Below are 57,671 nucleotides of genomic sequence, written 5' to 3'. Positions count from 1 at the left end.
AAAAGGTCCAAAAAAGGTATCATTGGCTTTTAAAATTCCCCCTGATAGAATCAGACGATCTGGATTAAGGATATTAACCATACTTGACGTAGCTTTTCCCGCTAACATTCCTGCTTGAGCAAATTGTGCGATCGCTAATTCATCATTTAATAATGCCGCTTCGTAAACATGCTGGATGTGAATGGACCTGACATCCCCTGCTAAATCAGTTGCAATGGAAGCTGAGCTTAATTCAATCTTATTCTTAACTTCTCGAACAATAGATGGTTCGCTCGCATGCATTTCTAAACATCCTCTATTCCCGCATGGGCATTCCAAACCATCTTCATCTACAATTGTATGACCGATTTGACCAGCGGCATAATGAGATCCTCTAAACAAACTGTTATTCATGTAAACCCCTGCACCAATCCCGTAATCTACATTTAATGTAACCGTTGTTTCTCCTTCCTTCGCTTGACCAAACCATCTTTCAGCTAAAACTAATGTATTACAATCATTGTCAATTAAAATTGGATAAGAAAATCGTTTTTCAAGCTCTTCAAGTATCGGGAAAGATCTCCAAGAAAGCTGCGGAGGAAATACAAGAATTCCCTTTTCAGTGTCGACAATTCCGTGAAGTCCTGCACCCATTCCAATAATTTGATACTGATCAGGCTGGCACTGTTGGACAAGCTTTTCAACATAACTAAGGGCTTGTTCAGATGTGACATGTTTCGGTAATGTGGTTTGGCACATTTCTTTGATTTCGCCTTCTAAATTGATGACGGCTGCTTTAGCGAAGGTAGTAGCGATAGTAACAGCAAGTATATGAATGCCATTTGAACGAATTTTATAGGTTGAAGGAAATCTTCCTCTGCTTGTTTTGGTGGGACCGATCTCTTCTATTAATTGGCTTTGGATTAAGGTTTGGATGATTCCGGTGACAGCTGGTACGGTTAGTTGACTGAATTTTGAAAGCTGAGCTTTTGAGAGAACACCATGTTCCTTTAACAGCTTTAGGATTACCTTTTGATTAAAGGTTTTCATCTGTTCCCTGCTTAGCTTTGAGAAGAATTGCGACATGAGCTCACCTGTATTCTTTGTTTTTACCGTATCATACCACAATCACATTTATTAAAATAACTTAAATATATACTTGACTTAATAAAGTTATTTAAACTAATATAAAAATATGAAAGCGTTATCAAATAATTCCGAGTATAGGTGACTCTGAAGCTTGGAGGTGGACAGACGATGATTAGGAAAATAGAAACAATCACAATTAACACGGAAAAAAATAGATTTAAGCCAGCTTTAACAAACCTACAAGGTAGAAACTCAAAGAATGAGCTTCTTCATTTCTCAGATCATTTTATGATGATCGATGATAAACCATTGTTTGGAATCTGCGGTGAGTTTCACTTTAGTCGTTATGATTGTTCTAAATGGAAAGATGAACTTCTTAAGATGAAGATGGGTGGGATTACCATTGTCCCAACCTATGTAATTTGGAATCACCATGAGGAAGTAAAAGGGGAGTTTGACTGGGATGGTTCTAAGAATCTGAACCGATTTGTACGTCTTTGTCAGGAGTTAAAGCTTCAGTGTATTTTACGTATCGGACCGTTCGCTCACGGCGAGGTGAGAAATGGTGGATTCCCGGATTGGTTATACGGGGAACCCTGCCGTTTGAGAAGCAATGATCCGAACTATCTTCACCATGTTAAGCGGTTATATGGTGAGATCGGTCAACAAGTAAAAGGACTGATGTACCAAGATGATGGCCCGGTTATTGGCATTCAATTAGAAAATGAATTCTATCATGCGGGTGCCCCTTGGGAACATACGACGGGTACGAGTAATGAGTGGGTTTCGGGAGGAGAAGACGGAGAAGCGCATATTGTTCGCTTAAAAGAGATAGCGAACGATGCAGGCTTAGTCACACCTTTTTATACAGCAACAGGCTGGGGTGGAGCCGTCGCACCAACGTCCGAAGTGCTGCCGCTTTGGGGAGGATATGCTTTTTGGCCGTGGGTTTTCTATGATCCGAAAGTAACGGAGCACCCTGTCACGCCGGAATACATTTATCGAAACTACAACCACCCAACCTATAACTTCGAGCCACATTACAATCCGGAGGAGATTCCATTTGCCTGCTGTGAAATGGGTGGAGGAATGACGGTTTTTTATAAGTATCGTTTTAAGCTTCCTTACCAAAGTGTAGAGGCGATGGCGAATATTAAGGTTGCGGGCGGATGTAACTTTGTCGGGTATTATGTGTTTCATGGAAGCTCCAATCCAAAAGGCAAGCTCACTCCTTACTTAAACGAACATGCTACCCCTAAGATCTCTTATGATTACCAAGCACCAATTGGAGAGTTTGGTCAGGTAAGGGAATCGTATAAACGCTTGAAACGTCAGCACTACTTTTATAAAGACTTTGAAGATCTTTTTTGTGAAACAACCACCTACCTTCCTACAAACACAGACGACATGCGACCAGAAGATGTAGAAACCTTACGATACGCTCTACGAGTGAATGAGGGCAGAGGGTTTATTTTTATGAATAACTATCAAGATCATCTTCAAGCTCCTGCCAAGCACAATCTTCAATTTACATTACAAATGGATGAACAGTCTATTTCTATTCCATATGATGGTGGGTTTTCACTTGAGGAGGATATCAGTTGTATCTTGCCATTTAACCAACATTTATCAGGTGTAGAGCTACTCTATGCTACAGCACAGCTGTTAAAGAAACACGAATTGAGTGAAACACACCATCAGTACTTTTTCTTTTATCCTTTTGGTATGAAACCGAGCTTTCAATTAAGTAAGAAGCAGATTAAGGATATCTCGTGTTCTGAAGGAGATATCCAAGAGGATGAGAGTAGTTGGATCATTTACCCGAGTGAGTTGAGTTTGAGTAAAATCTCTATCCAAACAAACGATGGAATGCTCATTGATCTATTTACCATGTCAGATGAGCAAAGTTTAGATTTTTGGTCGTTTGAATGGAAAGGCACGCAGCATGCCCTTTTGACTGAGGCAACGGTATTAGTAGAAACAGATCGTATTCGCTTTGAGTCAGAGTCTGAAACACTGAAGGTCTCAGTTATTGATGGTATGTCTACACCAGATCTCACAGTACATTTAACTGAATGTTCAGAAGTAGAATTGCTTACTGAATACAAATGGAGTAAAGAAAAGGTGCACATTAAACCGATCATAGAGCAGTTGGACGAGCGAAGAATGACGATCTCCCTTCCACAGATGGATTATTCCCACGTGAAAGAATGGCTGCTCCGTACTTCCTATGAAGGTGATATTGGGTATGCCTTTCTCTCAAATGAGCTGGTGCATGATCACTTTCATAATGGTGATGTGTGGGAAATTGGGCTGAGCCATCTCTTAGAAAAATTAGTGGATGATTCTCTTTATCTTGTGATTTCTCCTGTGAAAGAAGGACGAGAGGTGAAAAGTGATTCACCGATGGCAGCAAGAAGTGAAATCGCATTAAAGGAAATTGCAACGATTCATTCTGTTGATGTAGTGCCAATCTATGAGTTTGACATAAATGATAAAAAGGGGCGTGCTAATACATGAAAAACCAAGCTAAATGGAGTCTCTCTATACTCGGAATCGGTCTATTTGCATTATCAGCTTGTAGTGGAGAAGATGCGGGAACGTCTGAAGATGGGGAGGTAACACTCACACTATGGAATAGATACCCTGAGCTACGAGTTCCTTTTGATGAATTGATCGCAAATTTTGAAGAAGAACATCCTGGTATCAAAATTGATAAACAGGATCTTCCGTTGGGAAGTCACGAAGCCCAATTCCAAACAGCACTTTCTGAGAATCAGTTACCAGACCTTTTTACGACGGCTGCTGATCTGCAAGAGCTTGTGGACGTTGGTGCCGTCCATTCGTTAAATGAAGTATTCACGGATGATGTAAAAGACCAGTTCTACGAAGGGACTTGGGGTGAGAATTTCACAGAACTCGATGGGGATGTCTACGTGTTTCCATGTGTTTCTCCACAAAGTGGTGCGTTTATCCTTTATTACAATGAGGATGTGTTTGATCAATTAGGTCTAACCGAAGAAGATGTTCCAGAAACATGGGAAGAGTTCCAGGAGCTTGGGGCATATATTTACGAGGAATCAGATGGAGCGATCCACGCTTTATCATGGAACAATGAAGCATGGTCAAATGAAGGCGTCATGAATCAGATGGCCACGGCGATCTCGCCTGATACCGCTTGGCGTCATGACTTTAAAACAGGGCTTCCAAGCTATGCGACACCAGGACTAATCGAAACAGCTGAATATTTAAAAACACTTTTTGATGAAGGTGTGATGACCCCGAATAGCATGGAGGTTGATACAGCGGCTGCTGAGGCAAGCTTTATTGCAGGTCAATCTGCATTCTGGATCAGTGGAAACTGGACGGGGACGCAGTTAGTACAATCGAATGGTTTTGAAAACTGGGGAGTTGCCCCTATGCCAACCAAAGATGGAAATCCTTATTACTATCCAGCGGGACGACAAGTGGATGGCATGCACGTGAATGCGAACACAGAGCATTGGGAAGAAACGAAGACGTTTTTAGAGTATTCGTTGGATCACTTACATGAAGAACTTTACGTGAAAACTGGAACGGCCATCCCGGCGAAGATGGATGTAGGAGGAGAAGCACCTTATCCTCAATATGATGATATCAAACTATTGCAGGAGGAATTAGCCATCACGATTCCAAAACCTGTGCAGCGTAATTTAGCGACCATTGAATTTCAAAGAGATGTTGCTGCTCGCCGAGAGTTTACAGGGGTTGGAGAGCCGGTTGTAGGGTATCTATCAGGTGCCATCCCGGATATTGAAGCTCAATTAAAAGAGATGGATTCAACTGCAGTTGAGATCTTTGAAGCAACACTTGAGGATCATCCTGATGTATCAATTGATGACTTCATCTTTCCGAATTGGGAGCCATTCACTCCATACACGTTGGACGATTATGAAGAACTAGAGTAGATCAAATAATTGATGTGCCGCCGTTAATGAATGGCGGTGCATCTTTTAAAAAGGAGTGAATGCCATGAAAGTCCCAGCAGAGATTCGGCAACAGACAGCACCTAGAGGGAAACTAAGTGCACGTAATAGAAAAAAAGCAATATGGGCATATGTTTTCTTAATGCCACAGATTATTGTTTTTTTTGGTTTATCGGCTTATCCCATTATCATGAGCTATGTCTATTCTTTTTATGATTGGTCAGGAATAGGACCTCTAAACCGGTTCATTGGATTAGATAACTATAGGCAGCTGTTAACATCTGATCGATTCTGGCAGTCTTTTATCAATTCAATCTATTATGTAGCAGGAACGACCGTCATTAGCGTAGGATTCGCATTAATTCTCGCTATCATCTTAAACGATCAGAAATTAAGAGGGAAAACGCTATATCGGACAATTTACTTTCTTCCAGTTGTTACGACAACCGCAGTTATCGGTATTGTCATGAATAATATCTTTGGACTAAACGGATTGTTTAATGATTTGATGACTACGTTTGGCATCTTAAGTCAGCCTGTGTCCTGGTTAACAGACGGAGTTTTGGCGATGATTTTACTCATAGTGATAGGGTCGTGGAAGGGCCTTGGTATTAACATGGTTTATTGGTTAGCGGGCTTACAATCCATTCCTAATGATTTGTATGAATCAGCTCAATTGGATGGAGCGGGTTTTTGGAGGACTTTGTTCCATATTACGCTTCCACTTCTCAAGCCCATTTTGTCAGTGATCCTCCTTCTTTCCATCGTTGGTGGGATCAACGCGTTTGATTTAGTCAAAACGTTGACGAATGGGGGTCCTTACTATCAGACTGAAACACTTGATTTGTTTATTTATAACTATGCGTTCTCCTCGGAGTTCTCAGGTGGACAAACAAGGATGGGATATGCGTCTGCTGCAGGGGTCTTGCTAGGGTTATTTACATTTGTCATCAGCATTTTGTTTAGTATCGGCGCATTCTCTAAAGAAATTAGACAGTTTCGTTTAAATCGAAAGAAAGCGAGGATTGGAAAATGATACGAAGTAAATTTGCTCGAATAAGCATCCATACTTGTCTTCTTATCTTCGGCTTCATATGGATATATCCATTTATATGGATGATCCTCTCTTCGTTCAAAACGAATACTGAATTTCTAACAGGAGGACCAAACCCAATTCCTGCAGAGTTTCAATGGGATAATTATATTCGAGCCTGGACGAGCGCAAACTTCTCAAGTTATTTTGTGAACACGGTTATATTCACGCTGGCGACAGTGTTCATCGTTCTAGTTTTAAGTGCGTTAACAGGATATGTGCTTGGTCGAATTCAATTTCCTGGCCGAAAAGTCATTTTGTTAATGGTTGTGGCCATCATGTTTATTCCAAAAGGCTACACCATTATTCCGTTATTTAAGATTGTGAGTGCATTAGGGTTGTCTGATTCAATACTCGGTGTGATTGTCGCAGAGTCGTCTGGTGCCCATGTTTTGTTTATCCTCCTCTTTGCCTCCTTCTTTGCGAAAATCCCTAAGGAGCTTGAGGAAGCTGCCGAGATTGATGGAGCAGGATTTTTACGGACCTTTACCCAAATTATGTTGCCTTTAAGTGCTCCTATTGTGGCAACGGCTGGGATCATGCAGTTTATCTGGACATGGAGCTCCTTCCTGATCCCGCTTATCTTCACTGCGAATCGACCTGAGCTACGGACATTAGCCGTGGGGATGGAAAACTTCGTTGGAACATATACGTCAGATTACGTAGGGATGACAGCTGCTGCTACAATCTCTTTAGTGCCTGTTATGGTGATGTTCCTACTGATGCAACGATTCTTTATAGAAGGAGTAGCTGGAGCGGTTAAGTCATAGGCCTCGATAAAGATTTTGGACCACAACATAAAACCGTTTAGACATTGGCGAATGATTCGATTGTTGAATCATTCGCTATTCGTGTTTCCATAAGCGATTTAATGTTTCGTCTCTGCTTCTATTTTTATTACTAACATGAGGACATTGTTTCCAATTGTCATGTTATCTTCCTTTTTTCATTCTTTTGTATTATGATAATAGAATTACATTTACTATTAGAAAGTATGATCCATTAAAAATAACTAGATCAAGAGAGAAGGGTTATGGTTGGAACGAAAGACTCGCACGAAGAGAAAGAAGAAAAAATGGCTGAAAGTCACGGCTCTGCTTACGACGTTAGTTGTATTGCTTGTTTGTTCGGGAGCAGGTTATCTATATGTAAAAGCAAATCAAGCAGCATCAAAATCCTATTCTGAACTAGAACGTGGAGATAAGTCTGAGCTCCGTACACAACCCGTAGACATTGGAAAGGATAACTTTTCTGTGTTACTGATGGGTGACGATGCAAGACCAGGTGAAGAGCATGCACGCTCTGACGCTATGCTTGTCGCTACATTTAACAAAGAGAAAAAGACAATTATTCTTACTAGTATTCCACGAGATTCCTATGTAGACATTGTAGGAAAAGGAAAAATGGATAAGATTACTCATGCCAATGCATTTGGTGGAGTAGATATGGCTGTTGATACAGTGGAGCAGCTCCTTCAAATTCCAATTGATCATTATGCCGTCGCTAAGTTTGATGGATTAAAAGATATTGTTGATGCATTAGGTGGAATTGATGTGGATGTGGCATTTACTTTTGATTTTACTGAAAAAGGAAAAACCCTTCATTTTACGGAAGGTCCATCTCATCTTAATGGGGAAGAGGCGCTTGCGTATTCAAGAGAACGAAAAAATCCAAAAGCGGGCGGAGATTTTGGTAGAGGACAGCGACAGCAGCAGGTTCTAGAAGGTATGATTAATGAGGCGGCATCGCTTAGTAGTATACAAAACTATGATAAACTATTTGATAGTCTGGGTGGTAATCTACGAACAGATTTGACGTTTGCGAATCTACTATCTTTACACGGCTATGCAACCTCACTAGTTGATATGGAAACTGTCCAATTAGAGGGTACGCCTTTCCGCGGAAACGACGGAATTAGTTATGTACGAGTTAATGAAGATTCCTTACAAACCATCCGAGCGAAGTTAAAAGAGCACTTAGATCTTCAATAAGGATGTGGGGGATTATTGTCATGAGTGATTTATATCAAATGCCTAGCTCTGCTTCACTTGATGATATAGATAAGTTAATTATCTCAATGCTGCATGAGAACTCCAGAGTTTCGTATACAGATATTGGTAAAAGAGTAGGCTTATCACGAGTTGCTGTGCAAATGCGCATTCAAAACCTGGTCGAACAAGAAGTCATTGAACAGTTTACCGTTGTTGTGAACCCAGCAAAAATGGGGATTCACGTTTCAGCATTTTTTAACGTAGAGGTTGAACCGCAGTTTTTAGATGAAGTGGCCCAAAAGCTAGAAAATGAAAATGCTGTATCCAGCTTATACTTGATGTCCGGACCTAGTAAGCTGCATATGCATGGAATTTTCTCTACTCAACAGGAGATGGAGCAATTTTTGATTCATACCATCTACCCATTAAAGGGTGTTGTCAGTGTTGATTGTCAAATGCTCTTAAAGCGTTACAAGAGTCGGATGGGGATGAAACTGTGAGCTTTGTGGATAAATGATGAGGGAAGAACAAAAAAAGAGTTGTCCACATGTGGGCAACTCTTTTCGTCCGTCAAATAATGAACAAGGAAAAGATAAGGCCAAATGATTCTGCAATCAAATCATTTGGCCTCAGTGTATTTATCTAACTAACGAAGGGTCTCTTACGTCGCAAAGCTTGCGTTTCCGCCGTAATCATCATGCATTTCCCCAACAATTTCAGTTAGGATGTCCTCCATGGTAACAAGTCCAATGATTGAACCGTGTTTGTCTTTGACAGCTGCCATGTGAGTCCGGGTTTGCTTCATTTTTAAAAAGACGTCTTGAATGAACATGGACTCTCGCACTTGTGGGATATGGTGCAAAAATTGCTCAATCCCACCATTTCGTCCTGCGGCTATACTTGTTAGCATTTCCTTTGTATTCAAAAATCCAATCAGCTTTTGATTTTTAATTACAGGATATCGAGTGTACTCATACTGATTTAATACCTCTAAAATTTCATCAAGGTTCATTTCAGCTTTAAGCATGATTACTTGATCTTTTGTAACCATGATTTCATGTAATGTTCGTCCTTCAAATGAAAAGAAATTCTCAAGATAGGCAAGCTCTGTTTTGTTAATTTCTCCACCCTTATAGCTTTCCGACACGATGAGCTTTAATTCTTCCTCTGAATACACCGTTTCATGACCAGCGGGTTTAACCCCAAACCAACCAAGAATTGTTTGAGCTGAACCGTTTAAGATTCGGATGAATGGGCCCATAATGACGCCAAACCAATAAAGGGGAGGCGCCAGAAGCAACGTCATTTTCTCGGGAAATTGAATAGCTAACGTCTTTGGAGCGAGTTCTCCAATAACAACATGAAGAAAGGTTACAATCGCTAGGGCAATTGCATAAGAGAGTGCTGTTGCCAGAGCAGCGGGAACGCTGTACGCTTCAAAAAGCGGTTGTAACATTCGTTGTACAGTCGGTTCACCTAAGGCTCCAAGAATTAACGCTGTAATCGTAATACCCAACTGACAAGCTGATAAATAGTAATCAAGCTCGTGTGCAACTTTTTTCGCTAAAACAGCCTTCTTGTTTCCTTCAGAAATCAGCTGATCAATTCGAGACATACGTACTTTAAGGATTGCAAATTCTCCACCTACAAAGACAGCAGTCAATAATATGAATACAGCTACAAGAAATAAATTTACGTAAATGAGTGAGTCCAATTATTCCCTCTAATAAAAGAGGGATTCACCTCCATGGTTGTTGTGTGCTTTTAGACTTGTTCTAATTGAGTGTTGTCCATGCGTTGCTTAAACTTCACTTTTTTAATTTGATGATTATCCACTTCAAAAATGGACCAAAGATGTTCTTGAAGCTTAACCTGAGTTTCTTGATGAGAATTAACAATTGCTTGAGTTTTATATTGAATCCATCCGCCGATTGTGTCGATATTGTCGCGTTCGTCAAATTGTAAACCGAACTGTTCTTCCAAATCATCAAGCAACACACGACCATTAATCACGTATTCGTCCGAACTGACTTTTTCAATATCTGCTTCTTCGTATTCATCAAACTCATCACGAATCTCACCGACTAATTCTTCAATCACTTCTTCCATCGTGACAATTCCTGAGGTTCCACCGTATTCATCCATGATGACAGCCATATGAACCTTCTCCTGCTGCATCTTTAACATAACATCCTGAATGCTTGTTGCTTCTAGAATAAACGGGAGATCACGCATGTATGCTGCGATATCAAGGTCTTTACCAGCAACAATGGCTTGTAGCATTTTCTTAGCATTTACGACACCGATAATCTTATCTTTGTCGCCACCTTCAATGACAGGATATCTAGTAAAGTTGTACTCATCTAGCACAGCAACCAGTTCTTCCTTTGACATATCCTGATGGATCGCTACAAACTCTGTTCGTGGCACCATGATGTCTTTAGCCAAACGCTCATCAAATGAAAAGACATTCTCCATGTACTGAAGCTCTTCCTTGTCGATCTCTCCGCCCTGATAGCTTTGCGTCATGATAATCTTAAGTTCTTCCTCTGTATACGTCTGTTCATGACCAGCAGGCTTTACACCAAATACTCTTAACAATACGCGTGAAGCACCGTTTAACGTTAAGATAAATGGAAACATAATCTTTCCGAACCAATACAAAGGCGAAGCAAGAAGTAACGTCATCTTTTCAGAAAACTGGATCGCCAATGTTTTTGGAGCCATTTCTCCAACAACCACATGAAGGTACGTGACGAGCATAAAGGCGATTGCATAAGAGATCACTGATGTCATGGAATCTGGAACATTTAAGAAATTAAACACGGGGTACATAATACTGCTTACTGCTGGCTTTCCAAGAGCACCAAGCCCTAGAGCCGTTACTGTAATACCTAACTGACAAGCTGATAAGTAATAGTCTAGATTTTCGGTTACTTTTTTGGCTATAACGGCTTTTTTGTTCCCTTCTGCAATTAACTGTTCAATTCGCGAACCACGAATCTTAACAACAGCGAATTCAGATGCAACAAAGAAAGCGGTTAGTGCTAGTAAAATGACAAGTAGAACAAGATTAACTATTGTAATTAAATCCAATTATTTCCCTCAGATGAGGGATTCACCTCCAACAGAATGAAAAACTCTTACCGACCAATGATCCATACAAGTTCATATGAGTCTATCTTTTTGTCAGGGAGATAAGTTTAGTTACAATAGCAGGATTCTGCTCTTAAGCCATCCTCTTACTTATTAGTTTGTTACCTATAGATTAGAAGAAGGGATGAACAGAAAGACTGCTATTGTATGTTCTCATATGAACAACAACTGTGCAGCTTACTTCTTCCAAGTAACGAGTATGCAATATCGCCTTCCCAATGTACGTTCCTCCAATCTTTCATTAAAATAGTTTGTTTACACTAAGCAGAATGGAACAAAAATGAAATGGTTTTCATTCCTGCCACAATAGTGTTGAGAAGAGTATACGGATTTTTTCGAGTCAAAAATAGTAGTTACATAACTTTTACATAAAAAATTTACAATCCCGTAATATAACGTTATTCAATTTGTCATGAATGGATTATGAATCTACCCAAATGAGGTGAAAAATGGTGGAATATAACAGTAAATTACTCGCGAACCCACGAACATAGCAACAAATCCGCTACAGGAGAATCCCTCCCACCCGCGGGTACGGCCTCAGCCCCTTTTGCGGGTATCGCCGCTACAGTGTCTTCACCACGCACTTTTCCGTAGGAGTGTCGGGTTCTCCCTTCGCTTGTTCAAATAAAATCGCGAAAGGCGAATGATCCTGCAATCGAATCATTCGCCTTTTCAAATTGATTTTTAGTTATGTCCCAAGCTTTTTTCTTTTTGAGTTCTATTCTGAAATCTTTTTTCTTTTTATGAAAGTGACCATGAAAAGTAGGAGACTCGCGGCAAGCAATGAAGCCCCAAGTATTGTCCAACTACCTGTATTGGTTGCTGTTTCTGGAAGTGCTCCGCCCTCTGTAGCATGTGCTTCGGAAGACGACATCTTGTTTTTAAAATCCGACTTGCGAATCATTCCATGAATTCCTTTTGTCTGATCCACTACTTGTGAAACCTCATAATCGGTAGCTGCGCTTAAATAGGCATACGCCTTGGCACGATCCATTCCAAGCTCCGTCTCCAGAAAATCAATCGATCTTCTTGTGGCATCCTTCATTGCTTCGTTTAAGTCAGGGTCCAGACCAATCGGAATCCAGAATTCATCTGTTTCACCGAATGGATGAGTAAACGTTGTACCATCTCCAGGAATGGCTTCATCACCATTTTTTAATACAGTTAAACGAAAGGTGGTGCGAAGAGAGGCTTCAAGTGCGGTTAAGGCTACTTCTCCGTCTCCTTGAGCGAAATGCGGATCACCTGTATAAAAGAGAGCGCCAGCTACCTCAACAGGAAGATAGAGTGTAGACCCTTGTGTTAAATCATTAATATCGATATTTCCGCCCGTGTGAGTGGGTGGAACTGAATGGACCAATTCGTCGGTATCCTTCGCAACACCCATCATCCCCATAAACGGATCAATTGGAAACTGTACTTCCTCGCCTAAGATCTGTCCAAACCACTGGCCATCTATGTATTCAATAGGTGTAAATAAAGAAACATTGCCATAGAGCTCTGGGTTTTCTGCGCTGGCTCCTTCTTTAGGGCCATCGTTTTCAGGGAACTCACCTGGTAGTGTTCCTTTATAATGACGGTTCGAAATCACTCCATAAGGGACACGGGGCGTTAAGGATAAGATGTCTACCTTTAAGACGTCTCCCGGTTCAGCTCCTTTTACAGCAATTGGTCCGGTGACGATATGTGGTCCGTGGTCGTCGAAATCATGGTCAATATCCGATTCGGCAATCTCAACAGCCTCATCCAACACATGATTCTCGTCTACTCCGTTTTCTCCAAAGAACTGGAGGGGATCTCTCCCTTGATCTTCAAGTAATCCTTCATGCGATACCGTATCAATTGTAACGGTTTCCCCAGACTCAATCTCCATGACAGCACTTGACTGTTTGTTTGGCAGATGCCCCCACGTAATGGTATCAAGTGAAGAAGACAAAAAGTAATCGCCATTCATCTTGTACGGGTTGTCTTTATTAAGCGGGAACGGGATGGATTCGGCTTGCGCACTCAAAGGGTAAGAAAGAAGAACAGTTAATGCACCTAAAAATGATAACGTCTTTTTATTCATGCTGATCACTCCAATCGTTGATCGTTACACGTTAGCATCAATAGACGAAATAGATGTTGGGAAACAGAGATTATCTGACAAACTTTTAAGGTGTATCTACGAAATTCTTAGAGACACAACAAAAAAAGCCAGGAAAGACCTGGCGAAAATGCATCTTATATAAACGTATTCGTAAGAGTGCCGATTTTTTCGATACTGACAGAAACCGTGTCTCCAGTCTTAAGGTACACACGTTTTTCTTTTGGAAGACCTAGAACAACCCCTTCAGGAGTCCCCGTTAATATTAGATCTCCAGGTTTTAACGTGAAGTGGCGGGAGATGTAGCTTATGATTTCCTTACAAGAGAAGATCATATCTGAGGTATGTGAATGCTGACGTTGTTCCCCGTTGACTCTCGTTTCAAGTGTTAAATCTTGAGGATCATCAATCTCATCAGCTGTTACAAGAAACGGACCTACAGGATTAAAGCCATCACACGTTTTGCCTAAAAGCCATTGAGGTGTTTTCATTTGCAGATCTCGAGCAGACAGATCATTCGCAATCGTATAGCCAAATACATAATTCAAGGCATCATCCTCTGTCACGTTCTTTGCCGTTTTTCCAATAACAATGGCAAGCTCTACCTCATAATCGAGTTCCTTTGTCACCTTTGGAATGGTGATGGACTGTTTGTGACCGGCGAGCGTATTATTAAACTTATTAAAGAGAATTGGGACATCTGGATACGGCGAACCTGTTTCATCTGCATGCCTCCGATAATTTAAGCCGACACAAACGATCTTTTCTGGGCTCGTTACCACTGGAGCATAGGAGATCTGTTCTTCATTTACTTGAAAAGGCGTAATGTCATTGATTGATTTCAAGTATTCATCTACCCTTGTAACATTATTCTCCTTAATACATTCTTCTATAGACCGAGGAATGCCCTCTTTCGGAAAAGCGTGTAGTGCACGGGTGAGATCAATTTGTTTTCCTTGATAGGAAACAGCTAGTCTTTGCTCATTCTCTATAATGACGGTACTAACGATCAAAAAAAACACTCCTTACTTATTTAAGGTGGCGATATACCTTCTATTCCAATCCTCTTCATGGTAGCATAAAGATTCATTAGCATGAAAGCGTTTTACTTTTATGGCTGATTAGAAGTTCGTTTCGATACTCAGGTGAAAGTTCAGGAGGAGACGTCTTATATGACTAGGCATAGACTATGGTACGAACAACCCGCAAAGAATTGGAATGAAGCACTACCCGTTGGAAACGGAATAGTAGGTGGTATGGTTCTAGGAGAGATCACAGAAGAGAGGATCTTTCTCAATGAAGATTCTGTTTGGTATGGAGGAAAACGAAACCGCAACAATCCTGATGCCCTAGAAAATCTGCCTAAGGTTCGAGAACTTTTATTTGATGGAAGATTAAGGGAAGCTGAGGAGCTTACAGACTTAGCATTAACAGGTGTTCCTTTTAGGCAAAGACATTACGAACCGTTGGGTGATTTGCTTCTGCAATTTTCGCATAAGGGATCAAATATTCATAACTATAAACGAGAGCTTGATCTAAGAAGAGGAGCGGCTATTACAACCTATGACTGTCATGACATCTCTTATAAAAGAGAACTCATAGCAAGTCACCCTGACCAGTCTTTGATTATGAGACTTACAGCTTCTAAGCCAAACTCCATTTCAGTAAAAGCGATGCTGGACCGTATGGACGCAACAAGCGTAGACGAATCAACTGCAACAACTGAAGATTCAATTAGTATGTCAGGTGTAACCGGTGGGAAAGACGGAATTTCCTTCTATACGAAGGTAAAAGCTATTCCAGAAGGCGGCCGTGTGTACACGATTGGAAATCGATTAATTGCTGAAAAGGTTGATTCACTGACGTTTGTTCTAGTCGCAGCAACAACCTTCAGGCATGAACAGCCGGAGCAATGGTGTGAGAATCTACTAAATCGATTGTCTCAAAAGACATACGAGCAGCTTTTGGATAACCACCTGAAAGACTATCAAACACTGTATAAAAAAATGGAGCTTGAATTAGATGATGACCTAACCCTGACACATATACCGACTGATCAAAGGCTTCATCGTGTACAAAAGGGAGGGCAGGATCTTGGGTTAATGAATCTTTATTTTCATTATGGTAGATACTTGCTCATGTCTTCGAGTCGGCCTGGCTCGTTACCAGCAAATCTTCAAGGAATCTGGAATGCAGAGATGCTGCCACCATGGGATAGTAAATTCACAATAAATATAAATACTCAAATGAACTATTGGCCTGCAGAGACATGTAATCTATCAGACTGTCACCTGCCACTGTTTGATTTAATTGAACGTATGAGAGAGACGGGCAGAGAAACCGCTCAATCCATGTACGGATGCAGAGGCTTTGTTGCTCACCATAATACAGATATCTGGGCTGATACAGCTCCTCAGGACTTGTACATGCCAGCAACAAACTGGACGCTAGGAGCAGCGTGGCTTTGTTTGCATCTGTGGGAGCATTACTCGTTCACAGGGGACATGGAGTTTCTTGAAAAAACGTATGAAACATTGAAGGAGTCTGCGCTGTTTTTTGTTGATTTTCTAGTCGAGGACAAGGATGGAAGGTTCGTTACGGCACCTTCCGTTTCACCAGAGAATCGATATCTTCTTCCGAACGGGGAGTCAGGCACTCTTTGTATCGGTCCTGCCATGGATCATCAAATTTTACACGCACTTTTCTCCCATTGTATTCGTGCAACAGAAATTCTGGACATGGATCATGAATTTGCCGAGGAACTACGTAGCATTCAAAGTCACTTACCTGAAACAACGATTGGTCAAAATGGTCAAGTTCAAGAATGGCTTGAGGATTACGCGGAGGCAGAACCAGGTCATCGGCATATCTCTCATTTGTTTGCCTTACATCCTGGTAGTGAAATCACTCCACAGCAAACACCAGAGCTTGCAGATGCAGCCATTAAAACACTTGAGGGCAGGTTAAAGCATGGGGGCGGGCATACAGGATGGAGCAGAGCATGGATCATTAATATGTGGGCTCGTCTCGGTCAATCGGAGCGTGCGTACGAACATTTTCTCGCTTTGTTAACACAGTCTACCTTGCCTAATTTATTTGATAACCACCCTCCATTTCAGATTGATGGCAATTTTGGTGGAACAGCGGCAGTAGCGGAGATGCTCCTTCAAAGCCATAACGAAGAGATTCACTTATTTCCAGCACTACCTTCTGAATGGTCTAAGGGATCGGTTAGAGGAATCAAGGCAAGAGGAGGATTTGAACTTAGCTTGCAGTGGGAACATGGTCAGTTTAAACAAGGGGACATTCAAAGTATTCTGGGTGGTCAGTGTGTGATACGAAGCACCACACCTCTACTCGTTACGTTGGGTGGTAAACAAGTTGAAACGACTCAAGCTGGAGAAGAGTTGTATCAGTTTGAATCGGTGAAAGGTGAAACCTACCAATTGAGTAAGGCATAGCGTTGGTCTGAGGAGGGCTGTTGCGTCTTGTTAAGTAGAGCAGGGAGCTTGGTAAGATGGAGAATGTTCTTAGTGTGGTGGGAATCGATCTTAGTATCGGATAGTTGAGCTTGTTAATAGGTGCAATTACCTTTGTGTCGAGCCTTGCTTCTTAGTAAAGGTTCCTCTGAGCTTAATAAAATCTACACTCCTCTTGGTAATGCTCCGCTCAGCTTGGTAAAACGGTTAAACTTCTTATATGATGCGGGATTTTTCTTGGAGAAGCCCAAATTGGAAGTGAAAAAAGATCTCCATTTTTCTCAGGTAATGGAGATCTTTCTTTTCATCAGCTTACCTTTTTTCTTCAATCATCTTAAGAACACGAGCGGGATTCCCACCAACAACGGCGCGCTCTGGTACGTCTTTAGTTACAACAGCTCCAGAGGCAATCACGGCGTCGTCGCCGATGTGTACACCTGGATTAATGATGGCTCTTCCGCCAATCCACACGTTATTGCCAATGGTCACAGGCTTTCCGTACTCTAAACCACTTGCCCGCTCGATTGGATCAAGCGGATGAGTGGCTGTATAGATATGAACTCCGGGCGCAAGCATGCAGTTATCTCCTATGGTAATGGGGCAGACATCTAAGAATACACAATCAAAGTTAGCAAAGAAATTCTCTCCTACATGAATGTTGGATCCATAGTCACATTGAACATTTCCTTCTATATGAATCTTTTGGCCGGTGCTTCCAAACAGTGTTTTTAAAAGAGTCATTCGCACAGTTTGATCGGTTTCGGCGTTAAATTGACGTGTGAGTCCTCGGGCACGGTGGTGCTCCTGTTGAAGTAGGGCATCAGAGGGGTCGTACATATCTCCAGCAAGCATTTTTTCTTTTTGCGTTTTCATGTTGAACTCCTTATCATATGTTCTTCTATACGCTACACTAGCATTATGAGAGTACATAAGCTAGTAAGCTTGCGAATAAACTAAGATTGTGTGCTATTCTTGGGCGGGAGATTGTAAATCAGATTCGTATATGGGTTAGAGAGCAGAAGAGAGAAGGGGTAACCTTGGAACAACAAATAGTAGGGAAGAAGCGACTTGGTCTTGCGTTTCTTCTAGGAATGTTAGCAGCATTTGGACCACTTACCATCGATATGTATTTGCCGAGTTTTCCTGATATTACAGTGGGATTAAACACAACGGCTTCATTGGTGCAATTAAGTTTAACTGCGTGTTTGTTAGGATTGGCTGTCGGACAATTAGTTGTTGGGCCGTTAAGTGATGCGAAAGGGCGTAAGAAACCGTTAGTTTTATTTATTATTTTATATGTGCTCGCATCATTAGCCTGTGCATTTGCTCCGAATATTACCTTTTTAATTATTGGACGATTTCTCCAGGGCTTTACGGCAGCTGCGGGTATTGTTATCTCACGTGCGGTTGTCCGTGACTTGTTTAGTGGACGTGAGCTAACCAAATTTTTCTCGCTTCTTATGTTAATAAATGGGTTGTTTCCAATCATGGCGCCTGTTTTTGGAGCCGGTGTATTACTTGTTCCTGGTGCAACGTGGAATTGGGTATTCATCGTGTTGGGTATACTTGGGTTGATTATTGTTACAACTGTTTCATTTAAATTGAAGGAAACATTACCGGTGGAAAAGCGAGTACCAAGCTCGATCGGAGCAACCTTGAGAACGTTCTCTCATTTAATTAAGGACCGATTGTTCATGGGACTGGCGCTCACTCAAGGATTAATGACAGGTGGTATTTTCGCCTATGTATCAGGAACGCCTTTTGTGTATCAATCCATCTATAACGTCAGTCCACAAATGTTTAGTGTGTTATTTGGGGTGAATGGACTCGGTATTATTTTAGGTACTCATTTAGTTGGTCGTTATGCGGGTATTGTACCAGAGAGGGTCTTCTTAAAAGTAGGATTGATGATTGCTGTTGTTGCTGGTGCATTCTTATTTGTTATGACATTGCTTCAAGGTCCGCTTCTTTCCATAGTGATTCCCATATTCTTTTTTGTATCTATGATCGGAATGGTGGGGACAACATCCTTTTCACTTGCCATGGAAACGAAGGGCGAACAAGCAGGGAGCGCCTCTGCGTTACTTGGTTTGCTGCCATTCGCCATTGGCGCAACAACTGCTCCACTTGTTGGGATTGCCGGTGAAGAAACAGCTGTTCCTATGGGCTTTATCATCTTCATAATGAGCGCAGGTGCCTTCCTGTCGTTTACGTTTTTAGCCAAAGGTGGCCGTGTGAGAGAAGAGCAAGCATGAAGTAGGAGGTGGTTCGTTAGATGAACACCATGATCTTCATTGTTTCTATTATCGTTTTCTTTGTCTTGCTTTTTATAGTAATAGAGAAAGCAGTGCAAAGGGGCATTGATTCATCAGAAGTTGGCCGAACTATTCAAAGGGAGTTAGACGATAAGGCCAAGAAAGACAAAAGGTAAACAAAGCTGAGCGAATGATTAATTCGCTCAGCTTCTTTGATTTATTTACTATTTACTTCTCTACTTTTCAACGTGAAGAACGTAATGACAAAGCCGATCGTTAATGTAAGTAAAACGCCTATAATCGCATACCAGAAGTAAGGGCCTACATAAGCAACCAGACTTACAATACTGGATAAGATGTATCCATAAATACGAACACCGAGTATGGCAAAGAAAGTTGCCCCAATAATACTTGCCACCGTACAAGCAATAAACGCTTTACGATATTTAATTAGGACTCCAAATAAAGCAGGTTCCGTAATTCCAAGTAATGCTGAGATACCGGCTGATAAAATGACCGACTTTTCTTTTTTGCCTTTGGCTTTAAAGAAAACAGCGAAGGTTGCTCCTGCTATAGCCATGTTGGTCATAAAGAACATGGGCATGAGCATATCAAATCCATTATCAGCAAAGTTTTGTAATGCAATCGGTGTCATTGCGTGGTGCATTCCAAACACGATAGCAATGGGGCGAATTCCCCCTACCACACTTCCTGCAAGAATGGGTGAAAGGTTAAACAGCATCTCAATAAATGAGGCAAGTAAACTTCCCACATAAGCTCCTAGTGGCCCCGTGGCAATTAAAGCAAATGGAATAGCAATAAACAAGGTCAATGTTGGTGTGAATACGGTTCTTAATACACTAGGCATAAACCTGTCGACATATTTTTGAATATAGCTTAATGCCCATACAGATAGAATAATTGGTATCACGGTTGCACTGTAATTAATTACTGGTACAGGAAGTCCGATAAAAGTGAACTGGCTGATTTCTCCCAATTTTGCGGCATCCAGTAAAGAAGGATACATAAAACCACCCGCCACAGCCAAAGCAAGATATTGATTGGTTTTAAAAATATTTGCAGCAGAAGCCGCTAGGAAAAATGGTAAAAAGTAAAAGACCGCGCTTGCTACTAAATCAAGAATAATGACCGCATCACTCTCTGCATTTAATACCTCAAGAGCAATGAGTCCAGCTAAAATTCCTTTTATCATACCAGCTCCAGCAATGGCCGGAACAATTGGTCCGAAAACCCCTGATACTACATCAAGAAGGGCACCGAAAAATCCTTTTTTCTTGGAAGATGGTTGGCTTTCAACATTTTCTTCTATTTTAAGCTCGTTTATTAATGCTTCATGAACTTTTTGTACATGTGTACCTATAACGATTTGATATTGATCATTTGTTAACTGATCACCCATTACACCATCAAGATCTTTAATGTCATCCCGCTTTATTTTTGAAAAATCATGCAAGTCAAAGCGAAGTCTTGTCATGCAGTGCCATACTTTCTTAATATTATGTTCTCCGCCTACATACTCAATAATATGTTTGACGTTTTTCGTATCACTCATAGTGCCAGCCTTCCTTCTATTCGATTAAGATGATCATCTTTACACGCTTATCGTAGCATACCGATCATTTATTGAAAACGGTTCAAAAAACACCAATTATCTCATGAAACGTTGATATTAAAGGGTTTTTAAATTTATGAGAGTGAATTGGTACGGTAAATAATGAAGAAAAGTACGTATTTTCTGACCAAATTGACCCGCAAAAATTGGTATGATTTAATCAACGTAATGGATAAAATGAATTATTATATTTAAATAGCATTGATTGAATAGCTATGTACTAGAAGTAAAAAGGGGTAAAGACAATGAAGCCTAATCTCATAACAAATGTAGAAGCATTTGTTACCAATCCACAGCGTCATAATCTGGTTGTTGTAAAAGTAGAAACAAGCGAAGGTGTGACAGGATATGGCTGTGCTACCTTCCAACAGAGGCCATTACCTGTACAGATGGTGGTTGAGGAGTACCTTAAACCCATTCTACTAAATCGGGATGCTCATGATATTGAGGATCTTTGGCAAATGATGATGGTCAACTCATATTGGAGAAATGGTCCGATACTTAATAACGCAATTTCTGGTGTGGACATGGCTCTTTGGGATATTAAAGCCAAGCTAGCAAACATGCCTCTCTATCAATTATTTGGAGGCAAATCAAAGAGTGCAATTGCCGCTTATGCTCACGCAGATGGATTAACAATAGAAGAACTCTTTACGAATGTGGATCATCTGATACAACGAGGGTTCAAGCATATTCGCTGTCAGTTGGGGTTATACGGTGGAAAAAATCATGATATGCATATGCCCACTACGAGAATGGATGGAGAATATTATGATCCAGATATCTATATCCAAGATGTCGTTCAGATGTTTAAAGCTCTTCGCGAAAAATACGGCTATGGTATTCATTTCTTACATGATGTCCATGAACGCCTTTCTCCCAATCAAGCCTTGCAGCTTGCTAAAGATTTGGAGCCGTATAAGCTCTTTTTCTTAGAGGACATTCTTCCACCAAACCAAAATGAGTGGTTAGCTCAGTTAAGAAGTCAGTCGACTACTCCAATTGCTACAGGGGAATTATTTAATAATCCTATGGAATGGAAGGATCTTATTATTAATAGAAGAATTGATTACATCCGTTGCCATGTTTCGCAAATTGGGGGGATTACTCCTGCATTAAAACTCGCTGCGTTATGTGATGCTTTTGGCGTGCAAATTGCTTGGCATGGTCCTTCTGATATGACACCAATTGGAGTGGCTGTAAACACACATCTAAATATTCATCTTCATAATGCTGCCATTCAAGAGGTTCAAGAACCTGGTGAAACCATTAAAGAAATGTTCAAGCATTCGGTTGAAGTAGAAAAGGGTTATATCTACCCTATAAATCGGCCTGGGATTGGTGTTGACTTTGACGAAGCACTAGCTAAGGAGCATCCAGTTAAATATCGAAAGCATGAATGGACTCAATCGAGATTACCTAACGGATCGATCCACACACCTTAATTATAAGAGCTTGTTCCAAAGTAGCCAAAAGAATGGTTTACTTTTAGGAGCGGCTCTTATTTGCTAAACTAAACTCAAATCAATGAGATAGCTGGTGGAGTGATATGACAAAAACCGAATTTGTATCAGATGACCTTCTTAGTAAGATCTATCAAAATAAGTATAGTCCCGGTGAAAAGCTTCCAACGGAAAGGGATCTTGCTACGCAATATCAGGTTTCGCGTTATACCATACGGCACGCAATCAAAAAGCTTCTCAATATAGGATGTGTACGTGTAGTCCAAGGCTCAGGTATCTTTGTAACAGATACTAAATACAAAAGTCCGCTTATTTATAATTCCTTAACTGAGAAGAAGTTTAATGAAATCGAATCTAAGATCATCCACTTAAAAAAAGTTCAAGCTACCCCGTTACTTGAAAAGACTTTTGATCTTAGACAACAGGAATTATGGGAGTATAAACGAATCCGTATAGTTGATTATCAAAAGGTTCAAATTGAAACATCTTTGTTGCCGTTTCAATTATTTCCAGACCTTACTGAAGAAATCTTAGCAAAATCTGTTCACCACTATGTTCAACAATGTGGATTTCACATCTCGCATTTTATTACAACATATAGTGCAGTCTCTATTACAAGGGATGAGGCCGCATTATTAAATTGCAAAAAAGGTATACCCGCAATGAAAATAATGAATCGCGGAATTTTGAATGATGGTCGCGTTTTTGAATACAGTGAGCTTGTAAACCTTGATTATACCGTTTCGTATTTTACTCCGTTTAACAGTCATCATCATCAGCAACGCTTAAATAAAGAGTAAGTAAGAATGCAAGACAAGCATAGCTAAGCGGATCCGCACGTCTCTCAGCCTTTTTATATAAGAAAAATTTGTCGAAAGAGATTGACATCGTTTTCATCGGGTTGTATAGTATGGGTACAACATTATATTAGGATTGTTACTGATTCGATCAGGCATTACCTATGTTAAGAACATACTAGAAGCTTAGGTGTTTTTAAGATGGGATTTTGTTGTGTGATGAGATATGGAGGACATATCATGAAATTCTCAAAAGCATTCAATAATAACGTAGCCTTGGTAAAGGATTCATCGGGAGTAGAATGGATTGTCATGGGCACAGGCGTAGGATACCAAAAGAATAAGGGAGATCTCATTCCTGAGGAAAACATACGCCGGAAATTTGTGGCTGAGCAATCGTCAACTCGCAAACCGCTGCTGCAGGTATTGGATGAGATTGATTCGGATGTCCTTGATGTTTCGGTAGAAATCATTAAGAATGCAGAAGCACAGCTGGGCGTTACATTTAGTAATAATATCTATCTTACCCTTGCAGATCATTTGAACTTCGCTGTTAAGCGTGCGAATGAGCGAATTGATTACGCAGATACAAACCGATGGGAAGTTAAGAATCTTTACCCTAAGGAATATGCAACAGCAAAGGATGCCATTAGACAAGTGTTTGATCGTTTAGATGTTCTGCTTCCTTTAAGTGAAGAGACGTTTATTACGTATCATTTTGTTAATGGACAACAAGCTAAGAAAACAAAGATCGAAGAAACGCTCAAGATGACAGAGGTCATTAATCGAATTATAGAGATTGTTCAATACCACTTTCAACTTAAGCTTGACGAAGACTCGCTTAATTATACGCGCTTCATCACTCATCTCCGGTACTTCTTTATCCGGCAATATAAGCAGGATCAGACGGAGCAAGAGGAAGTGGATATAACCTTATTGGAGCTTGTGAAAACCAAGTATGAGAAGGCATATCAAGCCGTTGAAAAAATTTCGAATTTGCTCGAGAAACGGTATGGATGGAGTTTATCTTCAAATGAACGACTTTATTTAACTCTTCATGTATGGAGAGTAACAAATCGACAAATAACTAAATAGCATCACGGCGGATTGTTACTGATTTGATCAGGCATTACCCAAATGGAACGAGCCACTGGCCGTCTGTTTGGGTATTTTTTATGGAAAAAAAGGAGGAATTACCATGGCAAAGTACAAAGAATTAGCTGAAAAGGTACTTGAGAACGTAGGCGGATCTGGAAACGTTGACCAAGCGTGGCACTGTATTACGCGCCTTCGCTTTAACCTACATGATAAAGAACAAGTGAAAATTGAAGACATTAAGAAACTTGATGGTGTACTTGGTGCACAGTTCTCAGGTGATCAATTCCAAGTGATTGTAGGGAACAAAGTATCAGATGTGTACGCTGAACTCGAGCCGATGGTTGGTTCTGATGGTTCAAGCGGTGGAGGAGAGAAGAAAGGCCAAAGACAAGGAATTGTTTCTGCAACAATGGACTTTATCTCTGGTGTATTTACACCAATCCTACCTGCACTTGCAGGAGCCGGTTTACTTAAAGGTTTCCTTGCCTTATTTGTCACAATTGGCTGGTTAAATAATGAAGGAGATACTTGGGCCATTCTAAATGCTATTGGCGACAGTGTATTTTACTTCCTACCGTTCTTCTTAGCTGTTTCAGCAGCTCGAAAAGTGCGTACAAACGAATATCTCGCATTAGTTCTTGCAGGTACAATGATGTACCCGACATTCATTGATGCAGCTAATGGTATTACTGATGTAACAAGCTTTTCAATTTTCGGTCTTAACTTTATTTCAATTCCGGTTTTGAATTATTCATCAAGTGTTATTCCAATTATTTTGGCAGTTATCCTATTGAAATACGTATATAACTTGATCAAAAAATTCATGCCTTCTGCTATCTCATTAATGTTCTCACCAATGATTACCTTCTTAATTGTTGTTCCGATTACACTTTGGATTATCGGACCACTTGGAACAAACATTGGAGCAGGTCTATCACAAGTATTTGTTTGGTTATTTGATGTTGCAGGTCCTGTCGCTGGATTATTACTTGGTGGATTCATGCCACTAATTATCATGACTGGAATGCACTATGCATTTGCACCAATTGCTATTCAAAATATCAACACAATTGGTAATGACTCGTTCTTACAGCCAATGATGTTCATTAGTAACTTAGCTCAGGCAGGTGCTGCTTTTGGAGTAGCTGTTCGTTCTAAAAACAAACCATTAAAGCAATTAGCATTATCTTCAGGTATCTCAGCAACAATCGGTATTACCGAGCCCGCGATGTACGGGGTTAACATGAAAGTGAAAAAACCATTTATCTATGCGATGATCTCAAGTGGGGTTCTAGGCGCATTTGCTGGATGGTACGGTTTTAAAGCATATGCACTTGGAGGTCTTGTAGGGGTCTTTGCTATTCCGGTCTTCGCTGATCCGAGTGGAGCAGTAACACCAATCGTTGTAGCCTTGATTTTGTTTGTTTTATCACTTGTTCTACCGTTTATCTTAACAATGATTCTTGGGTTTGAAGATATTCAAGAAGAAGGTCAAGCGACAGAAGCACCTAAACAAGAAGAAGAGAAAAAAGCACCAACAGCTAGCGGTACACAAACTCAAACTGACGTTCAATCTCCATTAAAAGGAGAACTTGTTCCACTAAAAGACGTTTCTGATCCAACATTTGCTCAAGAAATTATGGGTAAAGGTATGGCAATTGAGCCAGGTGAAGATCATATTGTTGCACCAGTATCTGGTACGGTTATGGTACTTCCTGATTCCCAGCATGCAATTGGAATTAAAGGGGACAATGGGGAAGAGATTTTGATTCACATCGGTATTGATACGGTTTCCCTTAAAGGTGAGCATTTTAATGGATTAGTTAAAGTGGATGACCGCATTGAAGTAGGGCAAAAGCTAATTGAATTTGATCGTGAAGCCATTAAAGCTAAAGGAATCCAAACGGTTACAATGATCATCGTGACAAACACACCAGATTATTTAGACGTATTAAGCATTAATGATTCTGGTCCAGTGTTTGAAGGCGAACAACTACTGACGTTAGTACGATAAAATGGTGGGGGCTCAAGTGTTTGAGTCCCCAACCAAAATAGAAAGAGAAAGGGACGTGGAGAAGATGACAAAAGCAATCGAAGGATTCAAACCAGATTTCCTATGGGGAGGAGCAACTGCTGCGAACCAAGTAGAGGGAGCGTTTGATGAGGATGGAAAAGGCCTGTCAACTGCTGATATGGTCCCGTTTGTTCCAAAATCAGAGCGCGGCATGAATATGAAGATGGATGTAACATCTGATTACATTGAAGGTGTGCTATCTGGAGAAATTAAGGATATCTATCCAAAACGTTTTGGGATTAATTTCTATCACACATACAAAGAAGACATTGCTCTATTTGCTGAGCTAGGCTTCAAAGTGTTCCGTCTATCGATCAACTGGTCCCGTATCTTCCCAAATGGTGACGATGCACAGCCAAATGAGGAAGGGCTACAGTTTTACGAAAATGTATTTAAAGAACTAAAAAAATACAACATTGAGCCACTTGTTACGCTTTCTCACTATGAGACGCCACTTGCCTTAACACGTAAGTACAATGGCTGGTATAGCCGTGAAGTCGTGGACTTCTACACAAACTATGCAAAAACAGTATTCACGCGTTATAAAGATTACGTGAAGTATTGGCTGACATTTAACGAAATCAATATCATCACGCACAGCCCTTACACAGGCGGCGGAATCTTAATTGACAAACTTCCTGAAAAAACAAGTGATCAAATTGCGTATCAAGCAGCGCACCACCAATTTGTAGCAAGTGCTCTTGCAACAAAATTGGCTCATGAAATCATTCCAGGTGCTCAAGTTGGTTGTATGCTAGCTCGCATGCAAACATACCCTGTGACAAATCATCCAGATGATATTTTAAAAGCACAGGAGCACAACGACTTGAACCTGTTCTTCACAGATGTTCATGCAAAAGGGGAGTACCCAGCGTACATGAACCGTTACTTTGCTGAGAACGACATCGTTGTTAAAAAAGAAGACGGAGATGACGAGATCTTAAAAAATCATCCTGTAGACTTCATTTCCTTTAGCTACTACATGTCTATCTCTGTTTCTGCACAGGGGAACCATGAAGAGACTGCTGGAAACCTTGTTGAGGGAGCGGTTAAAAACCAATACCTTGAGTCCTCTGACTGGGGCTGGCAGATTGATCCTAAAGGATTACGTGTGACACTACGCGATTTCCATAACCGTTACAACAAGCCACTTTTCGTTGTAGAAAACGGTCTTGGTGCCTACGATAAAGTAGAAGAAGATGGATCTGTTCACGATCCGTATCGTATTGATTACTTGCGTAAGCACATTGAGCAAATGAAAGAAGCGGTTAAAGATGGAGTAGACCTAATGGGTTACACAGCATGGGGTCCAATCGACCTTGTTAGCTTCTCTACATCAGAAATGTCCAAACGCTACGGGTTCATTTACGTAGATCAAGACGACGAAGGAAACGGAACACTTAAACGTTCTAAGAAGGACTCCTTTAATTGGTACAAAAATGTGATCGCAACAAATGGTGAAGAACTATAATTCAAAGAAAAGCTCGCACGGCCATGGGTCGGCGAGCTTTTTTGCTTGTGTGGGTGCCGCGGAGAAGGGAGATGAGAGGTACCAAGATGCGGAGACTGATATCATAGTAAGAAAAATGCGGTCAATACCATGCGCCTACACTCAATTATCAAGAAGCAGAGCCTATACCAAGAGGATAGGAAAATGTATCAAGAAAAACAGGTTTAATACCAAGCCCCCGCAGCACTTACAAGAAGAATCCCGATACCAAGAAAAAATCACGCTCGATCACGAAGAACACCACATTAACCAAGCGCGGCGCCCCTTTACCAACAACTCTCTCCTTTTTACCAAGAAAACTGAGGGGGTCAACCAAGAAGGAAGGTCCGATATCAAGAACCACTACTCCTTTGCCAAGACGCAGAGCTTGATACTAAGGCGAAAGGAATGCTTGCTAAGAAGAATAGAGCCTGAAACAAGACATTTCAACCACTAACCAAGAAGAATCCTGTTAGCAAGAGATATGCAGCCTATACTAATCACCATTCACGCTTTATCAGGAACCAGAACTCTTTTACCAAGACCCCTCCCCGCAAATCCGATATAATGGGAAGAAACGAGGTGATTCCCCATAAACGAGCAAGCGGTATCCATTAAACGCATCGATCAATTTTTTCAAGAACAACTGCATGCCAGAAAAATTGATCGGCAGGACCCGGAGTTTCAGTTATTTCTGGACGTTTACATGCCCCCTCGGGAAAAGACAGCCTCCATCTATGGCGTCAGTGATGAAGCGACTCTTGCTTTGCTAGCTGGGCGTGCAGGGAGCGTTTCAGATATGGAGTATCAGCTGTTAGCCAGGAAGCGAACAAATACTCCACTTGATGTGGACACAATTTTAACCATCGGACTATCAGTTGTTACGGAAACAAATGATTTTAAGACCATCACCACGTATTTTGTAGGTGGAAGTAGACCTCATCAGCGATTAGACTCGATTTTTACCTACTTCATTGGGTATCCAAAATCGGACGTCGAACGAAAGAAAGACTATACCAAAGCTAAAAAAGAGTTTGAACAAATGGGATTTCATCTATAGCAATCATCAAAAAACCTGCCCTAACAATCAGAGGCAGGTTTTAACGTACTATTTACGAATTGTTTTTAATGCAGTACTCCACTCATTTACTTCATCAAGCATTGCAGTGATGTTTGTTTGGTGAAGTTCTTGAGGTTTAAAGTCTTGCCCGTTCTCGAAGTCTAAGAATAATGAAAGCGTCGGATGTGTACGAACATCGGCTACTTTAAGCTCTCCTAGAATGCCACGAAGATGTTCGGCTGCACGTGCGCCACCTGTTGAACCGTAGCTGACAATTCCAGCTGCTTTGTTGTGCCATGCGTCACGCGCGAAATCTAAAGCATTTTTCAGTGAACCTGAGATGCTGTGGTTATACTCTTGAACGATAAAGACAAATCCATCAAGGCTAGCAAGCTTTTGATTCCAAGCACCAATTCCTGGCTCTGTTCCATCGGTTGTTCCTAGAAACGGAAGCTCGAAATCCGCGATATCCACGATTTCATATTCAGCGTCTCCACGTTCATCTGCTAACTTCTTCACCCATTCTCCAACCTGTGGGCTTACACGTCCTTGTCTCGTGCTTCCTAAAATAATTCCAATTTTTAATGTTTCTTGTGCCATTTGTATTTCCTCCTTAGTTTCTTTTCCGAATAATTTTTTCATGAAACTCATGTGTAATACACCGCCTGCAATATATATTCTGAAGATGACTTGCATATACCTGCTTACAAATATCTTGTAACTAACTTACTTTATGTAAGTAAATATACATTTATAAATTTGTTATGTCAAGTAAGTTTTTTATAAAAAGTAATTTATTTTTTCGTGAATGGGTATATAATAGAGGGGAGGAGTGATTGGAATGGATACGTCAATTTGTCCTAGATTTGAAAAAGCAATGGGCATCCTTAGTCAAAGGTGGACGGGGTTAATCATCTATCAACTTTTGCCTGGACCTAAGCGTTTCTGTCATATTGAATCCTCCATGGCTGTCAGCGGTAGAGTTCTTTCTGAACGACTGAAAGATTTAGAATCTGAGGGGATTGTGAAACGGGATGTGATTCCGGAAACCCCGGTGCGGATTGAATATTCCTTAACTGAAAAAGGATTGGCTCTTCAACCAATTATGTTAGAGATGGAGAAGTTCGCTGAAACGTGGATGGAAACAGAATCATAATAAAACTGCTCATCGAGAAGGTGAGCAGTTTTTTGTATGTTCACTTCCTATGTTAAGTGCACTAAAAAAACCCCGAAATGGCTTCGGGGTTTTCATAACAGTTACTTCTTTAACAAACGTAATACAAACGATACGATTAAAATTAAAATAATCGCACCTACTAATGCAGGGAATATGGCGAATCCACCTAGTGAAGGTCCAATGTCTCCTAGGATAGCTGTTCCGAGACTTGCTCCAACAAAACCAGCAATAATGTTTCCGATGATTCCGAATGGAACACCTTTACCTGTGATGGCTCCAGCTGCCCATCCAATTAATCCACCAATAATAAGACTCCAAATAAAACCCATATAAAATCTCTCCTTCGTTATAAGTACAATTCTCCTATTCCCTTTGCCGCAGCACGCAAACAAATTTAATAATTCTGATAAATGCAGAGAGGATAGGAACTCTATTCTTAGCCATCCTAAGGGTGCGTATTAAACTACAAGTTAAAGGGAGTTAATGATGGACAATCAAACAAGCACAGAACCTACCCAAACTATTCCTATGACCTCAGCTCATGACGGGTTGGTTCAGCGTTTAACAGAAGATGTTGTTTGTTACACAGATAAAATTGTGAATGTTTACTTTGTAGGAAATCCAAGCGAGCCACATGAATGGTTCTTAGTCGATTGTGGAATTAGCAGGAAAGCTGACGTCATCCTGTCTGCACTAAAAACAGAATTTGGAGAGGCTCATCCACCGAAGATGATCGTATTAACTCATGGTCATTTTGATCACGTAGGTGCAGCGTATGAACTCGCCTCCCACTGGAATGTGAAAGCTTATTGTCATAAGGCGGAGCTTCCGTTTGTAACAGGGAAACAAGATTATCCAAAGCCGGATCCTACAGTTGAGGGAGGAATGGTTGCAAAAATATCTGGTGCCTTCCCATACCAAGCAATCAATTTAAACCCCTTTATTGAAGAGCTACCTGAAAGTGAGAAGATCGATGGATTTTCAGATTGGGGATGGATTCACACACCAGGTCATTCTCCAGGTCAAATCGCCTTGTATCGTGAGCGCGATGGAGCACTTTTATCAGCGGATGCAATCATTACAGTTAAGCAAGATTCTTTATATGATGTAATTACTCAGTCTGAGCAGCTTCAAGGTCCACCAAGATACCTGACGACGGACTGGCACGCTGCCAAAAAATCAGCCGAACTGCTACAGGACCTACAGCCGAATTTTATCGGGCCGGGACACGGGTTACCAATGTTCGGTGAAGAATTTAAAAATGATTTAAAGCGATTAGTTAGCGAATTTGATCAAGTGGCTATCCCAGACTATGGGAAATACACTGATCAATAGGATGCATCGTGCCGTCTTTCTAGATCGTGATGGTGTAATAAATGAAGTATTAACGAACCGCATTCGATTTGTGAATAAGCCAAAAGACTTTTACCTCTTACCTGGTGTAGCACAGGCAATTAAATGGTTAAATCAAGAAGGTTATCTTGTATTTGTTGTAACCAATCAAGGCGGAATTGGTTTAGGTTATATGAGTGAGGACATGTTAGAAGCGATTCATCAGTACATGAAGCAGAAGCTTGAAGAGAGTGGTGCGTTTGTTGATGGCATCATGTACTGTTCACATAAGCCACATGAGGGATGTCCATGTCGAAAGCCAAAAGCATATATGCTAGAAACGTTAGCTGAAAAGCATGATGTGAATCTTGAACAAAGCTACATGATAGGGGACCGGGAGCCGGACATTCAAGCTGGTCAAAAAGCCGGTTGTACAACAATCCTTGTTCATGCCAGAGACGATCAGACCTTTGGTGCAGCCAAAGTTTGTGCGGATCTAAAAACCGCCGTGTCCTGGATTTTAGATGGAATGAAAGAGTAGGAAAAAGCTGCCTACTCTTGTTTTCAATATTGACAAAAAGCCTAAGGGGATGGTAAAGTTCGATTTAGTGATTTATCGAACTAAAGCATAAGTTAGGGTGTTTTTTATGATGAACGCAGTTGTGATTGCGGTATTACTTATGATTGTTTTAAGCTTACTTCGTGTACATGTTGTTGTGGCTCTAGTCATTGGAGCAGTAACCGGTGGTCTTGTTGGTGGGCTTGGATTTAATGGAACGATTGAAGTCTTTACGGAAGGTCTTGGGAATAGCGCCAGCATTGCATTAAGTTATGCGGTTTTAGGTGCTTTTGCGGTAGCCTTATCAAAAACAGGACTTCCACAATTACTTGTAGATTTCTCCATAAAATTAGTTGGAAAAAAAGGCGAGGCCCGTTCCAAGACTCTGCCAAAAGCACTGATTTTTTTAATAATATTTCTTATTTCTTGTATGTCTCAAAACTTGATTCCGATTCATATTGCCTTTATTCCTATACTGATTCCGCCTATTCTACAGGTATTAAATGAATTATTGGTAGATCGACGCGCGGTTGCAAGCATTATGACATTTGGCTTGCAAGCTCCATATATGCTATTACCTTTTGGGTTTGGAGCCATTTTTCACGGGATTGTCATTGATAATATTAAAGCAAATGGTATGAATGTATCTCTTAGTGACATGCCTTATGCGATGCTTCTCCCTACACTCGGGATGTTTCTTGGGTTGTTAGTGGCTGTTTTTATTACGTATCTAAAGCCTCGTCATTATGAACAAAGCACCCTTGCCGAGGATGCACCGACTTCTGTTGCCTACTCCGTTTATTCCTTAATTAGTGCGGCAGTGGCAATCCTCGTAACGGTTATCGTTCAGGTACTAGCTGATTCAATGATTATTGCTGGTGTAGCTGGGTTGATTGTCTTAGTTTTCAGTGGGTCTGTTCGCTTTAAGGAATCAGATGCCCTTCTAACTGAAGGAATGAAAATGATGGCATTTATCGGATTTGTAATGATAGCTGCAGCTGGTTTTGCGGAGGTAATACGCGCGACCGGCGATGTAGAACAACTGGTGGAATCCTCTGTTGCATGGATGGGCGACAGTAAGGGTCTAGCAGCTATACTTATGATTTTAATCGGGATTTTAATTACGATGGGAATTGGCTCATCATTTGCCACTGTCCCAATTATTGCAGCCCTGTTTGTTCCATTATGTGCGGCTATGGGTTTTAGTCCGCTTGCCACGATTTCTTTAATTGGGACAGCAGGAGCAATTGGTGATGCGGGGTCTCCTGCATCGGACAGTACTCTTGGACCAACCGCCGGGTTAAATGCGGATGGACAGCACAATCATATCTGGGATACGTGTGTACCGACTTTTCTGCATTTTAATATTCCGCTCATTATCTTTGGATGGATCGCGGCCATCATTTTATAGAGTTGAAAAAGCTTCCTTAGGGGAGCTTTTTTCTATGAGAAACAGGAAAAGATAATGGTGAGGCTTTCCTTGTTGTCTAGTGGCATGTGAGGTAAACTAACACTCGTGTTTTATGTTTTTGGAAGGTGGATTCTAACATGAACTTTAAAGTATATGTTCTGGCAATCTCAGCGTTTGTTGTTGGGATGGTTGAGTTAATTATAGGAGGAATTCTTCCTGTTATATCTGATGATTTAGGTGTTTCAGTTGGCGTAGCCGGTCAGTTGATTACCGTATTTGCGCTTGTTTTTGCCGTCTCTGGTCCTGTTTTGATGTCTTTAACAAGTAAATATGAGCGGAAGCGACTTTATTTAATCTCACTCGGTGTCTTTTTCATAGCCAATATCGGTTCGTTTCTTAGTCCGGGGTATGGTGCACTCTTAGTCTTTCGTGTACTAACATCCATGAGTGCTGCCTTAATTATTGTTCTTTCTCTAACCATCGCTCCAAAAATTGTGAAGCCAAGCTACCGCTCCCGAGCGATCGGTACGATCACTATGGGTGTAAGCTCTGCTCTTGTACTGGGTGTTCCGGTAGGAGTCCTTATTGGAGAGGCCTATGGCTGGAGAATTCTTTTTTTAATCATTGCTCTTCTATCTCTCATTGCTGGTTTGGTTATAATGAAGTTTCTCGACCCGATTGCTCCTGTTCAGGTTAGCTCTGTACGTGAGCAAGTAAGCTCCTTAAAACATCTGAAGCTATCTACTGCTCATCTTGTTACTCTTTTAGTGTTAGCAGGACACTATACAATGTATGCTTATTTTGCTGAGTATTTGCATGTGACGCTAAATGCTGAAGCTTATTGGGTGAGTGTGGCCTTCTTTGTATTTGGATTGTCTGCCGTAAGTGGCGGTGGGATCGGTGGCTGGCTTACGGATCGGATGGGACCTGAAAAGACAGTCATTTTCTTTACAATCCTTTTCTTTATTGTGTTAGTGACCATGCCACTCACCAGTCATTCCGTCATTTTATTCACACTATCTCTTATTGTGTGGGGGATGCTAAGCTGGTCTATAGCCCCGGCCCAACAAGGATATTTAATTAAAACGGCTCCAAGCACGTCGGATATCCAACAGAGTATCAACACCTCCGCATTACAATTTGGCATTGCAATAGGCTCAGGTGTTGGAGGTTTAGTAGTTAACGGATTCTCGGTTGAAGCAGCCCCTATTGCAGGTAGTGTGCTGGTGCTACTCTCAATCGCTTTTGCGCTATTTTCATTTAAGCAACCATCCATTGAAGGGAAAACGGAATCTTGACATCACCTCATACAATATGTAAAGATAAAAGCAATTAAGTGGAAAGGATGGTACCTCGTACAATGAAGTAGAATCTTATCTAATAAACAGTACATCTTAATGAATTTGAATGAATGGAAGACGCAACCAGTCTGTGTTCATTTAAAGAAAATTAACGAGTATGTTTAGAGATGAGATTCGGGCGATGTTTGTACAGGTACAGTCACTTATATTCTGCCGAGGTCTGCCGTTTGTAGGAGCAGTCTGGCTTATTTGAATATAGGTGTGCGCATCGTACGAACTCTCTCTAGCATCTGGAGGGAGTTTTTTTTATGTTATATCTGAAAATAGATCACCTTGAAAAGAGTTTTGGAGGACGGACTATGTTCCGAATCGAGACATTGTCTCTTTACAATCAGGAGCGAGTTGGAGTGGTGGGACGTAACGGAGCAGGAAAGTCTACACTGTTGTCGGTACTCGCTGGGACGGCTAAGCAAGATTCGGGCCAGGTGGAGAGATACGGAACCATTGCATATGTTCCACAGCTTGGAGGGGCAAATCAAGACATTCGCTCAGATTTACATGGTAAGTGGAGGCTTGCAAACCAATCAGAGGCCAGTGGAGGCGAAAAGACACGCCGGAAAATCGCACAGGCGTTATCGTCAGATGCGCATATCCTGATTGCAGATGAGCCAACCAGCCACTTAGACGTGAGCGGAATACGACAGCTTGAAACGGAACTTCATGCCTTTAAGGGAGCTATTTTGCTTACCTCGCATGACAAGGATTTCTTAAATAAGCTTTGTACGACGATATGGGAGATTGACGAGGGAAAGGTTACGGTTTATGAAGGGAATTATGATGCGTACCTTTCACAAAAGCAATTGGAGAAAGAAAAAGGATATAAGGAACATCAAGAGTATATGACTGAACGAAACCGCTTAATGGAAGCAGCGAAAAAGCTGAAAGCGAAGTCTGATGGAATTAAAAAGGCACCAAATCGTATGGGGAATTCTGAAGCAAGATTACACAAAAGAAGCTCTGGTGTGCAAAAAGCAAAATTAAATCGATCAGCTGAAGCAATGGAAACGAGAGCTCAAAAGCTAGAGAAGAAAGAAAAACCCATGGAGATTGAACCAATTGTGTTTAATCTTGCTGACTTCCCTGATTTGCACAGTAAAAGAGTGGTTCAGTTCTTAGACTGTACAGTAAACGTGGGGGATCGAACCCTTGTTGGTAAAGTCACCGGAGAAGTGGAGCGAGGGAGCAGGTTAGCGATAACGGGAGGGAATGGCACGGGTAAGACGACACTGCTTAAGATGGTTGTTGATCGGAGTGAACGTCTCCGAGTTGCTCAACCTGCAAAGATCGGTTTTTTCTCACAGCACCAAGAAAACCTCAACGACCAAAGATCAATTCTAATTAATGTAATGGAGGATAGTCCGTACGAGGAGACATTCGTGCGAAAGGTACTTGCTAGGCTGGCTTTTAAGCGGGATGATGTGTTTAAGAATGTGTCGGTACTAAGTGGCGGAGAGCGAATTAGAGTCTCCATGGCAAAGGTCTTTTTAAGTGATGTGAATCTTCTTATTCTGGACGAACCAACAAATTATCTAGACCTGGATACGAAGGAATCGTTAACTGAGATCCTACTTGCTTATCCTGGAACCATTCTTTTTGTAAGTCATGATCGTTCATTTGTTTCTGCTCTTGCCACTCATCAGTTATCGTTGGAAGAGGATGAGCCTAAGGTTAAAGCTGTTGAAACCACTGACGGAACAGCATCCATGAAAACTATAGAGGAACCGGATGTCCTAACGATTGATATGCAGCTTACAGAGCTGTTAAGCAGACTTTCAACTACAACAAATGAAGTGGAAAAAGCGCAGTTAGACATAAAGTTTAAAGAGCTCGTTAAAAAAAAGAAACAACTAGTAAGGAAAGCAGACTAAATGAAGAAGACGAGCGCTCTCCATTCGAGAGGGCTCGTCTTCTATTAAAGACAGAGATCAATAAAATAAGATGCTACTAATCCCAAAGTAGGCAATAAGAAGGCCAGCGAATGCAAAAAATCGTCTCCACTTAAAGCCTCCTGCTTTACTAAATTCCTCTCTCGTACACTGTTTTGCCATCATCTTCTTTACTTTTTGTGTGGCAAAATGATGGTAGTTGTAATTGCCAAATACCCCGTAGATAACTAAAGGAACAATGGCATAGGCTGTGTCCTCCCAGAGTGGGTATCCGGTTGTTAGGAAGAGAAGATCTGTAAAGAGTATAAATAAGAAAAAGAACGATGCGTAGACATACATAGCACGACCGGCAGACCAGCAAAAGGTACCGAATAAGCCACCTAAGTTTAGGCTGATTAACGTCGGCTTCCCACTTCGTCCAATGGCCCATTTCTTCTGATAGTCCGCATACTTAGGTCCAACATATAATTGAAGCGCTTCCTTTTCGTCTTTAGGTGTCTCATGTAAATGACCTGTATCCATACTTTTAGTTGATTCAAGCGTCATAGATGCCTCCATTTTAATAGGTTCATATAAAAAGAAGGCTTCACAAATTGTGAAGCCTTACACTCATTATACGAACAATGACATCAACATGCCAGCTAACATATAGCTTGAAACATAATTTAGTAGGATGAGTGTGACAGCAAATAATGCAACCAAACCATACAATGGATCGAATTTAGCTAAACTTGCTTGTTTCACCTCTGTTTGATAAACCATAATCATGATGGCAAAAAGCGTAAGGAATAATAATCCAAGGAATAATGAAGTAACACTGCCTATTCCGATTAATCCGCTAATAAAAGCAAGCACAGAGAGAGCAACAGGTACGACTAAAGATTCTCCGAACCGGCTATAGAATGCTTGAAGAGCAATGGATGATTCGGTAACAAGTTTTAACGTGAGAAAAAGACCACCAATGATAATGGCTAAAAAGATAAGCATAAAGAAGAATCCAGGGATAAAGCTTTCACTAAAACTCAAGCTTAATCCAAAGTAGCTATCCATACGAAAGCCAAGCTGTGCATACAACGTAAAGGCAAAAAAGAATGCGATAAGAGCGACATTAATTGTGGCAAAAATCACGTTGCCTTGGTTTTCTACAAAACCTCTTTGAGTTGGCGCTTTTAGATTTGAAAGAAAATAAGTCCAATAATTTTTAATTAGCGCCGTTACTTTTTCTACCGTTTCATTTTGTGGTTTTGCTGTTGTTTCAACTGTGCTTGCTTCCTCTGTTTGAACTGTTGATGGTTCGATTTGTTCCCCACACTGCTCACAAAATTTACTTTCGGGTGGCAGAGCTGTTCCACATTTTGCACATGTCATAATTAGATTCCTCCTCGTTCGGCTTCTTTAAATAAAATGAACATATCGTATTTTAGAATGGATTGGAAGTGATATGTATAATAAGGGTTATATTCCCTACTTAAGTCTTAGGATACATAGATTTTAAAAAGGAGAAAGGTACTAGCTTTTCTTTATAGATCAGTCCTTAAGAAGTATACTTAGCAAATATAAAATGCATGAGAAGGACTGTTCAAAATGTTGTGGATAAATGACGGTATTATGATCATATTAGCTATTTTTTTAGGTGTAGGGGCTCTTGATTATTGTTTAGGTAATCGTTTTGGGCTAGGTGTTTCTTTTCATAAAGGACTCATGACGATGGGCTCCGTCGCCTTAGCAATGATTGGTATTATTACATTGGCACCAATTGCGGCAAATTTTTTAATCCCTGTTGTTTCGCCACTTTATCTATTGATTGGAGCAGATCCGTCCTCCTTTGCGAATACAATTTTGGCTCTCGATATGGGAGGTTATGCATTAGCTGAAGCGATGGCACATGATGCAGATGCCGGTGTCTTTTCTTGGGTATTTCTTGGTACGATGCTAGGTCCTACCATTGTCTTTACCCTTCCTATTGCTCTTTCAATCATAAAAAAGGAAGATTATTCATCTTTTTCAAAAGGAATTCTGATTGGACTGAGTACCATTCCTTTAGGATGTTTTGTAGGTGGAGCCCTTGCTGGGTTTGAATATCAAATGATGATCCTTAATTTACTGATTCCTACGCTATTTTCACTAATGATTATGATTGGTTTGTGGAAGAGGCCAGAGTGGTGGATTAGACGGTTTGTCACGTTTGGGAAATGCGTTCAAGTTGTTGGAGTTATGGGATTAGTCGTCGCAGGTTTGGAGGTTCTCACAGGGATTCGTTTATTTCAGGAAATGGCTCCTTATTCGGAAGGACTACAAATTGTTGGAACGATTGCTCTCGTTTTAGGAGGAGCCTTTCCGCTTGTAGAGTGTATATCAAAGGTTTTTCGTAAACCACTTGAACGTTCGGGGCATCTAATTGGGTTAGATCGCTTTGCAATGGCAGGATTGGTCGCATCACTTGCACATGTGATCCCCGCGTTTACCCTTCTTGGGGATATGCAAACAAAAGGAAAAGTGGTCGTTGTAGCCTTCTCGGTCAGTGGAGCCTTTGTCATTGGCGGTCATCTTGGTTTTGTAGCAGGTATAGACCGAGATATGGTTCAATTTATGATAATTGGAAAATTAATTGGCGGACTTACTGCAATTGCGCTTGCTCTATGGTTTGAACGAAAGAAAAGCGTTTATAATGGATAGCAAAGAAGAACCGATATAGTATAAGAACAATATGAATGTCGTTAGGATGTGTGAAGAGTGAAACCAAACAAATATGCCATAATTGACGTTGGCTCGAATTCTATGCGCCTTGTTATCTATTCAGAAGATAAAAGCGGAAGACTAAAAGAAATAGAGAATATTAAACTCGTAGCAAGACTACGTAATGATTTATCTGATGAGTTAATTTTGCAAGAGTCAGGAATCAAACGATTAATTTCTTTTTTACATAGTTTTCAAGAGGTCACTCGGTTCCATCAGTTAAAGAATGTCCGATGTGTTGCAACCGCGGCCATCCGTCATGCTAAAAATCAGGATGAGATCCTGGAACGTGTAAAAAAAGAAACAGATTTCACAATGAGAGTCCTATCCGATTACGAAGAAGCTTATTTCGGATACATTGCTGTTGTGCAGTCAATGCCATTTACTGATGCCATTACCATTGATATAGGTGGTGGTAGTACAGAAGTTACCTTGTTTAAGGAAAGAGAGCTTATTCATTACCATAGCTTTCCTTTTGGTGCTTTAACCTTAAAGAAACAATTTGTAGTAGGAGATGCCGCAACGAAGAAGGAATTACAGGCGATTCGAGCCTTTGTCATCGAACAGTTTGAATCACTCTCCTGGTTAAAGGGTGCCAGTCTTCCGATCATAGGTATAGGAGGAAGTGCCAGAAATGTGGTCAGGGTTCATCAAGAGTCCATTGATTACCCATTATCAGGGCTTCACCAATATAAAATGAATCGAAAAGATGTGGAGGACGTTCGAACGATCTTAGCACCTCTTACATTACAGGAGCTTCAAAAGGTTGATGGTTTGTCCAAAGACCGAGCGGATATTATCTGTCCCGCCCTGGAAGTATTCCAAGGATTAGCGGACATCGTACATGCGGAATCCTTTGTGCTTAGTCGAAATGGATTAAGAGACGGAGTCCTGTTTGAGGAAAGAAAGATTAAGGGAGAGGATGTCCTGTATCCTTCCGTTGTCGAACAAAGCTTTCAAGAACTGGGGCTCGACTATGAAATTGATACAGCTCAAGCTAAGCATCGTATGGACACCGTGTTGCTCCTTGCACAAAAGCTTTGTACTGAAGGATTGATCACTGCAACAAAGGACGATCTAGCTCTTCTTAAACAAGCTGCATTCGTATACAATGTGGGTGCGTATATTGATGAAGACTCTGGTAAGCAACACACATTTTATTTACTTGCGAATCGTACCATCAATGGAATATTGCACAAGGACCGAATTAAGCTATCATTGCTTGCATCATTTAAAAATAAGTCCTTTTTCAAGCAAAATGCAGGTACATTCAAAAATTGGTTTACAAACGATGAATTGTGTCTATATCAACAATATGGAGCCATTTTAACATTGGCCAATAGCTTTCATTCAACCAAACGAAATATCATCGTTGATCTAAAAATTAAGAACAAAAACGATGGTCTAACGATTACAGCTAAGTGTGATAAAGATTGGAAGCCGGAGCAATACCAAGTGGAGAAACAAAAGAAGCATTTAGAGAAACAAATTAAAAAATCTATATCTGTTGAGTTTGTTTGGAGTGAGTGAGAGACCAAGAAATGAGCTTGACATGACAACAGAAGACTGATGATCCTCAGGTAGAGAGTCATCAGTCTTTCGTTATTCTTTGTCCTTACTTTTTTCAAAAAATGAACCGATCTGTCGAAATCTTTACAAAACATTTACATTTAATGATTCTTTCAGATGATACAATATTCCTAAAATCTTGTCTAAAAAAAGGGTGCTTGTATGTTGATGATAACAGAAGAGATTCGTCGAAAGCTTAGTGACCCAATGTACTATAATAATAGGGAATTAAGCTGGCTTGCTTTTAATGAAAGGGTATTAGAAGAGGCATTAGATGAAACCAATCCCCTTCTTGAACGGTTAAAGTTTTTGGCTATTTTCAGTTCGAACCTGGATGAATTTTTTATGGTGCGTGTGGCTGGCATCAAAGACCAAATTAAGGCCGGGTTTAATAAGCCAGAAAACAAAGCAGGAATGACCCCGAAACAACAACTAACAGCTATCACATCAAAAACACACCAAATGGTTCAATTACAATACCACGTTTTTCAAGATACGCTGGTGCCAATGCTTGCTGATGAAGATATTTATATCCAAGAAATGAAGAGCTTAACACGTATGCAAACGCTTCAGTTGGAGAAGTACTTCGAGGAGCACATTCTTCCTGTACTGACGCCGATGGCTGTAGATGCGTATCGCCCATTTCCGATGTTATTAAACAAAAGTTTGAATCTAGTCATTCTGTTAAAGGATACTCATGATTTAGGTGAAGGTGAGAAGAAAACGGCACTTGTACAAGTGCCTTCAGTATTAGATCGCTTCATTCCAGTTCATGGATCTCATCCAAAACGACTACATTTTGTTATGCTTGAAGACGTAATTCGTTTCTTTATACACAAATTATTCACAGGGTATGACATTGTATCCTCCTCCGTTTTTCGTATTACACGAAACGCCGATTTAACGATCCATGAAGAAGGAGCGAGAGATTTATTAAAAGAAATCGAAAAAGAGTTAAAGAAACGGAAGCGCGGAGCAGCCGTCCGGCTTGAAATTCAGAAAAAAGGCTTTGATTACTCTATTCTTGATTATCTAACAGATGAATTAGAAATTCATAAGAAGGATGTTTATGAAGTCGATGGGCTGATTGACCTGACTGCTTTGTTTTCATTCTATAAGAAGGTATCAGGTGAGAGAGAGCATTTAATGTATCAAGCCTTAATTCCACAGCCTACTCTTGAGCTTTCACACGATGAGGATATCCTAGAAAGTGTGTGTGATCGAGATATTCTATTGCACCATCCATTTGAATCGTTTGAGCCGGTTGTTGACTTTGTTGCGAAAGCGGCAGAGGACCCTGATGTTTTGGCTATCAAACAAACACTGTACCGGGTAAGCGGAGAGTCACCGATTATTAATGCGCTGATTCGTGCGGCTGAGAAGGGTAAGCAGGTGACGGTTTTATTTGAGCTGAAAGCGCGTTTTGATGAAGAAAACAATGTGCTTTGGACCAAGGAGCTCGAAAAAGCAGGCTGTCACGTTATTTATGGGATGACCCATTTAAAAACACATAGTAAAATCACACTTGTAGTCAGAAGACGAAACAACCGGATTGAACGCCTCGTTCATCTTGGAACCGGAAACTACAATGATCAAACGGCTAAGATTTACACGGATTTAGGTTTGTTTACATCTAAAAGAAAGTTTGGGATGGATGCGACGAATTTCTTTAATCACTTAAGTGGGTACACAGAAAAACCGGTCTATCATCATTTGTCAGTCGCACCTTTTGATATTCGAAAAGATATTCTCTCGCTAATTGACAAAGAAATAAGTTTTCATCAGCGGTTTAAAAATGGCCACATCATCTTGAAAATGAACTCTTTAACGGACAAGCCAATTATCACAAAGCTCTACGAGGCATCAAATGCTGGTGTGAAAATTGAGCTCATTATACGTGGCATCTGTTGCTTGCGTCCAGGTCTTGAAGGGGTGAGTGAGAACATTACTGTTCGAAGCATCGTGGGAAGATTTTTGGAGCACACCCGTATTTTCTATTTTCATCATAATGGAGAAAAGAAGCACTTTCTTTCATCGGCAGATATGATGACTCGAAATATGGAAAAGCGCGTGGAGATCATGTTCCCTGTGTATGAGCCAGCGATCAAGCAACGAATTATGGGGATCCTCACAACCATTCTCTCAGATAATATGAAGGCGAGAATTCAAGATGCGGATGGAACCTACCACTACGTGAAACGACGCAAAGAGGAACCATTTATTAATAGCCAGAGCTCGTTATTCAGTCAAGCCTACCGAGTGAAGGAAGATGAGGAATAGCGGGAGACAAGCGAGTATTCTAGTTTACTAGAATGCTCGTTTTTGTGTCTAACAATGAAAACGTTGGAAGCGGTCCAAACACTAATGATATGATAGAAGTACGTATAAAAGCTATTATGAGTAGCAGAAAGGAACGGGGCTATTTGAAGAAATAGTACCCAAAATAACCTTATGTATCAAAACCTAGAGGACACAATTATAGATTTAGAAAAACACGGACATCTGATTCGAATTAAAGAAGAGGTTGATCCCTATTTAGAAATGGCTTCGATTCAACGTCGTGTGTACGAAAAAGGAGGTCCTGCCATTTTATTTGAAAATGTGAAAGGCTCCAAGTATCGTGCTGTATCCAATCTGTTTGGGACAATTGAGCGAAGTAAATTTATGTTCCGTAAGAATTGGGAAGAGATTAAGGAGCTTGTAGAACTACGGGATGATCCAATGAAGGCAGCTAAGCACCCAATTAAGAATGCGAGCAAGGGCTTTGCTGCACTTAAAGCGTTACCGCAAAAGAAATCAAGCTTATCCGGGGCGGGGTTTGAAGAGATCTCCATTTCTGATCTACCACCGATTCATTCGTGGCCAATGGATGGGGGCGCCTTTATTACCTTGCCACAGGTATATAGTGAAGACCCATCAGATCCTGGCATAAAAAGCGCCAATATTGGGATGTACAGAGTACAGCTCGATGGGAATGAATACGAAAAAGATAAAGAGATTGGTCTGCATTATCAAATCCAACGAGGGATTGGTGTGCACCAGACGGAGGCAGCAAAAAAAGGGGAGCCTTTGAAGGTCAGCATCTTTGTTGGTGGACCACCATCACACACATTGTCAGCTGTGATGCCACTACCTGAAGGGTTAAGTGAGACGTTGTTTGCTGGCCTTTTAGCTGGTAAACGATTTCGTTACAGCTATGAGGATGGCTACTGCGTTAGCCATGATGCTGATTTTGTCATTACAGGTGAAATTTATCCAGATGAGACAAAGCCAGAAGGACCATTCGGTGATCATTTAGGCTACTATAGCCTGATACACGAATTTCCTGTATTGAAGGTTCACAAGGTCTACGCTAAACCCAATGCTATATGGCCGTTTACAGTTGTTGGCCGACCGCCTCAAGAAGATACAAGCTTCGGAGCGATCATTCATGAATTAACGGGGAAAGCCGTCACTCAGGAATTACCTGGAGTCAAAGAAGTCCACGCAGTTGATGCAGCCGGGGTACATCCACTTTTATTTGCGATTGGCAGTGAACGCTATACACCGTATCAAAAGGTAAAGCAGCCAACGGAGTTACTAACCATTGCTAACCGCGTGCTCGGCTTTGGGCAGCTAAGTTTAGCGAAATACCTTTTCATTACTGCAGAAGAGGACGAGCCGATTACAACGCACGATGAGCTTGCATTTATTCGATATGTAATAGAACGGATGGATTTTAAGCGTGATGTTCATTTTTACACAAATACAACGATTGATACACTAGACTACAGTGGGACAGGATTAAATAGTGGAAGTAAGGTTGTGTTAGCGGCGTATGGTGATAAGAAGCGTACATTATGCAAGGAAGTACCTTCAGAATTATTAGCCCATCCAGCTATCAGTCAGGCTCATCTTGTTACAGACGGTGTAGTCAGCTTTGAGTGTAAGCCATTTGAAAGCTATGAACAAACGGCACATGAAATGAATAAGCTTACACAGGAGCTAGCAGAAGCGGGTACGTTTGATACATGTCCATTACTCATCCTTGTTGATGATAGTGCATTTGTCAGCAAAACGAAGGATAATTTTCTTTGGGTGACCTTTACGCGTAGTAATCCATCTCATGATATGTATGGCATTAATGAACAGACACTCCATAAACATTGGGGTGCTGATGCAGTGATCATCGATGCCCGGATTAAACCACACCATGCGCCACCGCTTATTGAGAATGATGAAGTTGAAAAGAAGATTAATCGCTTCTTTCATGAAGATGGATCTTTAAAAGGATAAGGTCTGGCCTCAGCTTAGAGCTGGGGCTTTTTTTGGGAATAAAACTGTCCGATTTGACCATACTGGTTTTAACATAGTTAAGGCTATCTGCGTATCATAAGTACCTAAGACCCTATGAGGAGGATCTCTATGATTGATCAGACAGAGAGAGAGCTGTTTCAAAAGGAATTGGACTTTTTAAAAGAACTTAGAACAAAGGTCACAGAGGACGAAGGCCATATCTCAATGATGCTTGAGGATGAGATTGTTCATATTGAATCAGTCTTAAATGAGTCTGATGATGGAGAAATAAAGGACTAATAAAATATTGAAGTATGCCTTGGCTTTAGCTGAAGGCTTTTTTCGTATGTCTTAAAACGATCGCATATTACTGGAGCTTTGTGGAACGCTTATAAGATCAACTAACCAGAATAGAGAACGTGAGGACCATTTAAGGAAGAGGTCTATCTATTCAGTCAAGGAGTTCCGGTACCTATGGTGAAAAAACATAAAAAGAAGAAAAAACAGCAAGGGTCAAAGAAAGGACTTGCTTGGTGGCAGCTCTCCCTGCTTGGAATCGGATGCACCATCGGAACGGGTTATTTTCTAGGATCTAGTATTGGGATTACGATGACTGGGCCATCCATTGTGTTGGCTTTTTTGCTCGCTGCTATTGGTACATATATTGTCTTTTTAGCTCTAGCCAAGCTGACATCGAATGATCCTCAAGAAGGTTCTTTTTGTTACTACGCCGAAGTAGCATTTGGTCCTAAGCTCGGCTTTGGCGCAGGCTGGAATTATTGGATGTCCAATATTCTGATCATAGGGAGTCAATTAACAGCCTTATCCATCTTGTCTCAGTTTTGGTTTGAAGATACCCCTCTGTGGCTGTTTGCAGCAGGATATTCGATCCTTTCCATTGGTGTCGTGATTCTTGGAACGAAGGGATTCGATTCTGTGGAGAATGTGCTCTCTGTGATAAAGACAGCTGCTATTTTTCTATTCATCATTCTCGGTTGTCTGGCAGTGTTTCATGTGATTCGCGGGGAGACAGCAGGCCCTTCCTTAAACATGTCGTATGAATCCCTTTTTCCACATGGTTTAAAAGGATTTTGGGGCTCTCTCATCTACGCGTTTTATGCATTTGGAGGAATTGAAGTCATCGGATTAATGGCGATGCAATTAAAATCGAAAGAAGATGCGCCGAAAGCGGGAACGGTATTGCTTGCTGTGGTCGCCGTTTTATATATGGTCTCACTTGGGCTTGCTGTCAGCATGACCGCTTTATCGAATTTTACAGATAAAGAAAGTCCGTTTGTAACGGCGTTATCGAGCTATAATTTGTCCTTTTTTCCGCATGTATTTAATGCGGCCATCATCGTTGCTGGCTTCTCTGCGATGACCGCTTCACTCTTTGGAGTGAGTACGTTACTTGTCAGTATGGCTAAGAAAAAGCATGCGCCTAAGCTGTTTGAAAAGAAGGTGAAGTTTCATGATTTGCCCATTGCTTCACTTGGTCTAGCCGTTGTTGGATTGATTTTAGCTGTGGTGGCTGCACTCGTTCTACCTGGTAAGCTTTTTGAATACATCACAACGGCTGCTGGGATTTTAATCTTATTTAATTGGATGTGCATTTTGCTTTCTAACATGAAAGTGATCAAACAACATATGGGATGGAATATTGTGAATGTCATCGGTATTCTACTGATGCTGCTCGCCATTGCAGGGATCTTACTTGAAGATACAGGGCGGCCTGGCTTTTACTTGAGTCTATTTTTCGTGATTGTCATTACAATCGCTTCCTTTATTTTTGAACGAAAGAAACGAAAAGAAAGCCAGGCAACGTAAAAAGAAGTTGTACAACCTCCCCCTCATGAATAGGCTTTATGGAATGAGTGAGAAGGGGAGAGTCAATGATTATACTGGGTTACATTATGCTGGGCATTTCATTAGCTGCGCCAATTGGACCTGTAAATGCTGCTCAGATAGAGAAGGGACTTCGTGGAGGGTTCCTGCATTCTTGGTTTGTAGGAATTGGTGCGATGATAGCAGATCTTTTGTACATGCTTATCGTCTTTTTAGGTGTGTCGCATTTTCTTGAAATTGAAGGCGTGAAGGTGTTTCTCTGGCTATTCGGAGCGTTTGTCCTGGTCTATACCGGAGCAGAATCACTTAAAAAGGGGTCAACTGAAGTAAGCGGTGCTAAAACATCTAGGTATAATCAGACGTTAACTCAATCCTTTTGGTCAGGATTTTTGATATCTGTTGTGAACCCTCTAACCATTTTATTTTGGCTAGGTATTTATGGATCGGTTTTAGCAAAGACGGTCACTCTCTATGATATCAATCAAATTTGGCTATACAGTGCGGCTATATTCATTGGCATTTCAGCTTGGGATATTGCGGTTGCTGTTTTATCAAGCACTGCTCGAAAATATGTAAATCAGAAAGTGATTGGGAGAGTGTCCATCCTATCAGGAATTTGTTTGATTGGTTTTGGGGCATATTTTGGTTATATGGGAGTAAGTACACTTTTAATCAATTGATCACATAAAAAAGAAGCGACACCTTTTAAAAGGGTCGCTTCTTTTTTAACGCTGCTCTAGGCGAGCGATACGGTCATTTAAATCTGGGTGAGTGGAGAATAGTTTAGACATTCCACCCTTGTTGTTAATTTTCATTGTTTGAACGGCTGAATCATCTGTATGACCATTCTTCACGACTGCGCGATCAACGTGACGCTGAAGAGAGCGAAGCGCGTGAATCATCTTATCATTTCCCGCAAGATCTGCTCCTCCACGGTCAGCGTGGAACTCACGGTGACGAGAGTAAGCACTTACGACCATACTTCCTAAGATAGAGAACAAAATCTGAAGGATAATAATTGTTGCAAATTGAACCACAAATTGAAGTTCAGGTCGTACATAACGTGAGACGATCATTGCAATCACGCGAGATAAGAACACAACAAATGTATTCACAATCCCTTGTAGAAGCGTCATCGTGACCATGTCACCGTTTGCTACGTGAGCTACCTCGTGAGCAATAACACCTTCAACTGCGTCATCATCCATTGATTGCAAAAGACCAGATGAAACAGCTACAAGCGAACGCTTCTTAGAAGGCCCAGTTGCAAAGGCATTAACCTCTGGTGATTGGTAGATTCCAACCTCAGGCATATGCATAAGTCCTGCTGCGCGGGATAGGCGATGAACTTTTTCAACAATCGCACGTTCCTCATGAGATAGTGCTTCATCAGGATTTAATACTTTTACTTTCATCATCATCTTGGCAACCCAACGAGACATGGCAAGTGAGATGAATGATCCAGCAAAACCAATCAATAAACTGAAGACCATCAAGCCTGCAAAATCAATTCCTAATCCGCTGTCGGTACGGAAACCATTACCGCCAATGCCTGTGAACGTTACGATCAGTCCCCAAACAATCACAACGGTGGTCATAACCAGGATATTGGTTAACAAAAATAGTAGTAAACGCTTGCCCAAATTGACACCCCCGAAATAGTTGTATACTTCATCATACCACGTCTCACTCTATTACATTCGAATTAGATGTCATGATTTTGTGAACCATTTTTATTGAGGCAAATGAGATCTGTCATAGAGCATTCGTAAAATACAGAGAGTTTGTCAGATTTGCCGTCCATTTCATGGTTAATTATCTACATATCATTTATCTATCATATTATCTGACAAAGTCGTTGATTACTGAATATTCAGCATTTATGGTAGTGCTATGAATCTAATTGAAAAAGCTGCCAGCTGGATAGGAGGATGCGATGAATGAGAATCTTACCGAAATGTTGCGCGCCAATTTTGAAGAAGTAGAACCCCCTTTGTCAAAGCAGGAAGCCTTTGAGGAAGCGAGCAGGTGCTTGTACTGTTATGATGCCCCCTGTATAACCGCATGTCCAACCGGAATTGATATCCCAACATTTATTAAGAAGATTACAACTGACAATGTACTTGGTTCAGCACGCACGATTATGGAAGCAAACCCTGTAGGTGCTAGCTGCGCGAGAGTATGTCCAACAGATGAGCTATGTGAAGGTGCATGTGTTCTTCATGGATCAACCAAGCCAATTATGATTGGAAAGCTTCAACGCTACGCCACAGATTGGGCCATACACAATGAAAAGGTTCTATTTAAAGCTGGTCGCAGCAAAGGTCAATCAGTTGGGATTGTAGGCAGTGGTCCAGCCGGACTTTCAGCCGCAAGAGAGTTAGCTGTTATGGGGTATGAAGTGACAATCTATGAGGCGGAAGCAGAAGCTGGTGGTTTAAACACGTACGGAATTGTTTCATTTCGACTGCCTAAGCGCATTTCTTTTTGGGAAGTAGAGCAGGTGAAGTCAGTTGGTGTAACGATTCTCACTAACATAAAGGTAGGCAGAGATATTGAACTTACAGAGCTGAGAAACAAGCATGATGCGGTGATTCTAGCGATCGGTATAGCATCTGTTCCTTTTTTACAAATTGATGGAGAAGAATTAGAAGGCGTATATGATGCCATTGAATTTGTGAAATCAACCAAAGTCAAAGAGCTCACAGAAGATTTTGCCGGGAAACGAGTTGCAGTGATCGGAGCAGGAAATACAGCTATTGATGGAGCTACCTGTGCGAAAAGATTAGGAGCGAGTAACGTCAAGATTCTATACCGAAGAACCGAACATGAAATGACAGCGTATGACTTTGAGTATGAGTTTGCTAAACAAGATGGAATTGAATTCAGGTGGTTAGCAAGCCCTGCTAAGATCAATGGAGATCAGGCAGGAAGAGTGCAATCGATTGAATACATGGAAATGGAATTAACGGAAGCGGACCTAGATGGAAGACGAAAAACGATACCAACTGGTAGACGTCAGACGGTGCCAGTGGATTTCGTCATTCGCGCAATCGGACAAACGAGGTATGCTGAATGGCTTACACGAGAAGGGATCAAGTTAGATCATGGTGTGATTGAGGTTGACTATGATCGGTATGAAACGTCGATACCGGGGCTTTTCGCCTGTGGAGATGCCATTTTCAAAAATGGTTCAGGAGAAGCAATGGTTGTAACGGCTGCTGAGCAAGGAAAACAAACGGCATACGGTGTGCACCATTTTCTTTTAAACAAGCGAAAACCTTTACGTGCAGAGGAGGTAAAGTATGGCTGATTTAACGAGTAACCTAGCAGGAATTGTATCGCCTAATCCGTTTTGGCTGGCAAGTGCCCCTCCGACAAATTCTGGCTACCAGGTGCAGCGTGCATTTGAGGCTGGTTGGGGTGGAGCTGTATGGAAAACGCTAGGCGAGCCCATTATCAATTCGACCTCTAGATTTGCCGCTGTCTCGTTTAATGGGCAGAGAGTAGCAGGCTTTAACAACATTGAATTAATCAGTGATCGTCCTCTAGACGTTAACTTACGAGAAATTGAAGAAACCAAAAAACGGTTCCCGGATCATGCCATCATTGCGTCTTTAATGGTTGAGCCAAAGCAGGAAAAGTGGCACGAAATTGTTAAAAAAGTTGAAGCAGTAGGTGTGGATGGACTCGAACTGAACTTTGGTTGTCCACATGGTATGGCAGAAAGAGGGATGGGTGCAGCATCCGGACAAGTACCAGCTCTTGTTGAAAGTCAAACCTATTGGGTGAAGGAGGTAGCTGAAACTCCCATTATTGTTAAGCTAACTCCAAATATTACAGATATAACAGCCACAGCAGAGGCAGCTGTTTTAGGGGGAGCAGATGCAATCAGCTTGATCAATACGATTAATAGTTTAGCTTCTGTTGATATTCATACATGGAACACGGTTCCGAACGTGGATGGCCTAGGAACACATGGTGGGTACTGTGGGCCGGCAGTTAAACCGATTGCGTTACACATGCTTGGCGAGTGCGCTAGAAATGACTTGGTCACTGTTCCGATCTCAGGGATCGGGGGAATTTCAAATTGGCAAAACGTTGTTGAATTTATGTTAATGGGATCAACAACGATTCAAGTATGTACAGCTGCCATGCACCATGGATTTAGAATCGTTGAAGATATGATTGATGGCCTATCAAACTACTTAGATGACAAAGGAATTGAGTCTGTATCGGAGCTGATTGGTCGCTCTGTTCCTAAATATTCGGACTGGGGGAACGTCAATTTAAATCACCAGGTTGTTGCTCGTATTCAAACGGATACCTGTATCAACTGTAATAAATGTCAGATTGCCTGTGAAGATACGGCCCATCAGTGCATTAGCCGGTATAAAGAGGCCTCTGGTGCGTCCTATTTAGCGGTGAATGAAGAGGAATGTGTAGGGTGCAATCTCTGTTCTATCGTTTGTCCAGTAGAAGGAGCCATTGAAATGGTTCCAATAGCAAATGGACTTCCACCTTTATCGTGGAATGATCGGCAACATGCGATAAACGCGTTACAGACGTCAACTCATACGGGAGGGAAATGAATGAGCACATTAATTCAAAATGGAATTATTGTCACGGCCTCGGATACGTTTGAAGCAGATTTATTAATACGTGATAAGCAAATTGCTGCCATCGGAACAGGATTATATGAAGAAGGAGCAGAGATCATTAATGCAGAGGGGTGTTATATCTTCCCGGGAGGAGTCGATCCCCATACGCATTTAGACATGCCATTTGGAGGAACGGTTACGGCCGATGATTTTGAATCAGGCACAATTGCCGCCGCATTTGGAGGAACAACAACCATTATCGATTTCTGCTTAACTGAAAAGAAAAAACCTCTAACTGATGCAATCCAAACCTGGCACAACAAATCTAAGGGAAGGGCAGCCATCGATTATAGCTTTCATTTAATGATCGGAGAGGCAACGGAAGAGGTGTTATTGCAACTACCCTCCGTTATAAGTGAAGAAGGGATATCCTCCTTTAAAGTGTTTATGGCTTACAAGGATGTGTTTCAAGCGGATGATGCAACATTGTTCCACACTCTCAAGAAGGCCAAGGAACTAGGTGCCTTAGTGATGGTGCATGCAGAGAATGGTGATGTTATTGATTACTTAACAAAAGAAGCGCTAGCAAATGGCCAAACTGATCCGATCTATCATGCACTGACTAGACCGGTTGAGGTTGAAGGTGAAGCTACAGGGCGCGCCTGCCAGCTCACAGCCCTAGCTGATTCCCAGTTGTATGTCGTTCATGTTAGCTGTGAGGAGGCGGTTCGAAAAATTGAAGAAGCACGTCGCGCCGGAGCGGACATCTGGGGAGAAACATGCCCACAGTATTTGACACTTGATATTGAGGACTTGCGAAAACCAGGTTTTGAAGGTGCAAAATACGTATGGTCACCACCACTCAGGGAAAAAGCACATCAAGATGTGTTGTGGAATGCATTGCGAACAGGATCCCTTCAAACAATTGGCAGTGATCAATGCTCCTTTGACTTTAAAGGTCAAAAATCACTTGGTATGGATGACTTTACAAAGATTCCTAACGGGGGACCGATGATTGAGGATCGTATGAGCATTTTGTACTCAGAAGGCGTAGCAGAGGAGCGTATCTCGTTAAACCAATTTGTTGATGTCACTTCTACTCGAGCAGCCAAATTGTTTGGTTTGTATCCGAAAAAGGGGACCATCGCAGTTGGTTCGGATGCTGATCTGGTGATCTTTGATCCCTTTGCCGTACGAACTATTTCAGCAGACACTCACCATATGAAAGTAGATTATAACGCATTCGAAGGAAAGCAGGTAAAGGGAATCGTGCGAACCGTTTTATCCAAAGGAAAGGTCATTATACAGAACCAATTATATAAAGGAAAAGTAGGAGATGGTAAGTATATTAAACGCGAACAGCTCCGGAACCAGACCTATGCTGAGCGAGTGTAAGTTCAGGGATCGATTCAATTTGAGAGGATGAGGATGGAATGGCTAAAAATCAATACTTAAAGTCACCTGATTTATTTCCTGTTACGGAGCAAAACCGTTCAATTAGCTCGTTTGGTTTTGCCATTCTCTGGACCAGTATGGCAGTTGTTCTTGCAGCCTTTGCCATTGGCGGCGATGCCATTCAACAAATACCTCTTCATTTAGTCATCCTTGCTACACTCGTTGGATCCATTGGTATTGGGATTTGTATGACGTTAACAGGTGATATTGGAATAGAACATGGACTTTCTTTTCCTGTCTACATGCGAGCACCATTTGGCACAATTGGTACACACATTCCCTCTATAATCAGAGGGTTTGTAGCGTCCTGTTGGTTTGGAGTAAACACTTTTTTTGGAGCAACGGGTATTAATGCGATTTTTGTCATGCTTTATGGAGTTGATCAATGGTTCTTATGCTTTCTTGTCTTTGCTGCACTTCAACTTGTGAATACAGCATTCGGAATCAAGGCAATTGAACGTTTTGCTAATTTAGCAGCACCTATCATTGTTATCATTTCGGGCTGGATGTATCTCACATTATCTGATCAAGCAAAGGCTGCAGGAAGAGATGTTTGGGTTTGGGTGGAAGATCCAGTAACTGGATCAGCTACGATTGGAGCATTCGCGCTCATCGCAATGGCTACGATGGGATTTTGGGGGACCTTAGCAGCTGATATGCCTTCGATTTCAAGGTTTATCAAAGCACCGATGTATGAACGTAACTGGTTTAAGCGGAATAAGGCTCAACTAATAGGAAGTCTTATTGCTATGCCGCTTGTTCATACCTTTATGGTGATCGTTGGAGCGGTTTCATATGTAGCTGTTTTCATTTCAAATCCAGTAGATGCACTAGTGGAAACCTCAAGCAGTGTACTTATTTTAGGAATACTTATGCTTATGATTGCTTTAGCTCAGTGGTCAACCAATACCTCATCTAATCTTATTCCAGCAGCAACCATTTTCTCTAATGTTGGAGGACCAAGAGTTCCACACTGGGTAGGGGTAATGATTGCTGGACTAATTGGTATTTTGGTGCAACCGTGGAATCTCTTTTCTATTATTGTTCCTGCCTTATTAATAGTGGGTGGTATTTTAGCAGCGATTGTTGGAATTCTGGTGGTAGATTATTATTTGATCCGCAAGCGTCGAGTGAATGTAACGGAACTCTATGAAGAACATGGACAATACCACTATTGGAAGGGTTTGAATCTAGCTGGTTTGTTCTCTTGGGTGATTGGAGGAGGCATGTCGTTTCTCTTACCTAGCTACTCCTTTTTAGTAGGGTTTGCAGTGGGAGGAGTCCTCTATTATGTCAGTGCAAAATATTGGTGGTTCCATAAATACAAGCAAGCTGAGCTAGAAGACCCAAGTGATGAACGATTCCTAGGGTTAACCGTAGGGAAGGATTGGCTTATTGACCAAGATGAATTGGAAACAATCGAACATTTAGCAGAAGAAGCGTAGACAGGAGCGGGTGATATGGCAGAGTACATGTATTATCAATCTGAAAAGGAACTGATTGATCATCTGATGGAGGATGGGTATGACATTCTTGAAATAAAGGACCATCTAAATGGGAGTAGCGTTCAGTTTGTTCATTCTGAAAAGGAAGATCATAAATACATTGAACTAGGGAATGCCAACGCTAGAAAATATGTAGCTACAATACTCTCTCTGCAATTAATAAGGAGGAAGGTGACATGAACAAACAAAAATTAGTTGTGAATGGGAATCGATTGCGTCAGACACTTGAAGACTTCTCTCATTTTGGAGCAACAAATAAACAGGGTGTAACAAGACTTGCCCTATCAAAAGAAGATTTAGAAGCAAGGGACTATTTTAAAGAACAATGTGAAGCGATCGGAATGCAAGTCACTGTTGATGATTTGGGTGTGATGTATAGCAGGCTAGAAGGCAAGAACCCAGATGAACCAGCTATTTATCTTGGATCACATTTGGATACAGTAAAAAAGGGAGGACGATTTGATGGGGTACTAGGTGTTGCGGCAGGTTTAGAGGTTGTCCGCAGCTTCGTCGAACATGATCTTCAACCAGAGTGTCCGATTGTCGTTGTAAACTTTACAAATGAAGAAGGGGCCAGGTTTGAACCGTCAATGATGGCATCTGGCGTAATCGCTGAGAAATTTGATACAGATACCATGCTGAAAGTAAGAGACAGCGATGGAGTGAATGTCCGTGAAGCTCTTGAAGACATTGGTTATGCAGGGGCTGTAACAAACCGACTTAAAAACGGGAAGGCCTTTCTTGAGGTGCATATTGAACAAGGACCAATCTTAGAGTCAGAGTCACTTAAGATTGGAGCGGTAGAATGTGTTGTTGGGATGGGCTGTTATGAGATTGAGATTATTGGCGAGTCCAATCATGCGGGCACAACCCCCCAGCACATGAGGCGTGATGCATTAACGGCAGCAAATCGTTGTATGACGGCATTACATGATGAGCTCAGGAAGCTCGATGAGAGCCTCGTATACACGATGGGTCGATTTCAGGTATTCCCTAATATTCATACAGTGATTCCTAATCGAGTGGTCTTTTCAATTGAAGCTAGGCACCAAAATGAAGAGGTGTTAGAGCGGGTGCAGTCAATCATTAAGGGTGTAGTACGGGACACACAGTTGGACTGCGCCCATACGATGAAAAAGCTCTGGTCAAGGGACACAGTTTGGTTTAATCCGGAACTAGTTGAACTCATCGAAAAATCAGCTCAATCACTTGAATTGCCTTATAAGCGTATGGTCAGTGGTGCAGGGCATGATGCACAGTTTATCTCGACTATGATGCCAACTGCCATGATTTTTGTGCCGAGTGCACATGGGAAAAGCCATGATGAGGATGAATATACATCATGGGAGGAGTGCGAGAATGGTGTGAATCTGTTGCTTGAAACGGTCTTAGAGCTGTCAGGATCATCATGAGTGAAGGGAGTGTTGTTCGGTGCAACCATTAACAGGTAAAACGCATGCGGAACAGGATCAACAATATGTGTGGCATGCCATGCATCGGTATCAACCAGATAAACAACCAATGGTTGCAGAGAAAGGAGAAGGCTCTTGGTTTTATGACACAGAAGGTCAGCGTTACATGGACGGAGTCTCTGGACTATGGTGTTTAAACTTAGGGCATGGTCAGTCAGAAATTATAGAGGCAGCGACTAAACAAATGAGTGAGCTTGCTTATTTTCCACTTTCCCTCGGTCATAAGCCGGCGATTGACCTAGCAAAAAAGCTAGATCAGCTTTTAGGTGGATATCGTACATTTTTTGCGAATGGCGGATCCGACGCAAATGAAACCGCCTTTAAATTAGCAAGGCAGCATCACAAGCAGACCGGACATCCGGAGAAGTATAAGATCATCTCACGTTATCGTGCATACCATGGGAATTCGTTAGGGGCTTTAAGTGCTACTGCACAGGCCAATCGAAAAATGAAATACGATCCCATCGCACCTGGATTTCTACATGTGCCACCACCCTATGCGTATCGATCGAGCTTTGGAGATCAGATGAGAGACGATGAGCTGGCTGCAAATTATTTAGAGCAGACGATTCTTTGGGAAGGACCAGAGTCGGTTGCCGCTTTTATAATGGAACCTATTATCTCAGGCGGGGGCGTGCTCTTTCCGCAGACCTCGCTGTATTATGACCGGGTCAGAGAAATTTGTGACAAGTATAATGTATTGCTAATCCTCGATGAAGTCGTCTCAGGGTTTGGACGAACAGGTAGAATGTTTGGTCATCTGCATGCTGAAAACTTTAAACCCGATATCATCACTCTTGCTAAAGGCTTAACAAGTGGGTACCTTCCACTAGGAGCTACCTGTGTGAAGCGAAGCATCTATGAATCCTTTAAAGAACAGTCGGAAGATAACCATTTCAGACACATATCTACCTACGGAGGACACCCTGCCTCATGCGCCGCTGCATTAAAAGTAATTGAGATCATTGAGCGAGATCAAATCGTAGAGCGAGTGGAGGAGCTAGGTGATAGAATTCTAGGTAAATTAAATCAGCTAACCGAATCCCCGGTGGTCGGGGATGTCCGCGGCATTGGATTTTTATACGGAGTTGAACTCGTGAGCGACAAATCAGCAAAGACGCCCGCCCCAGATACCATGTTGGCATTAGTTGTGGCAGCCTGTCAGGCGAGAGGACTGATTATCGGTAAAAACAGTGACACCATTCCAAACGGAAGCAATGTTCTCATACTAGCTCCACCCCTCACGTCAACAGAAGAGGACCTTGAATTTTTAGTGCGAACAGTAACAGATGTGATACGAGAATTGTAGAAACTGAGAGCGGAGGATAGGCCTTTGGGGTCTATCTTTTTTTGTGTGCATAGCTGGGTTGTGATGATGCGCGGGAATGAGGTCGAGGTGCGCGAGTTGGGATGAAGGTGCGCGGGATTAAGGAGAGAGTGCGCGAGCTGGATTGATAATGCGCGAGCTAGCGCGGAATACACCTGACAGCACCAACCTATCTTCACCTCTTTTTGTGTAAACAGCCTGAAAGTAATGATTGCTAAGTATAATGGAGTAGCGTACACTATATAATTGAGAATGAATATCAGATAGTAGAAAAGGAGTCAATTATGCTACGAGCGTTTATGTCGTATTACAAACCTTATAAAGCACTGTTTGCGTTTACTCTGGCTTGTGGAATTTTAGCAGGAGCTCTTGAGCTTGCGTTTCCTCTTGCTATTAATTATGTAATAGATAATCTCCTTCCTTCGGGGAATTGGCAGCTCATCTTATGGG

Annotated in this window: 48 protein-coding genes (2 of these 48 only partly in view); 36 read left to right on the top strand and 12 right to left on the bottom strand. The window is 41.4% G+C overall.

Going from position 1 to position 57,671, the window contains the following annotated elements:
- Window positions 1-1,029, bottom strand: partial view of an ROK family transcriptional regulator gene (locus ACQKKO_RS04805; protein ID WP_498644850.1) — the 5' portion only. Its footprint begins 162 nt before the window's first position; the window shows 1,029 of its 1,191 coding nt (coding positions 1-1,029); its start codon is at window positions 1,027-1,029; its stop codon lies off the left edge, out of view.
- Between the two features lie 207 nt (window positions 1,030-1,236).
- Here ACQKKO_RS04805 and ACQKKO_RS04800 point away from each other — a divergent pair, with 207 nt between their 5' ends.
- From ACQKKO_RS04800 to chrS, 6 genes are all read left to right on the top strand, one after another.
- Window positions 1,237-3,588, top strand: coding sequence for a beta-galactosidase (locus ACQKKO_RS04800; protein ID WP_498644848.1), 2,352 nt, complete (start codon window positions 1,237-1,239; stop codon window positions 3,586-3,588).
- Window positions 3,585-5,015: an ABC transporter substrate-binding protein gene (locus ACQKKO_RS04795; RefSeq protein ID WP_498644846.1), complete on the top strand. Its 1,431-nt coding sequence runs from the start codon at window positions 3,585-3,587 to the stop codon at window positions 5,013-5,015. The genes ACQKKO_RS04800 and ACQKKO_RS04795 overlap by 4 nt, the downstream gene beginning before the upstream one ends.
- Window positions 5,016-5,079: 64 nt before the next feature.
- Window positions 5,080-6,069, top strand: a complete 990-nt coding sequence (locus tag ACQKKO_RS04790) for a carbohydrate ABC transporter permease (protein WP_498644844.1) — start codon at window positions 5,080-5,082, stop codon at window positions 6,067-6,069.
- A complete protein-coding gene (locus ACQKKO_RS04785) occupies window positions 6,066-6,896 on the top strand; it encodes a carbohydrate ABC transporter permease (protein WP_498644843.1) in 831 nt (276 codons plus the stop codon). The genes ACQKKO_RS04790 and ACQKKO_RS04785 overlap by 4 nt, the downstream gene beginning before the upstream one ends.
- 267 nt (window positions 6,897-7,163) lie before the next feature.
- Window positions 7,164-8,117 (top strand): LCP family glycopolymer transferase, encoded by a 954-nt coding sequence (locus ACQKKO_RS04780; protein ID WP_498644841.1) that lies wholly within the window; start codon window positions 7,164-7,166, stop codon window positions 8,115-8,117.
- Between the two features lie 20 nt (window positions 8,118-8,137).
- The gene (gene chrS, locus ACQKKO_RS04775) at window positions 8,138-8,617 is read left to right on the top strand and encodes a chromate efflux transcriptional regulator ChrS (RefSeq protein ID WP_498644839.1); all 480 of its coding nucleotides are present in this window, start codon (window positions 8,138-8,140) and stop codon (window positions 8,615-8,617) included.
- A gap of 161 nt (window positions 8,618-8,778) precedes the next feature.
- Here the strand turns inward: chrS and ACQKKO_RS04770 are convergent, their stop codons facing one another.
- The 4 genes from ACQKKO_RS04770 to ACQKKO_RS04755 form a co-directional block, all read right to left on the bottom strand.
- Window positions 8,779-9,831 carry a hemolysin family protein gene (locus ACQKKO_RS04770; protein ID WP_498644837.1) on the bottom strand — a complete coding sequence of 351 codons (1,053 nt, stop codon included), beginning with the start codon at window positions 9,829-9,831 and terminating at the stop codon, window positions 8,779-8,781.
- Between the two features lie 50 nt (window positions 9,832-9,881).
- Window positions 9,882-11,213 (bottom strand): hemolysin family protein, encoded by a 1,332-nt coding sequence (locus ACQKKO_RS04765; protein WP_498644835.1) that lies wholly within the window; start codon window positions 11,211-11,213, stop codon window positions 9,882-9,884.
- A 781-nt stretch (window positions 11,214-11,994) separates the two neighbouring features.
- On the bottom strand, window positions 11,995-13,344 hold the full coding sequence (locus ACQKKO_RS04760) for an acetamidase/formamidase family protein (RefSeq protein ID WP_498644833.1): 1,350 nt from the start codon (window positions 13,342-13,344) through the stop codon (window positions 11,995-11,997).
- Window positions 13,345-13,499: 155 nt separating this feature from the next.
- Complete coding sequence (locus ACQKKO_RS04755; RefSeq protein ID WP_498644831.1) at window positions 13,500-14,375, bottom strand: fumarylacetoacetate hydrolase family protein; 876 nt, start codon at window positions 14,373-14,375, stop codon at window positions 13,500-13,502.
- A 159-nt stretch (window positions 14,376-14,534) separates the two neighbouring features.
- On the opposite strand from ACQKKO_RS04755, the gene ACQKKO_RS04750 reads away from it, so the two are divergent.
- Window positions 14,535-16,823, top strand: a complete 2,289-nt coding sequence (locus ACQKKO_RS04750; protein ID WP_498644830.1) for a glycosyl hydrolase family 95 catalytic domain-containing protein — start codon at window positions 14,535-14,537, stop codon at window positions 16,821-16,823.
- 330 nt (window positions 16,824-17,153) lie between these two features.
- Here ACQKKO_RS04750 and ACQKKO_RS04745 read toward each other — a convergent pair whose 3' ends face one another.
- The gene (locus ACQKKO_RS04745) at window positions 17,154-17,714 is read right to left on the bottom strand and encodes a sugar O-acetyltransferase (protein WP_498644828.1); all 561 of its coding nucleotides are present in this window, start codon (window positions 17,712-17,714) and stop codon (window positions 17,154-17,156) included.
- 164 nt (window positions 17,715-17,878) lie between these two features.
- Here ACQKKO_RS04745 and ACQKKO_RS04740 point away from each other — a divergent pair, with 164 nt between their 5' ends.
- Window positions 17,879-19,096: a multidrug effflux MFS transporter gene (locus ACQKKO_RS04740; protein ID WP_498644826.1), complete on the top strand. Its 1,218-nt coding sequence runs from the start codon at window positions 17,879-17,881 to the stop codon at window positions 19,094-19,096.
- A 20-nt stretch (window positions 19,097-19,116) separates the two neighbouring features.
- A complete protein-coding gene (locus tag ACQKKO_RS04735) occupies window positions 19,117-19,272 on the top strand; it encodes a hypothetical protein (RefSeq protein ID WP_498644824.1) in 156 nt (51 codons plus the stop codon).
- A 41-nt stretch (window positions 19,273-19,313) separates the two neighbouring features.
- Here the strand turns inward: ACQKKO_RS04735 and ACQKKO_RS04730 are convergent, their stop codons facing one another.
- Window positions 19,314-20,669, bottom strand: coding sequence for a PTS transporter subunit EIIC (locus tag ACQKKO_RS04730; protein WP_498644822.1), 1,356 nt, complete (start codon window positions 20,667-20,669; stop codon window positions 19,314-19,316).
- 305 nt (window positions 20,670-20,974) lie between these two features.
- Between ACQKKO_RS04730 and ACQKKO_RS04725 the strand changes: the two genes are divergently transcribed.
- The 6 genes from ACQKKO_RS04725 (at window position 20,975) to ACQKKO_RS04700 (ending at window position 28,710) form a co-directional block, all read left to right on the top strand.
- Window positions 20,975-22,174, top strand: coding sequence for an enolase C-terminal domain-like protein (locus ACQKKO_RS04725; RefSeq protein WP_498644820.1), 1,200 nt, complete (start codon window positions 20,975-20,977; stop codon window positions 22,172-22,174).
- Window positions 22,175-22,278: 104 nt separating this feature from the next.
- Window positions 22,279-22,992 carry a GntR family transcriptional regulator gene (locus ACQKKO_RS04720; RefSeq protein WP_498644818.1) on the top strand — a complete coding sequence of 238 codons (714 nt, stop codon included), beginning with the start codon at window positions 22,279-22,281 and terminating at the stop codon, window positions 22,990-22,992.
- A 237-nt stretch (window positions 22,993-23,229) separates the two neighbouring features.
- Window positions 23,230-24,084: a PRD domain-containing protein gene (locus tag ACQKKO_RS04715; protein ID WP_498644816.1), complete on the top strand. Its 855-nt coding sequence runs from the start codon at window positions 23,230-23,232 to the stop codon at window positions 24,082-24,084.
- Between the two features lie 103 nt (window positions 24,085-24,187).
- Window positions 24,188-26,101, top strand: coding sequence for a beta-glucoside-specific PTS transporter subunit IIABC (locus ACQKKO_RS04710; protein WP_498644815.1), 1,914 nt, complete (start codon window positions 24,188-24,190; stop codon window positions 26,099-26,101).
- Between the two features lie 64 nt (window positions 26,102-26,165).
- Complete coding sequence (locus ACQKKO_RS04705) at window positions 26,166-27,632, top strand: glycoside hydrolase family 1 protein (protein ID WP_498645186.1); 1,467 nt, start codon at window positions 26,166-26,168, stop codon at window positions 27,630-27,632.
- A 724-nt stretch (window positions 27,633-28,356) separates the two neighbouring features.
- On the top strand, window positions 28,357-28,710 hold the full coding sequence (locus ACQKKO_RS04700; protein WP_498644813.1) for a hypothetical protein: 354 nt from the start codon (window positions 28,357-28,359) through the stop codon (window positions 28,708-28,710).
- Window positions 28,711-28,758: 48 nt separating this feature from the next.
- Here the strand turns inward: ACQKKO_RS04700 and ACQKKO_RS04695 are convergent, their stop codons facing one another.
- Window positions 28,759-29,361, bottom strand: a complete 603-nt coding sequence (locus tag ACQKKO_RS04695) for an NADPH-dependent FMN reductase (protein ID WP_498644811.1) — start codon at window positions 29,359-29,361, stop codon at window positions 28,759-28,761.
- A 190-nt stretch (window positions 29,362-29,551) separates the two neighbouring features.
- Between ACQKKO_RS04695 and ACQKKO_RS04690 the strand changes: the two genes are divergently transcribed.
- A complete protein-coding gene (locus ACQKKO_RS04690) occupies window positions 29,552-29,866 on the top strand; it encodes a winged helix-turn-helix transcriptional regulator (RefSeq protein ID WP_343131855.1) in 315 nt (104 codons plus the stop codon).
- 101 nt (window positions 29,867-29,967) lie between these two features.
- Here the strand turns inward: ACQKKO_RS04690 and ACQKKO_RS04685 are convergent, their stop codons facing one another.
- A complete protein-coding gene (locus tag ACQKKO_RS04685) occupies window positions 29,968-30,216 on the bottom strand; it encodes a GlsB/YeaQ/YmgE family stress response membrane protein (protein ID WP_498644809.1) in 249 nt (82 codons plus the stop codon).
- Between the two features lie 157 nt (window positions 30,217-30,373).
- Between ACQKKO_RS04685 and ACQKKO_RS04680 the strand changes: the two genes are divergently transcribed.
- From ACQKKO_RS04680 to abc-f, 5 genes are all read left to right on the top strand, one after another.
- The gene (locus tag ACQKKO_RS04680; protein ID WP_498644807.1) at window positions 30,374-31,222 is read left to right on the top strand and encodes an MBL fold metallo-hydrolase; all 849 of its coding nucleotides are present in this window, start codon (window positions 30,374-30,376) and stop codon (window positions 31,220-31,222) included.
- A 1-nt stretch (window position 31,223) separates the two neighbouring features.
- Window positions 31,224-31,760 (top strand): D-glycero-alpha-D-manno-heptose-1,7-bisphosphate 7-phosphatase, encoded by a 537-nt coding sequence (locus ACQKKO_RS04675; protein WP_498645184.1) that lies wholly within the window; start codon window positions 31,224-31,226, stop codon window positions 31,758-31,760.
- Window positions 31,761-31,869: 109 nt separating this feature from the next.
- Complete coding sequence (locus ACQKKO_RS04670) at window positions 31,870-33,189, top strand: Na+/H+ antiporter family protein (RefSeq protein WP_498645182.1); 1,320 nt, start codon at window positions 31,870-31,872, stop codon at window positions 33,187-33,189.
- A gap of 137 nt (window positions 33,190-33,326) precedes the next feature.
- On the top strand, window positions 33,327-34,487 hold the full coding sequence (locus tag ACQKKO_RS04665; protein ID WP_498644805.1) for an MFS transporter: 1,161 nt from the start codon (window positions 33,327-33,329) through the stop codon (window positions 34,485-34,487).
- Window positions 34,488-34,798: 311 nt separating this feature from the next.
- Window positions 34,799-36,418, top strand: coding sequence for a ribosomal protection-like ABC-F family protein (gene abc-f, locus ACQKKO_RS04660; protein WP_498644803.1), 1,620 nt, complete (start codon window positions 34,799-34,801; stop codon window positions 36,416-36,418).
- Between the two features lie 57 nt (window positions 36,419-36,475).
- Here the strand turns inward: abc-f and ACQKKO_RS04655 are convergent, their stop codons facing one another.
- Entirely contained in the window at window positions 36,476-36,982 is a 507-nt protein-coding gene (locus ACQKKO_RS04655) for a hypothetical protein (protein WP_498644801.1), read from the bottom strand.
- A 66-nt stretch (window positions 36,983-37,048) separates the two neighbouring features.
- Window positions 37,049-37,804, bottom strand: a complete 756-nt coding sequence (locus ACQKKO_RS04650; protein WP_498644799.1) for a zinc ribbon domain-containing protein — start codon at window positions 37,802-37,804, stop codon at window positions 37,049-37,051.
- A gap of 219 nt (window positions 37,805-38,023) precedes the next feature.
- On the opposite strand from ACQKKO_RS04650, the gene eutH reads away from it, so the two are divergent.
- The 7 genes from eutH (at window position 38,024) to ACQKKO_RS04615 (ending at window position 47,541) form a co-directional block, all read left to right on the top strand.
- The gene (gene eutH, locus ACQKKO_RS04645; RefSeq protein ID WP_498645180.1) at window positions 38,024-39,112 is read left to right on the top strand and encodes an ethanolamine utilization protein EutH; all 1,089 of its coding nucleotides are present in this window, start codon (window positions 38,024-38,026) and stop codon (window positions 39,110-39,112) included.
- A 57-nt stretch (window positions 39,113-39,169) separates the two neighbouring features.
- Entirely contained in the window at window positions 39,170-40,702 is a 1,533-nt protein-coding gene (ppx, locus tag ACQKKO_RS04640) for an exopolyphosphatase (RefSeq protein ID WP_498644797.1), read from the top strand.
- A 201-nt stretch (window positions 40,703-40,903) separates the two neighbouring features.
- Window positions 40,904-43,021 carry an RNA degradosome polyphosphate kinase gene (locus ACQKKO_RS04635; protein ID WP_498644795.1) on the top strand — a complete coding sequence of 706 codons (2,118 nt, stop codon included), beginning with the start codon at window positions 40,904-40,906 and terminating at the stop codon, window positions 43,019-43,021.
- 171 nt (window positions 43,022-43,192) lie between these two features.
- A complete protein-coding gene (locus ACQKKO_RS04630) occupies window positions 43,193-45,016 on the top strand; it encodes a UbiD family decarboxylase (RefSeq protein WP_498644793.1) in 1,824 nt (607 codons plus the stop codon).
- A gap of 129 nt (window positions 45,017-45,145) precedes the next feature.
- Window positions 45,146-45,316 (top strand): hypothetical protein, encoded by a 171-nt coding sequence (locus ACQKKO_RS04625; protein ID WP_498644791.1) that lies wholly within the window; start codon window positions 45,146-45,148, stop codon window positions 45,314-45,316.
- A 174-nt stretch (window positions 45,317-45,490) separates the two neighbouring features.
- On the top strand, window positions 45,491-46,843 hold the full coding sequence (locus ACQKKO_RS04620; RefSeq protein ID WP_498644789.1) for an amino acid permease: 1,353 nt from the start codon (window positions 45,491-45,493) through the stop codon (window positions 46,841-46,843).
- 65 nt (window positions 46,844-46,908) lie between these two features.
- Complete coding sequence (locus ACQKKO_RS04615; RefSeq protein ID WP_498644787.1) at window positions 46,909-47,541, top strand: LysE family transporter; 633 nt, start codon at window positions 46,909-46,911, stop codon at window positions 47,539-47,541.
- Between the two features lie 45 nt (window positions 47,542-47,586).
- Here the strand turns inward: ACQKKO_RS04615 and htpX are convergent, their stop codons facing one another.
- The gene (gene htpX, locus ACQKKO_RS04610; protein WP_498644785.1) at window positions 47,587-48,504 is read right to left on the bottom strand and encodes a protease HtpX; all 918 of its coding nucleotides are present in this window, start codon (window positions 48,502-48,504) and stop codon (window positions 47,587-47,589) included.
- Between the two features lie 293 nt (window positions 48,505-48,797).
- On the opposite strand from htpX, the gene ACQKKO_RS04605 reads away from it, so the two are divergent.
- The 8 genes from ACQKKO_RS04605 to ACQKKO_RS04570 all read left to right on the top strand — a co-directional run.
- Complete coding sequence (locus ACQKKO_RS04605) at window positions 48,798-50,174, top strand: NAD(P)-dependent oxidoreductase (protein WP_498644783.1); 1,377 nt, start codon at window positions 48,798-48,800, stop codon at window positions 50,172-50,174.
- Window positions 50,167-51,453 carry an NAD-dependent dihydropyrimidine dehydrogenase subunit PreA gene (gene preA / locus ACQKKO_RS04600; protein ID WP_498644781.1) on the top strand — a complete coding sequence of 429 codons (1,287 nt, stop codon included), beginning with the start codon at window positions 50,167-50,169 and terminating at the stop codon, window positions 51,451-51,453. Before ACQKKO_RS04605 ends, preA begins: the two co-directional genes overlap by 8 nt.
- Window positions 51,454-52,857 (top strand): dihydropyrimidinase, encoded by a 1,404-nt coding sequence (hydA, locus tag ACQKKO_RS04595; RefSeq protein ID WP_498644779.1) that lies wholly within the window; start codon window positions 51,454-51,456, stop codon window positions 52,855-52,857.
- 38 nt (window positions 52,858-52,895) lie between these two features.
- On the top strand, window positions 52,896-54,362 hold the full coding sequence (locus tag ACQKKO_RS04590; RefSeq protein ID WP_498644777.1) for an NCS1 family transporter: 1,467 nt from the start codon (window positions 52,896-52,898) through the stop codon (window positions 54,360-54,362).
- A 15-nt stretch (window positions 54,363-54,377) separates the two neighbouring features.
- Window positions 54,378-54,602 carry a hypothetical protein gene (locus tag ACQKKO_RS04585; protein ID WP_498644775.1) on the top strand — a complete coding sequence of 75 codons (225 nt, stop codon included), beginning with the start codon at window positions 54,378-54,380 and terminating at the stop codon, window positions 54,600-54,602.
- A complete protein-coding gene (locus ACQKKO_RS04580; protein WP_498644774.1) occupies window positions 54,599-55,834 on the top strand; it encodes a Zn-dependent hydrolase in 1,236 nt (411 codons plus the stop codon). The genes ACQKKO_RS04585 and ACQKKO_RS04580 overlap by 4 nt, the downstream gene beginning before the upstream one ends.
- Before the next feature lie 19 nt (window positions 55,835-55,853).
- The gene (locus ACQKKO_RS04575; protein WP_498644772.1) at window positions 55,854-57,203 is read left to right on the top strand and encodes an aminotransferase; all 1,350 of its coding nucleotides are present in this window, start codon (window positions 55,854-55,856) and stop codon (window positions 57,201-57,203) included.
- A 302-nt stretch (window positions 57,204-57,505) separates the two neighbouring features.
- Window positions 57,506-57,671 carry the 5' end (the start) of an ABC transporter ATP-binding protein gene (locus tag ACQKKO_RS04570; RefSeq protein WP_498644770.1) on the top strand. It continues 1,565 nt past the right edge of the window, so only the first 166 of its 1,731 coding nucleotides appear in the window; it begins with the start codon at window positions 57,506-57,508; the stop codon falls past the right edge of the window.

This window comes from Alkalihalobacillus sp. NPDC127517 (assembly GCF_050276055.1).
Taxonomy (GTDB): Bacteria; Bacillota; Bacilli; order Bacillales; family Bacillaceae_D; genus Alkalicoccobacillus.
This window is presented reverse-complemented; position numbering and strand designations above follow the sequence as displayed.

Coding starts and splice junctions, on each gene's coding strand:
- ACQKKO_RS04800 (WP_498644848.1), top strand. CDS start 1,237: ATGATTAGGAAAATAGAAACAATCACAATTAACACGGAAAAAAATAGA.
- ACQKKO_RS04795 (WP_498644846.1), top strand. CDS start 3,585: ATGAAAAACCAAGCTAAATGGAGTCTCTCTATACTCGGAATCGGTCTA.
- ACQKKO_RS04790 (WP_498644844.1), top strand. CDS start 5,080: ATGAAAGTCCCAGCAGAGATTCGGCAACAGACAGCACCTAGAGGGAAA.
- ACQKKO_RS04785 (WP_498644843.1), top strand. CDS start 6,066: ATGATACGAAGTAAATTTGCTCGAATAAGCATCCATACTTGTCTTCTT.
- chrS (WP_498644839.1), top strand. CDS start 8,138: ATGAGTGATTTATATCAAATGCCTAGCTCTGCTTCACTTGATGATATA.
- ACQKKO_RS04760 (WP_498644833.1), bottom strand. CDS start 13,344: ATGAATAAAAAGACGTTATCATTTTTAGGTGCATTAACTGTTCTTCTT.
- ACQKKO_RS04750 (WP_498644830.1), top strand. CDS start 14,535: ATGACTAGGCATAGACTATGGTACGAACAACCCGCAAAGAATTGGAAT.
- ACQKKO_RS04745 (WP_498644828.1), bottom strand. CDS start 17,714: ATGAAAACGCAAAAAGAAAAAATGCTTGCTGGAGATATGTACGACCCC.
- ACQKKO_RS04735 (WP_498644824.1), top strand. CDS start 19,117: ATGAACACCATGATCTTCATTGTTTCTATTATCGTTTTCTTTGTCTTG.
- ACQKKO_RS04730 (WP_498644822.1), bottom strand. CDS start 20,669: ATGAGTGATACGAAAAACGTCAAACATATTATTGAGTATGTAGGCGGA.
- ACQKKO_RS04725 (WP_498644820.1), top strand. CDS start 20,975: ATGAAGCCTAATCTCATAACAAATGTAGAAGCATTTGTTACCAATCCA.
- ACQKKO_RS04720 (WP_498644818.1), top strand. CDS start 22,279: ATGACAAAAACCGAATTTGTATCAGATGACCTTCTTAGTAAGATCTAT.
- ACQKKO_RS04715 (WP_498644816.1), top strand. CDS start 23,230: ATGAAATTCTCAAAAGCATTCAATAATAACGTAGCCTTGGTAAAGGAT.
- ACQKKO_RS04710 (WP_498644815.1), top strand. CDS start 24,188: ATGGCAAAGTACAAAGAATTAGCTGAAAAGGTACTTGAGAACGTAGGC.
- ACQKKO_RS04705 (WP_498645186.1), top strand. CDS start 26,166: ATGACAAAAGCAATCGAAGGATTCAAACCAGATTTCCTATGGGGAGGA.
- ACQKKO_RS04700 (WP_498644813.1), top strand. CDS start 28,357: ATGCCCCCTCGGGAAAAGACAGCCTCCATCTATGGCGTCAGTGATGAA.
- ACQKKO_RS04695 (WP_498644811.1), bottom strand. CDS start 29,361: ATGAGTTTCATGAAAAAATTATTCGGAAAAGAAACTAAGGAGGAAATA.
- ACQKKO_RS04690 (WP_343131855.1), top strand. CDS start 29,552: ATGGATACGTCAATTTGTCCTAGATTTGAAAAAGCAATGGGCATCCTT.
- ACQKKO_RS04685 (WP_498644809.1), bottom strand. CDS start 30,216: ATGGGTTTTATTTGGAGTCTTATTATTGGTGGATTAATTGGATGGGCA.
- ACQKKO_RS04680 (WP_498644807.1), top strand. CDS start 30,374: ATGGACAATCAAACAAGCACAGAACCTACCCAAACTATTCCTATGACC.
- ACQKKO_RS04675 (WP_498645184.1), top strand. CDS start 31,224: ATGCATCGTGCCGTCTTTCTAGATCGTGATGGTGTAATAAATGAAGTA.
- ACQKKO_RS04670 (WP_498645182.1), top strand. CDS start 31,870: ATGAACGCAGTTGTGATTGCGGTATTACTTATGATTGTTTTAAGCTTA.
- ACQKKO_RS04665 (WP_498644805.1), top strand. CDS start 33,327: ATGAACTTTAAAGTATATGTTCTGGCAATCTCAGCGTTTGTTGTTGGG.
- abc-f (WP_498644803.1), top strand. CDS start 34,799: ATGTTATATCTGAAAATAGATCACCTTGAAAAGAGTTTTGGAGGACGG.
- ACQKKO_RS04655 (WP_498644801.1), bottom strand. CDS start 36,982: ATGACGCTTGAATCAACTAAAAGTATGGATACAGGTCATTTACATGAG.
- ACQKKO_RS04650 (WP_498644799.1), bottom strand. CDS start 37,804: ATGACATGTGCAAAATGTGGAACAGCTCTGCCACCCGAAAGTAAATTT.
- ACQKKO_RS04635 (WP_498644795.1), top strand. CDS start 40,904: ATGTTGATGATAACAGAAGAGATTCGTCGAAAGCTTAGTGACCCAATG.
- ACQKKO_RS04630 (WP_498644793.1), top strand. CDS start 43,193: ATGTATCAAAACCTAGAGGACACAATTATAGATTTAGAAAAACACGGA.
- ACQKKO_RS04625 (WP_498644791.1), top strand. CDS start 45,146: ATGATTGATCAGACAGAGAGAGAGCTGTTTCAAAAGGAATTGGACTTT.
- ACQKKO_RS04620 (WP_498644789.1), top strand. CDS start 45,491: ATGGTGAAAAAACATAAAAAGAAGAAAAAACAGCAAGGGTCAAAGAAA.
- ACQKKO_RS04615 (WP_498644787.1), top strand. CDS start 46,909: ATGATTATACTGGGTTACATTATGCTGGGCATTTCATTAGCTGCGCCA.
- ACQKKO_RS04605 (WP_498644783.1), top strand. CDS start 48,798: ATGAATGAGAATCTTACCGAAATGTTGCGCGCCAATTTTGAAGAAGTA.
- preA (WP_498644781.1), top strand. CDS start 50,167: ATGGCTGATTTAACGAGTAACCTAGCAGGAATTGTATCGCCTAATCCG.
- hydA (WP_498644779.1), top strand. CDS start 51,454: ATGAGCACATTAATTCAAAATGGAATTATTGTCACGGCCTCGGATACG.
- ACQKKO_RS04590 (WP_498644777.1), top strand. CDS start 52,896: ATGGCTAAAAATCAATACTTAAAGTCACCTGATTTATTTCCTGTTACG.
- ACQKKO_RS04585 (WP_498644775.1), top strand. CDS start 54,378: ATGGCAGAGTACATGTATTATCAATCTGAAAAGGAACTGATTGATCAT.
- ACQKKO_RS04580 (WP_498644774.1), top strand. CDS start 54,599: ATGAACAAACAAAAATTAGTTGTGAATGGGAATCGATTGCGTCAGACA.